The organism is Kribbella sp. NPDC058693 (assembly GCF_042715335.1).
Classification (GTDB): domain Bacteria; phylum Actinomycetota; class Actinomycetes; order Propionibacteriales; family Kribbellaceae; genus Kribbella; species Kribbella jiaozuonensis.
In genome coordinates, this window is the sequence record NZ_JBHXSQ010000004.1 from 1,497,492 (window position 1) to 1,553,725 (window position 56,234).

Sequence of the window (56,234 nt, forward strand, 5' to 3'; positions counted from 1 at the left end):
TCGAGCCCGCGGCCGCCGGCTTCATTTTTGTCTCATGCCTTGCATCCGAGGGCGGCAGAGGTTTACGGTCCGGGTTAACGTTTAAGTGAGTGTTAGTGAGCACTTCTTCGAAACTTGGAGCAACTATGATCAGTCGGCGACGGTTTCTGCAGGTGACCGGTGCGGCGATTGCCACCTCGACGACGCTGGCGGCCTGTGGCGACGGCGGAGCGTCTAGCGGCGGTGCGAAGGCGTCCGGTGAGCTCAAGCTCCCGACGTACAAGCCGTTCGAGGGGCTGCGCCCGGACTTCCCGGGGGCCGAGTCCGGCCTCGAGCCCGGGTTCCTGAAGTTCCCGGCGGACGCGATCTCGAGTGTGAAGGCGCCGCCGCTGAAGAACGCGGTGACCGCGCTGACCGAGACGTTCGCGACGCCCCCGCCGCCGATGGGCAGCAACCCGATGTGGCAGGCGCTGAACTCCGCCCTCGGCGCCGAGCTCAAGCTGACCATCGGCACCGACCCGGGCTACCCGGAGAAGTTCGCCACGCTGCTCGCCAGCGACTCGCTGCCGGACCTGATGTGGCTGCCGCCGAACCAGGGCATCCCGAACATCGGCCCGATGCTCGAGGCCAAGTTCCAGGACCTGACCAAGTACCTGTCCGGCGACGCCGTGCTCGAGTACCCGAACCTGGCCGCGCTGAAGCCGGCCTCCTGGCGGACCGCGGTGGTGAACGGGAAGATCTGGGGCGCACCGATCCCGTCGACGCCGTTCGGCCAGGTGATGATGGGCAACCCGAAGACCTGGGCCAAGGTCGGCGGCCTGCAGTGCACGACCGCGGACGAGTTCTTTGCCAAGTGCAAGGAGCTGAGCAACGGCACGAACTACGCGCTCGAGCCCGCGATCATCAACATGCTGCACATGTTCGGCGAATGGTTCGGCGCCCCGAACAGCTGGCGGGTGAACTCCGACCGCTCGCTCACGTACCTCTACGAGACCGACAACTACAAGGCCGCCGTCGAGTACGCCGCGAAGCTCTGGGCCGCCAAGGTGTTCTACCCGGACCTCAACCTGGCCGACGCGACGCCGAAGACCGTCAACGGCCAGATCGCCGCGCAGGTGACGGTCGGCCCGCGGGCGACCGCCGACTTCCGGAACCTGGACCCGACGCTGTTCGTGGACACGATGATCCCGTTCGGCCATGACGGCAAGGCGAAACCGACGTACGACATGGGTTACGGCACGGTCGGGTTCACGCCGTTCAAGAAGACCGACGAGGGCCGGATCCGCGAGCTGCTCGCGCTGATGGACTACCTGTCCGCGCCGTTCGGCACCAAGGAGTACCTGATCAAGAACTTCGGCGTCGAGGGGCAGCAGTACACCCTGGACGCGCAGAAGAACCCGGTGCTGACCAAGGCCGGCAACCAGCAGGCGCCCGGTCTGGTCAGTGCGCTGCAGATCATGAACTCGCCGGAGAGCGTGATCTTCAACCCGGCGTACCCGGACGACACCAAGAAGATCTACGCGACCGAGCAGAAGCTGCTGAAATACGCGATGCGGAACCCGACCGCCGGCACGTACTCCGACACGTCGAGCAAGCTCGGTCCGAAGCTGACCGCGGCGTTCCGGGACACGATCGTCGACATCGTCACCGGCCGGCAGAAGATGGACGCGTACGACGCGGCGCTGAAGCGCTGGAAGTCCGGTGGCGGTGACAAGATGCGCGACGAGTTCGCGGCGGTGCTGCCTGCGAGCGTGCCGGTGACCGGGTCGTGATGCTGAAGTCGAGTGCGGCCGAGCGGCAGGTCAAGAACGGCCTGCCGCTCAAGGCGAAATGGGCCCGGGACTGGCAGATGGTGCTGCTGATGATCCCCGGAGTCGTGTTCCTGCTGGTGTTCTTCTACCTGCCGGTGCTCGGCAACGTGGTCGCGTTCCAGGACTTCCAGCCGTACCTCGGGATCATGCACAGCGAGTGGAACGGCCTGCAGAACTTCGTCAACCTCTACGACAACCCGGACTTCTGGGACGCGTTGCGGAACACGTTGCTGCTGGCCGTCGTACAACTGGTGCTGTTCTTCCCGGTGCCGATCGGGCTGGCGCTGATCGTCGACTCGCTGGTCAGCAACCGGTTCCGGCGGTGGTTCCAGACGATCGCGTACCTGCCGCACTTCCTGTCCTGGGTGCTGGTCGTGACGCTGTTCCAGCAGTCGCTCGGCGGGGCGGGGTTCGTCAACAACCTGCTCCGGCACGCGGGACTGGATCCGATCCCGTTCATGACCAACCCGGACACGTTCCCGTTGCTCGTGGTCGCGCAGCTGGTCTGGAAGGACGCGGGCTGGGCGATGATCATCTTCCTCGCGGCGCTGACCACCGTGGACGTCTCGCTGTACGAGGCAGCCGCCGCGGACGGCGCCGGCCGGTGGCGGCGGCTGTGGCACATCACGCTGCCGTCGCTGCGGACCGTCATCGTGCTGCTGCTGATCCTGCGGATCGGCGACATCCTCAGCGTCGGGTTCGAGCAGTTCATCCTGCAGCGCGACTCGGTCGGCCCGGGTGCGGCCGAAGTACTGGACACGTTCACGTACTACGCGGGCGTGGTCGGCGGCGACTGGAGCAGCGGGGCCGCGGCCGGTCTGGCCAAGGGTGTGGTCGGGGCGCTGCTGTTGTGGGGCGCGAACTCACTCGCTCATCGGCTCGGCGAGCCGGGTATCTTCCAAAGGCGCGGCGCATGAGACCTATCTGGAAAGAGCGTCCATCTCCTGGCTATCAGGCGATCAAGGCTCTGGTGCTGGGCGGTTTCGCGCTGGTGATCGTGATCCCGATCCTGGTCGTGATCTCGACGTCGCTGGCCAGTGATCGCGACATCATCGATGCCGGTGGGTATGTGCTGTGGCCGTCGCATCCGACGCTGAAGGCGTACCAAACGCTGTTCGGCGGCGGGTTGATGGGCCGCGCGATCCTGGTCAGTGTCTTCGTGACGTTGGTGGGTACGGCGATCGCCCTCGCCGTCACGATCGCGCTGGCGTACGCGACGTCGCGACCGGTGCTGTTCGGGCGGCCGGTGTTGCTGATGGTGCTGTTCACGTTGCTGTTCGCGCCGGGGATCATCCCGATGTTCCTGGTGGTGAAGCAGCTCGGGCTGCTCGACAGCCTGTGGTCGCTGATCCTGCCGGGGGCGCTGGGTGCCTTCAACTTCGTTGTCCTGCGCACCTTCTTCATGAACGTGCCGGGTGAGTTGCTGGAGAGTGCGCGGATCGACGGCGCGAGCGACTTCACCATCCTGCGACGGATCGTGCTGCCGCTGTCGAAGGCCGTGGTCGCGGTGGTCGGGCTGTTCTACGCGGTCGGGTTCTGGAACGCGTTCTTCAACGCGCTGCTGTACCTGAACGACACGTCGAAGTGGCCGGTCCAGGTGATCCTGCGGACGTACGTGCTGCAGGGCAAGTCGCTGTCGGCGGACCAACTCGGCGTACATCCGCCGTCGCAACCGCAGTCCCTGCAGATGGCCGTCGTCGTGGTCGCACTGGTCCCGATCGCCATGGTGTACCCGTTCCTGCAACGGCACTTCACCAAGGGCGTCATCACGGGTGCGGTCAAAGGCTGATCTGCAACAATCGTCCTATGTCCTCACCTGCGGCCGATCGGCCGACGCTGCGCATGGTGGCGAAGGAGGCAGGTGTCTCGGTCGCGACCGTGTCCTACGTGCTGTCCGGGCGGCATCGCAGCCACACCATCAAGGACACAACCGCGGACCGGGTCCGCGAGGCCGCCACGCGACTCGGGTACCGGCGCAACGATGCGGCGCGCGCGATCCGGACCGGGAAGTCCGACCTGGTCCTGCTCTCGCTCAGCGTGCTCGCCGACCCGTGGTCGCAGGCGGTCGCGGCCACGGTCAGTACGGCGGTGACTCCGCTCGGCAAGACCGCCCTGATCGTGGCCGACGGCGACTGGCGGACCGTGCTGGCGAACCGGACGCCGGACGTGATCTTCATCGACAGCGTGAAGCCGGATCCGTCCCAGATCGCTGAGCTGGAGGCGTTTGCGGCGCAAGGCGTGCAGATCGTGGCGTTCAGCGAGACGCTCGAGCCGGAGGGCTTCGACGTGATCCGGTCGGGCGCCGAGCCGCGGTGTCATCTCGCGGTCGAGCATCTGCTCGAGCACCACGACCGGGTCGGCGCGCTGACCTCGCGGACCACGGACTTCGCGCGCTTCGACGCCTATCTGAACACGTTGCGTGCCGCCGGCAAACCGATCAGGGACGACGACGTCGAGGTCTTCGAGCAGCATCCCGAGGGTGCGTACCGGGCCGCGATGGCGTTGCTGTCCAAGCCGGATCGGCCGACCGCGCTCTACTGCACCACGGACTTCGCCGCGATCGCCGCCGTACGGGCAGCGCATCGGCTGCGGATCGACGTACCGCGGGAGCTGGCGATCGTCGGCGTCGGCAACACGCCGGAGGGCGAGCACCTCGACCCGTCGCTGTCGACGGTCGGGCCGGTCAACTTCAACGAGGCGCTGGCGCAGATCATCGTGAGCAGGCTGACCGATCGAGAGGGTGTTCCGGGTGAGGTGTTCGACTTCCCATGGCAGTTGATCGTGCGGGAGTCGTCCCGGGTATGAGCCGGCCGAACGTCGTACTGATCTGTGTCGACGAGTGGCGGGGTGATGCGCTGTCGTGCGCCGGTCATCCGTACGTCGAGACGCCGCATCTGGATGAGCTGGCGCGGGGCGGGGTGCGGTTCAGTCGGGGGTATTCGGCGACGCCGACTTGTGTGCCGGCTCGGGTCGCCTTGTTTACCGGGCAGTCGCAGGAGCGGCACGGGCGGGTCGGGTACACCGATGGTGTTCCGTTTGATGCTGCGCATCCGGTGACGATCCAGGGGGAGTTCCGGCGGGCGGGGTATCACACGCAGGCGATCGGGAAGATGCATGTGTGGCCGGAGCGGGCGCGGCTCGGATTCGATGACGTCGTACTGCATGACGGATTCCTGCATCATTCGCGGCGGGAGTATCGGCAGCAGTTCGGGTTCTTCGACGACTACGTGCCGTGGTTGCGGCGGCAGCCGGGGGTTTCGCCGGACGCGGAGTACTTCGACCATGGGGTGAACTGCAACTCGGTGGTCGCGCGGCCGTGGGACAAGGCGGAGTCGTTGCATCCGACGTCGTGGATCGGGACGTCCACTATCGACTGGTTGTACCGGCGCGATCCGACGAAGCCGTTCTTCTTGTACCTGTCGTTTCATCGGCCGCATCCGCCGTACGATCCGCCGGCCTGGGCGTTCGACCGGTACGACGCGTTGCCGCCGTACGAACGGATGCTGGGTGACTGGGAGAGTGACTGGGACGAGTTCCGGCGGGACGGGGACTACCAGGCGTCGATCGGGGATCTGCCGGACCGGGTCGTGCATCGGGCGCGGGCCGGGTACTACGGGTTGATGGCGCAGATCGACTTGCAGATCAACCGGATCCGCGAGGCGCTGGTCGACTTCGGGGTGTACGACGACACGATCATCGCGTTCACGTCGGACCACGGCGAGATGATGGGCGACCATCGGATGTTCCGGAAGTCCGTGCCGTACGAGGGATCGGCGCATGTGCCGTTCATCGTCGCTGATCGGGCGTCGGCTGCGGGTGCGACGCGGGGTGGGGTTGTCGATCAGGTGGTCGAGTTGCGGGACGTGATGCCGACGTTGCTGGATCTGGCCGGGGTGCCGATTCCGTCGTCGGTGGACGGGTGTTCGCTGGCGCCGTTCCTGCGTGGGTCGTCGGTGCCGGTGCGGGAGTGGTTGCACGGGGAGCATCTGCATTTCGGGCAGTCGATCCAGTGGGTGACGGACGGGCGGGTGAAGTACGTGTGGGGGTCGGAGCGTGGGGTGGAGCAGCTCTTCGACCTGGTGGAGGATCCGGGTGAGTTGCGGAATCTGGTTGCGTCCCGTCCCGAGTTGCGGGCAGTGTGGCGGGATCGGCTGATCGAGTCGCTGACCGGCCGCGAAGAAGGATTTGTTGCTGATGGCAACCTGGTGACCGGCCGTCCGGTGACCGCGATCCTCGAGCACACCAGGGAGAGAATTGCTGCCGCCGGGTGACGACTGGAGCTTGGTAGACGTCGGTGAGTCCGATACGACGGTCTACCGGCGGGGTGACGTCTTCGCCAAGTGCTGCGGTCCGTCGGGTGTGGCGGAGCTGGCCGGTGAACGCGACCGGGTGGAGTGGCTGGCAGGCACCGGGATCCCGGGCGCCAAGGTCGTCGATTGGTTCGAGTCGTCCTCGGATGGCGCGTGCCTGCTGACCTCGGCCGTCGCGGGTGTGCCCGGCGACGCGCTCCCGCCGTCGTCGTACGAGCGCGCGATGCGGGGGTTCGGTGCGGTGCTCCGGGATCTGCATGCGTTGACCGACTGCCCGTTCGAGCGCCCGCTGGCGACGGTGATTGCTGTCGCGGAGGACGTCGTACGGCGGGATGCGGTGAATCCGGACTTCCTCACCGACGAGTGGCGGCTGCTGAAGCCGTCGGATCTGCTCGACCAGGTCGTTGCTGAGAGCCCTTATGTCGAGAGTGTCCTCGAGCCTGTGGTCTGCCATGGTGATGCCTGCTTGCCGAACGTGTTCTTCGATCCGCAGACGTTGGAGGTCACCGGGCTGATCGACCTTGGCCGGCTTGGGGTCGCTGACCGGTACTCCGATCTGGCTCTCGCGAGTGTCCAGCTCCAGGACGAGTGGTCCGCTGATCCGGCGACATTCCTCGAGGCTTATGGGCTCGTCGAGCCTGATCCGCGCCGGCTGCACTTCTTCCGCCTCCTCGATCCACTCACCTGGGGCTGATCCGCATGCTGGTCGAGCTCGTTGCGTTCGTCGTCTCCCGCCAGCACGCCTTCGAGGGGCGACCGGTCGACGGGCCACGCCCGGATCCCGAGCCGGTCGCGCGCACGTCGATTGAGGTTCGCGCCGGACTGGGTATCGTCGGCGATCGCTACTACGGCCAGAAGATCCACAAGAACGCCGCCGTCACTCTGATTGATGCTGCCTCGCTTGACGAGGTCGTCCGGACGCTCGGTCTACCCGGCCCGCTCGACCCGCACCTCACCCGCCGCAACATCACCCTGCGCGGCTACCCGATCGACGAGTTGGCCGCACATCGCGCAGCCGACGGCACACGCGTCACCGGCCGCCGCTTCACACTCGACTCCGGCGCTGGCCCTATCACCTTCCAGGCCAACCGCCCCGCCAACCCGTGCGCCTGGATGGACGAGGTACTCGCCCCCGGCGCAATGAAGGCCCTCCGCGGCCACGGCGGCATCCGGGCGACGCCGCTGACATCCGGCGTACTCCAACTCGGCCCAGCCGACCTCACCGTCCTGGACTGAGCTCCGGGCGACTCCTGCCGCCGTGGGTGGCTGAGTCTCTGGCGGTTTCGGCCGAGCTCGCCGTGCTCGCCGGGGTTTCGGGTGGTTTTCGGTGGGGCGTCGTACCGTCTGAGGGTGAGGTTGGTGGGGGCGATTGTGGTGCTGGCGGTGTTGGCCGGCTGCACGGACACGGCGGCGACCAGCCCGAGCCCGACATCACCCGTCCCGACGATCTCGCCGTACGCCACCCCGACGCCGACCGACCCGACGCTCAAGCCGTCCACTCCCACGCCGACCCCTGCGCCGCGGCCGACCGGCGTCGGTCCGGTCAGCATGTCGATCCCGGCGATCGGCGTACGTGGATTGCGGGTGGTCGCCTACACAGGCACAGCCGACGACTGGCCGGGGACCAAGATCCAGAATCGCGGTGTTGCCGCGAGCCCGCGCGGCAAGGCCGGTGGCGTCGGCCCGGGTGAGGTCGGCAACTTCATCATCACCGGCCACCGCGTCAGCCACGGCCGCCCCCTGGAACACGTACCCGACCTGCAGAACGGCGACCACATCCTCATCACCGCCAACGGCACCGTCTACGACTACGTGGTGACCCGAACGATGACCATCTCGTTCCGCAAACCCGCCGAGAAGGCCCAGCAGAACGCAGCAGTCCCCGGTCAGCCAGGCACCAAGCCGACCCAACCGATGATCACCATCTCCACCTGCGCCACCATCGAAGACCACGCCGCCGGCAACTTCTGGCACGACACCCTCGGCAACCCCGAACACCGCATCAACAAAATCGGCGTCCTCACCGCGAGCCATTCGGTTTGATCTGCCATCGACCACAGGCGAACCTTGGCAGATGACCACTCCAGATCCCGACAGCGTCGTCGAAGAACGGTGGATCATCGACGCCAACCTGCGGCCGCTGTGCGAATCCGTGGCGGAATTCGTGGGATACGAGTTCGACGACTCCGACTGGCAGGCCATCGACACCGCTCTGCCGACGACAGATGTCGAGCGTTCCGTCTGGTACGACTACCCGTTCTCGGGTCAAGCACCCGTGACGCTGGAAGTCGCAGCCGATCCAGGGTCGTCCGTGGTCTTCGTCAGGTTCTTCGACGTGTCCGACGACCGTACGAAGGCACAGATCGAAGCCGCGCTACACATCTTCGCCAGCTGGGAGCTGGCTTAGTTCAGGTCGTCGCGCCGCCCGGCCTACTTCCGGCCGAACTTCCACCACTTCGGTTTGTTCATCTTGATTTCGTCCGGGGTCATCGGCGGTGGGACGGGCGGCCGGGACTCCTCGGTGAGGAAGTTGCCGGACTCGGTGTCGTACGGCGTGACGCCTAGCTTGCGGCTGATTTCCATCACGATCGGGATCGAGCGTGGGCCGTCGTTCAGGTAGAACGTGATGTCGCGGACCTCGACGCCCTTGCCGATGGTCATCTCGACGTCGTACTCCGGACTTCGCAGCGCCAGCCAGGACGGTTTGCTCGTGTCCACATCCGGCACCACCTCCCGGACCGCAGCCACCACGTCGGTCGCCGTACCGACCGATGGCGGCTCGTAGTCGACCGGCATGTCGTCGAGGCGACGTACGCCTCCTGGCCCGCGTACCGCATAGACAGCCCAGCTCATGCCCCCAGCATGCCAGGCGGTCAGCGCTTTCGGGCGGCCAGGATCGCAAAGGTCAGATACTCTCCCTGATCCGTCTCGAGCATGTCGAGCGAGCCGTCGCGTCGCTCGTCCCGGTACTCCGCGACCGCGCGGGACCATCTGAGCCAGTCCGACCAGCCATTCTCCTGCAATCGGGCCGCGGTGACGTCGACCAGTTCCGTGATCTCCCACTGGAACCGCCACCAGTCCGCGGTGTGCCAGGCGAGCGCCTCCCACCCGACCACACTCTTGATGTGCTCCGGGATGAGGCCGAGCTCCCGGACCTCCTTCGTCATCGCCGGAGTCGCGACTCCGAACTGACCGCCCGGCTTCAGGAAGCTGGTGATGTAGGCGAGGTAGTTGTCCGCGGTCCCGAAGTACTCGTACGCGTCGACGCAGACGATCGCGTCGAAGAAACCCTTCGCGAACGGCAGCGTATGAGCCTCCGCCTTGAGCGTCACCACCCCGGCCTGCGGCGCGATGTACGCAGCGGCCTCCGTCGGGTCGATCCACAGGTCCGCGGCCCACACCTGTACGCCGTACTCCTTCGCCAGGAAGACCGCGGTCGCGCCCTTGCCGGATCCCAGGTCGAGCACCCGCATACCGGGTCGCAGATCCAGCTCGCGGGCCAGATCCTCCAGCAACCACAGGGGATTCGGGCCCATGTCGCCGGACAGCAACCACTCGGCGTCGTACTCGTTGGCCCTTGGATAATCTTCGTGCTTCAGCTCCACCACGCGCACAGGGTAGCGGTGCCAAAACGGGATGTGCTCGGGTTTTTCGACCAGCACAGTGGGTGAATGGTTGATCTTGATCCGTTGATCCACGAGTTCTATCGGGACCGGTACGTCGAGGACGATCGGCTGATCCGGTCCGGGCACGGGCGGCTGGAGTTCGTGCGAACGCAGGAGCTGCTGCGTCGATGGCTGCCGCCCGCGTCCGACGTACTCGATATCGGCGGCGCGACCGGGATCCACGCGCGCTGGCTCGCCGCGGACGGTCACCGGGTCACGCTGGTCGATCCGGTCGTGGAGCATGTCGAGCAGGCGGCGACCGCGGGTACGTTCACCGCGGAGGTCGGCGACGCCCGGCAACTCCGACAGGCCGACGCCAGCGTGGACGTCACGCTCCTCCTCGGCCCGCTCTACCACCTGGTCGAGGCGTCCGACCGCGCCCAGGCGTTGTCCGAGGCGCTCCGCGTGACCCGCCCTGGCGGCCTGGTGATCGCGGCCGGGATCAACAGGTACGGCGGTCTGATCGAGGCCGGCAGCAACGGTCACCTGAGCCCGGAGAACCTCCACCTGTTCACCGAACCTTTCGCCTCCGGCCGCAACGACGGCAAGTCCGGCTTCACCGTCGCGTACTTCCACCACGCCGACGAACTGTCCATCGAACTCAGCACCGCCGGCCTCACCGACGTAGAGGTCCTCGGCGTAGAAGGCCCCGCAGCCAACGTCCTCCAAAACACCCCCACCGACGACGTCGACGCTCTCCTCCCCGCCGCCACCCTGCTGGCCCGCCACGTCGAGTCCGACCCCAACCTCATCCCCACCAGCTTCCACTTCCTGGCCCGCGGCACCCGCTGACCCGTGATGCCCCTTCGGGCAAAGCTGTCCAGGGGGTGACGGTCGCGAAACGATGTCAATAGGTGCAACTCGGTTTTCGGCAAGGTGGTGTAGGCCGTAACATCAGCCGTCGGCCGGCACTGGGGGTGTTCCGGCCGTTCTGGCGAATGGGTGGGACCGGCGTGGGGCCGGTACTGGGGAGAAGCGGGGAAGTCATGGCCGACAAGCCGGCACCCAAGCCTGGTCACTTCCTGCCTGGCGGCGAGGGTGAGCAGGGGACGACGGACACTCAGCGTCCGACCGTGCCGTCGACAGCTGCGCCGCTGGCGGCGCCGACGCCGCGACTGGGCGGCGAAGCCCCGCCAACGCCGCCCCAGCTGCAAGGGACCCGGATCGACCCCCGGCGTACGACGTTGTCCGGCAGCCGGCTCGGACCGCCGTCGGCCGACGATCCGGCCGCCGCGGCGTACCAGGCGGTGTTCCACCCGCAGCCGATCCCGTTCGACCCGACGAAGCGGCGCTCGAAGGGCCTGGTCGCGCTGATCGTGGTCGCCGCGCTGCTGTTCGTCGGCGGTGCTGTGACGTTCGCCGTCAAGGTGATCTCGTCCGACGACTTCAGCGTGAACCCGATCGTGACGCCGTCCGTGAAGCCGACTGGCGAGCCGACGACCACCCAGCCCCCGGTCGGGAAGGGTACGCCGGACGCCGACATCGTCGGCAAGAACGCGATCTACGCGGCCGGCGCGATGCCGGTGGTGAAGTGCCAGGAGCCCGCGTTCCGGCCGACCTCGATGGAGAACGTGCGCTCGTACTACGAGGCGCTGACGGCCTGTATGGACAAGGCCTGGAAGCCGATCGTGACCAAGGCCGGGTTCGAGTTCTGGTCGCCGCGGCTGATCATCTACAACGAGGGCGACGAAACGGCATGCGGCGTACAGAAGGACCTCGCGCTGTACTGCCAGGACGACCAGGGCGGCAGCGCGACGATGCCGTGGCAGAAGATCGTCGAGGACTACCCGAAGCACAAGGCCGAGATCCGCGCGGAGATGGCGCAGACGTTCGCCTTCGTGTACGGCGTCCACGTGCAGAACCTGACCGGGATGGCCGACGCGTCCGACAACCTCGCCGACACGGCCGCGAACAAGACCAAGCAGTTCGAGCAGCAGCGGCGGGCGGCGCTGCAGGCGTACTGCTTCGGCGCGGTGTTCTTCGGCGCGGCCAAGAACAGCTTCCCGCTGCGCGGTGAACTGCTGAACCAGTGGAACGGGCTGATCCTGCGCCGCGGCGACGACAAGACCAAGGACAAGACCCCCGACCATGGCTCGAGCAAGAGCCTTGCCCTGTGGATGAACCAGGGCTTCGCGACAACCAACCCGGGCAGCTGCAACACTTTCGTCGCAGCATCCGCGAAGGTCAGCTGAGCGAGATGGGAATGGTCGATGCCTGAGTCCGAGGACGGTACGCCGAAGCCGGGACACTTCCTGCCCGGCGGCAGCGAGGAGCCGGCCGCCGGCACACGTCCGCTGACCCTGAAGAGCCGCCAACCCGACGGCCTCGGGAAGGCCCGCTCGGTCGCGCTGGACGACTCCCAGGTACGCCGCAAGGCCCGCCCGATCCCGACCGAACCGGGCACCACGAGCGAGTACAGCGGCCCGCCGATCGCACCGCTCGCCGGCGCCCCGCTGCCGCCCCTCACCGGCACCCGCCGGATCGGCGGTCCTCGTACGACGGGCTGGCACAAGAACCCGTCCCGCGGCGTACCGCAGTTCTCGACCGAACCACCGCCGGTCAAGCCGCCCCGCCACTACTCGCACCGCGTGATCGCCGGCCTCTCGGCCCTGGTCCTCGTCATGCTCACCGGCGCCACAGTCGCCGGCTTCAAACTCATCAACTCCTACGACACCAGGGTCGACAACCCACTCTCGCAGCCGTCGGTGAAGAAGTCCCAGGTCCCGATCCCGGTCCCCCCGGACCCGACGGTCACCGTCACGGTCCCGGGGATCCCGGACATGGTTCGCCTGCAGAAGAACAAGATCTACACGTCCGGCAAGGTCGCGGCGATCAGCTGCAAGGAGCCGGCGATCAAGCCGGACTCGCAGTCCGCGATCCTGCGCTACTACCAGGCGCTGCTGCCCTGCCTGAACAAGGCGTGGGAGCCGATCGTCAAGCGGGCCGGCTACGACTTCCGGGCGCCGAAGCTGAAGCTCCAGAGCAGTCAGGCCACTTCCGAGGACGACTGCACCGGTGAGTCGAAGACCGCTTACTACTGCAGTGACGACGAGAGCATCAACATCAGCTGGAAGAACGACCTTGCGTACTACAAGGACAGCCCGCTCAGTGCCCGCGTCTGGATGCTCGACACGCTCGCGCACGAGTACGGCCACCACGTCCAGCAGATGACGGAGATGATCACCGCGTCGTTCTCCCGCGAGGGTTGGACGAACTCCAAGGCGATGAAACTCGAGTGGGCCCGGCGCCGGGAACTGCAGGCGACGTGCTTCGGCGCGGCCTTCCTCGGCGCCAACAAGAAGCCGCTCGGGTTGTCGGGAGAGAAGCTGCGGCTCTGGCAGTGGGAGGTGCAGCACTCCGGCGACGAGTACAACCCGAAGAAGGTCCGCGACCACGGCTCCCGCAAGAGCAACTGGGCCTGGTCCGACCCCAGCTTCAAATCCGCCAGCCCCGCCTCCTGCAACACCTTCAGCGCCCCCGCCGCCAAGGTGAGCTGATGCACCGCGGACCGGCGGTGGCGCTGGTCGCGTCGGCTTTGGTGTTGGCCGGTTGCGCGCCGTCGCGTGCGCCTGCCGCTGCACCGGCACCCTCGACGACAACACTGACCGCGACGACGCCGTCCGCGACGGCACCGCTGGTGACCCCGACGCCGAAACCCAGCCGAGCACCGGTTGCGCCGAAGACCGTGCGGGTTCCGCCGAAGGCACCGGAGGCGACCCCGACGTACCGGTCGTTGGAGAGGAAATACCTGGTCCGCAACAGGATCTACTCGGCGGGTCGGGTTCCGGCGGTGACCTGTGCGTTGCCACAGATCGCGCTGACGACGCGGAAGGAAGTTCAGCAGTACGCGAACGCGGTCCTGGGCTGTCTCCAGCGAGCCTGGAAGTCAGTTGTCGAGCGGTCGGACGTCGCGTTCTTCTCCGCAAAGGTGTACTCCGTCAATGCGGGTGCGAAGACCCGCTGCGGGATTCTCACCAAGGAGGTCGGGGGCTTCTACTGCGCGGCGGGCTCCGGCATCTATCTCGACTGGCAGGAGTTCGTCGAGGACAACGAGTACGACCGGGTGTGGGCCGGGGTGTACCTCCAGTTCACGATGGCGCACGAGTTCGGCCACCATGTGCAGCAGTTGGTCGGAATCTCGGAGTACTACGACGAACGATCGGAACGCATGAAGGGCGCGCTCGCCCTGCAAGAGATGCGCCGACACGAACTCCAGGCGTCCTGCTTCGCCTCCGCGTTCCTCGGCGCGAATCAGCAGACCCTCGACCTGTACGACGCGAAGTTTCAGGCGTACCGGGACGCGGCGTACTCCGGCGACGACGACCCACCGGCATCCACACCGGACCACGGATCCCGCAAGAGCAACACCACCTGGGCCGAGGCCGCCTTCACCTCCAAATCCCCCTCCGCCTGCAACACCTGGGCCGTCCCCGCACAGCGAGTCACATGACCATCCCGAAACGCCTGTTGCCCGCGACAATCACCGCCCTGTGTCTCCTGTTCGCAGCAGCCTGTACGCCGACCGACGCCGCACAAAAGCCGCTTGTCTCAGCAACGCCCTCGCCTAAGCCCACCCCGACGATGCCTTCGGCGACGCCGCGGAGATCCCCGGCCAAGCCGATGCCCGTCATCGATCCGGTGGATGAATCGACCAAGGGAAATAAGCTGTACGCCGCGGGCAAGGTCGCGCTCGTGCCATGCCCGTTGCCGACGGTCGTGTTGCGTTCCGACAGCGAGATGCTGAAGTACGCCCGGGCGATGGTCGCCTGTATGCAGAAGGCCTGGACACCACTGATCCTCAAGTCCGACGCGTACTACGGTGGCGCGAAGGTTGCGGCATATTCCCTCGGAAAGGGGCCGGACTCGCCGCTCTGCGACGATCCGCCGAATGACAGCGGCGCCTTCTACCAGCCTCAGGGCAGCGTGATCTGCCTGGACCGCAAGTCGCTCGGGACCGATCCGGAGTTCGCTCTGATCGACCTCCAGGAGACTGTCGCGCACGAGTTCGGTCATCATGTCCAGATGTCGGTCGGCATCCTGACGTCCTACGACATGCGCGACTACGCCGGCAGCACGGAGCGGCTGGAAGACGAACGTCGCTTCGAGTTGCAGGCGAGCTGTCTGGGTGCCGCATTCCTCGGTGCCAACCGCCGTACGTTCGGTCTCACCGGCCGGCATCTCGAGATCTGGCGATACCTGGTCCGCCACCTCGGCGACGAGTACAACCCCAAGCACATCCGTGACCACGGCTCACGGACGAGCCACGGCTACTGGAGCCTCGGCGCGTTCGACGCCGGCAATCCGTCGGCCTGCAACACCTTCACCGCCCCGGCGAAACGTGTCAGCTGACAGTCGCTACCCGAGTTTGAGTTTGAAGCCTTCGTGGGAGTTGGTGAAGCCTAGCTTGGTGTAGAAGCGGTGGGCGTCGGTGCGGGTCTTGTCCGAGGTCAGTTGGACCAGGGTGCAGCCTCGGGTGCGGGATTCTTCGATGGCCCATTGGACGAGTTTGGTGCCGAGGCCGGAGCCGCGGGCGGGGGCGGCTACCCGGACGGCTTCGATCAGGCCCCGGGTGGAGCCTCGGCGGGACAGGCCGGGGATGATGGTGAGCTGTAGCGTGCCGATGACCTCGTTGTTGCGATCGGCAACCATCAGTAATTGATTGGGATCGCCATCGATCTGCTCGAACGCCGCCAGGTACGGCGTGAGGTCGTCGACGGACTCGCGGGTGGCGCCGAGTTGGTCGTCGGCGATCATCGTGACGATCGGGGCGACGTCGGCGGCGGTGGCGCGGCGGATCACGAAGTCGGTCATGGTCGCAGCATCTCAAACTTATGCAAACACTTTTCCTAGCGGACCCGCCGTACCGGGCTGTTTGCCCTGCGCAACCAAGGGTACGAGTGATACTGGACACCACTGCATCCGCCCGTGTGCCGGGGTCGTGTGCAGTGCTGCGCGACAGCGGATGCGGGCCAATTCGGAAGGAAGTCCCGATGTCCGCATTAGCGATCGACTTCACCGGGCCGTTCGAAGATGCCTTCAGCAAGTTGCTGTCGTTCATCCCGAACCTGCTCGGCGGTCTGGTCATCCTGGTGGTCGGCTACTTCGTCGCCAAGGTGCTCGGCAAGCTCGTCGGCAAACTACTCGGCCGGGTCGGCTTCGACCACTGGATGGAAAGAGCCGGCGTTTCCGGTGTGCTGCAACGGTCGGGCACGGGGCTGACCGCTTCGGCGATGCTGGGCAAGGTCGTGTTCTGGTTCGTGTTCCTGATCAGCTTCACGATGTTCGCCTCCGCCCTCGGCGTACCGGAGATCTCGAACTTCATGAGCAACATGCTCGGCTACATCCCGCGGATCTTCGCCGCGATCGTGATCATCTGCCTGGCCGCGCTGTTCGCGAACTTCCTGGCCGCGATCATCCGCGGTGCCACCGGCAACGAAACGCTCGCCAAGGTCGGCAAGTACGCGATCCTCGTGTACGCCGCGTTCGCCGCGCTCACCCAGCTCGGCATCGCGGTCCAGCTGACCGGTAACACGCTGCTGATCGTGCTCGCCGGCGCCGCGCTCGCCCTCGGTCTTGCTTTCGGCCTCGGGGGCCGCGAGATGGCCGGTCGCGCATTGGCCAACCTGTTCGACCGCGAGAAGATGATGAAGCCGACCGCGGATCAGGACCCGATGAACGGTACGCCGTCGTACCCGAACCAGGGCGGCTACGACAACGGCTACCAGCAGCCGATGCCGCCCCAGCAGCCCCCGGCCGCGCACGGCGCCGGTTACTCCAACGGCACCCAGCCCACCGGTAACTGGCAGTCGGGGCAGTAGATCCGAAGTAGTTCTCCTCAAGGCGGGCGGCGATCCTACCGGGTTGCCGCCCGTCCCTTGTCAGCTCTCCGAGGCGTCAGGCCCGGCTTCGCGAACGTCTTCTACCTTGCGCATGGCTTCGCGAAGGTCCGCGAGCCAGCTTTCGCTGTGCTGGGCAACGAGTTTGACGCACCAGCCGAGGGCGTCGCTGCGGGAGCGGGCCACGCCGGCGTCGACGAGGGTGTCGAGGACCTGGCGTTCGGGCTGGCGGAGGCGGGTCATCACCGGCGCGGACAGCGAGGTGAAGATCGTCCTGGTCTCGCCGCAGCGGACGCCCCAGGCGACCTTGCGACGGGTGGCGTGCTCGAGCTCGCGGGCGATCTCGATCCGGTGGTCCCGGGTGTCCTCGCGGAACTGCTTGACCCGGCCCGCCTCGGCGGCGGAGCGCTCGGAGTCGCTCACGTCCTTGCTCTGCTCAGGTGCGGGGATCCGGCCGACGATCAGGATCTCGTCCCGGTCGATCGACAGCTCGGTCTCACCCTCGAACCAGTCGCCCGGCAACCGCCCGGTCAGCCAGCCCCGCACCTTCTCCTGCTCGGTCTGTGTACTCATGTAATCATAATTACACCTCAGCAGGACGAGCTCAAGCAATCAGTGGTACTGCACCGTGTACGCCGCGTGCGCGTCGCCCTGGGAGAGCCCGACGTTCGACACACCGATCACCAGCGTGTGCTTGCTGACGTCGTTCCGGTACGTCACGTACGTCGTCCCGGCCGCGCCCTCGGTCGCGATCCGCGTCCAGTGCGAGCCACCCTTCGCGGCGACCTTGTGCAGCTGGGCGGCCGCGGTCGGCGTCGCGTAGTACGCCGTCCACCTCGTGTCGCCCCGTCCCCAGGCGCGGACCAGGTTGTCCGACCACTGGACCGCGTTCCAGGCCTGCGGTTCGCCGCTGAACTTCGCGGTGTACGCCGCGTGCCAGCCGTTCGCCGCGCGCAGACCGACGTTCTGTACGCCGATCGTGAGGTTCCCGCCGCGGGCGTCGTCGTGGTACGTCACGTAGATCGTGCCGGCGGCGCCTTCGGTCGAGACGCGACGCCAGTGGATGCCACCGGGTAACGCCTGTCCGTAGAGCGTGCGGGTGACGGCCGTCGACGCGTAGCAGTTGGCGGTTGCGGTCGCACCGCTGCCCCATGCCCGCACCAAGCGGTCGGCGTACGCCGCCGCGGAGATGTTCGTCGCAGACGCGAGCTTGCTGCAGCTCGCTGTCGTCGTAGTCGTGCCGGCGTTGGCCGGTGCGGCAGCTCCGGTGAGCACGATCGGTGCCGTCACCGCGAGTGCCGCAGTACTGCCGAGACCTATGATCCTTCGAATCATCATCGACCTCCCGAGTGGATGTGGTCCTACTTGTGGGACGCCACATCACACCCGGGAGTTTGCATCGCACTCCAATGAAACACGGCTGCAATATCAAGCAGCCGGCGGTGGCGCGAATGCTGCGCGTAACCGTTCCTGCGCGGTCGCTCCGGCGGCCGTGTGGTCAAGTCCGAGCAACGCCGCACCAACCACCGGCGGTACGTCGACCACCCGCGGGACTGCCTTCGGGGCGACGTCCGCGAGCAGACGCGTGACGCGATCGAGCAACACCGAGTGCCCCGCGGTGAGAACGCCGCCGCCGAGTACGACGGTGACGCGCTCGTCCAGCAACTCCAGTCGTCGCAACGCGCTGACCGCCATCGCGACGATCTCCTCGGCCTGCTGCTGAATGATGCCCAGGGCAACGGTATCGCCGTCGGCCGCAACCTGGAACAGCACCGGCCCGGCCTCCAGTTGCCGCTCGGCCGGGAACTCGCCGAAGTGGAACGCCTCGATCACCCCGGCCAGCGAAGACTTCCCGTAGTGCGTCGGCAGCGCGCTCAGCAGCGCAGTCGTCGGCCCGCGCCCGTCCTCGGCCCGCGACGCCGACCAGAACGCCTCCTCCGCCAACTGTGCACCACCGCCCCAGTCGCCAGTCATCTTCCCCAGCGCCGTGAACCGCGCAGTCCGCCCGTCCGGCAACATCCCGGAGCAGTTGATCCCCGCACCGCACACCACCGCCACACCGCGCGGCTCGTCCACTCCAGAACGCAGCAACGCAAAAGTGTCGTTGGTGACGTACACCGACTCCGCCCAACCACAGTTCTCGAAGACAGCCGTGAGTTGATCCACCTCGATCGGCAGATCGGCGTTCGCCAGGCACGCCGAGATCTGCTGCACCAGCGGTACGTCGCCCAGCTGCAGTCCGGCATCTGCCGCCGCAGCACGCACCAGCGGTTCCAGTCCGGCCACTGCGGCCACAGGCCCGATCTTCTGCGGCTCGAACCCACCACCTCGCGCCGTACCGAGCACTGTCCCGTCTGCGGCAACCAGCGCGACGTCTGTCTTGCTGTTGCCGGCGTCGAAGGCGAGAACTCCGCCCGGTACTAGCGCGCCCACGGCAGGTACGCCTTGTTGTGCGCCAGCAGCTTGTCGGTCAACTCCTGCGCCAACGAGATCTGCCCGACCAGCGGATGCGCCAGCAGTGCCCTGAACACGCGCTCGGATCCGCCCTTCACAGCGGCCTCCAGCGCCAGATCCTCGTACGCCGTCACGTGCGCGACCAGTCCGGCGTACAACGGCTCCAGCGGGGCGACCGGCTCCGGCGTCGTACCCTCGGCGCCAACTGTGGCAGGCACCTCGATGACGGCATCGTCAGCGAGGAAGGGGAACGTGCCGTTGTTGAGGGTGTTCACCACCTGCACGTCGCCGGTGTTGTTGAGGAGCGAGGACGCGAGTGCGACAGCGGCCTCGGAGTAGTACGCACCGCCGCGCTTCTCGAGCAGTGCAGGCTTCTCGTCGAGCTTCGGATCGGCGTACATGTCCAGCAGCTCTTTCTCGAGTGCTGCGACCTCAGCGGCCCGAGACGGCTTGGTGAGCAGCTCTTTCACCACTGCGTCATGGGCGTAGTAGTAGCGCAGGTAGTACGACGGTACGACGCCCAGCTCGCGTACGACGTCCGCCGGCAGGATCAGGTCCTCCGACAGCTCGTCCAGGTGCTCGGCGAGCAGCTTCGGCAGCATGTCCTCGCCGTTGACGCGGACCGCGCGCTCCCAGGTCAGGTGGTTCAACCCCACGTGGTCCAGCGACACCTCTTCCGGCGTGACCCCGAGCATGGCGGCGAATCGGCGCTGGAACCCGATCGCCACGTTGCACAGCCCGACAGCCTTGTGTCCGTGCGACAACAGCGCACGCGTCACGATCCCCACCGGGTTGGTGAAGTCGATGATCCACGCGTCCGGATTGGTACGCCGTACCCGCTCCGCGATGTCCAGCACCACCGGCACGGTCCGCAGTGCCTTCGCGAGACCGCCGGCTCCGGTCGTCTCCTGGCCGACGCAACCGCACTCCAGCGGCCACGTCTCGTCCTCGTTGCGCGCTGCCTGCCCACCGACGCGCAGCTGGAGCAGTACGGCGTCCGCACCCTCGATGCCCGCGTCCAGGTCGGAGGTGGTGATCACCCGGCCCGCATGCCCTTGTTTTGCGAAGATCCGGCGGGCCAGACCGCCGACCAGCTCGAGCCGGTCCGCTGCCGGATCGACCAGCACCAGCTCCGACACCGGCAACGTGTCCCGCAACCGGGCGAAGCCGTCGACGAGCTCGGGCGTGTAGGTGGATCCGCCACCAACGACTGTGAGTTTCACCCTTGACTCCTAGGTAACCGGTGGACCCGCTGTGTCGAAGACTTCGTCGCGGGTGGTGCTCAGTGCGGACTGCAGTGCTCCGGAGAGCACGGGGTCGGTGCTGATCGCGGTCATCAGCAGCTGCGGCCGCGGTACGGCGAGATCGGCGAGCTCGTCCTGGACGAGGCCGCGCAGCCGTTCGCCGCCCGCGGTGATGACGCCACCGGCGAGCACGATCAGCTCGGGGTCGACGACCGCGACGATCGCCGCCAGACCGACGGCCAGCCGATGCGCGAACTCGTCGAGTACGGCGTCGCCCGCGCCCTCGGTCTGCAGCGCGATCGCGATGGCGTCTTCCGGCGTACGCGCCTTCAGGCCGTGTTCGCGGGCGAGCTCCAGGACCGGTTCGCCGCCGGCGAGCTCCTGGAAGCCGCCGGCGTTGTTGCGGCCGACGTTGCGGACCAGCGGCGTACCCGGGAGCGGCAGGAACGCGACCTCACCCGCGCCACCGGTCGCACCGCGGTGCAGTCGGCCGTTGATCACGATCGCGGCGCCGATGCCTTCCTCGCCCCACAGCAGCACGAAGTTGTCGTGCTCCTGCGCATGGCCGACGCGCTGCTCGGCGATCGCGGCCAGGTTGACGTCGTTCTCGACCTCCAGCGGTACGGCGATCGCGGCGGCCAGCTCTTCGAGCAGATGCGGCGCGTGCCAGCCGGGCAGGTGGGTCGCGTACCGCAGCCGGCCGGTGGTCGGGTCGAAACCACCCGGCGTACCGATCGAGACGCGGTGCAGGCGCTCCCGGTTCAGACCCGCTTCGCCGGCTGCGCCCTCGATCGCCTTGACCACCCGGTCGACCGTGCCCTTGGCGCTGCGGCCCGGAGTAGCCAGCTCGTACTCGCCGACCACTTTGCCGGTGAGGTCCGCGATCGCAGCCCGGATCCGCGTCGGCGTGACGTCGAGGCCGGCGACGTACGCGATGCCGCCGTTGATCTCGTACAGCTGCGCGTTCGGACCGGGCCGGCCGGCGGTGGTGCCGCGCTGGCGGACCAGGTGTGCTGCCTCCAGCCGCGCGAGCAACTGGGACGCGGTCGGCTTGGACAGACCGGTCAGGTTGCCCAGTGTGGTGCGGGAGAGCGGGCCCTGGCTGAGCAGCAGATCCAGGGCGGCGCGGTCGTTCATCGCGCGCAGCAGGCGCGGCGTTCCGGGTGTTGTTGCCATGAGCCAACCCTGCCTCCCGTCGCCGCCCGTGGATACTCGCCGCGCTGATCTCGCGAGACTGTTAGGAAAGTTTACTATTAACGCGAGACCGTACGGCGGACAACGGCGGGTGTCAATCGGCGGGTGTCGGTTAGGGTTACCTAACTATGTCGACTGGGGAGCTGTTGAGGCGGGCCGTCCGACGACATCGGGGCCGGATGATCGCGGGGAGCCTGGTGCTCTCGCTGCATCAGGCGACCGAGGCGGCAGTGCCGGTGGCGATCGGTGTGTTCGTGGACCGGGCGGTGTCGACGGGGCGGTTCGAGCCGCTGCTGTGGTGCGTGCTGATGATGATCGTGCTGTTCGCCGTACTGTCGAACGCCTGGAAGACCGGTGCGCGGCAGGTGGTGTGGGCGATCGAGTACGAGACGCACCTGCTCCGGCTGGAAGTCGCACAGCGCGTGCTGGACCCGCGTGGTCACCGGACCGGGCTGCGATCGGGTGAGCTGCTCTCGATCGCTACATCGGACGCCGAGAAGGCCGCACTGGTGATGCGGGGCCTCTCGGTGGGTGCGGCCGCGTGTACGGCGTTGATCGTGTCGTCGGTGTCGCTGCTGCTGGTCGACGTACCGCTCGGGCTCGGGGTGCTGATCGGCGTACCGCTGCTGGTGCTGGGGATCCAGGCGCTGTCGCCGCTGCTGACCCGCCGTACGTCGAGCCAGCAGGAGGCGGTTGCGCAGACGACCGCACTGGCCACGGACCTGGTCAGCGGGCTGCGGACGTTGCGGGGGATCGGGGCGCAGCACAACGCGGCTGCACGCTACCGGCGTTCCAGTCAGGACACTCTGCGCGCAACGTTGCGCGCGGCATCGACCAACGGGTTGCAGGACGGTGTGACAACCGCGCTGAGCGGCCTGCTGCTGGCAGCCGTTGCTGGGGTCGCCGGCTGGTTCGCACTGCACGGCCGGATCACGATCGGCGAGCTGATCACCGTTGTCGGCCTGGCCCAGTTCGTCGCCGAGCCGGTAGGCACTCTCGGCTACGCAAGCCAGATCATCGCCAGGGCCCGCGCATCGGCTTCGCGGTTGGCATCCGTCCTCTCTGCATCTCCAGTCATGGTTGATGGCACCTCGGCTGCCATCGACCTTCGTCAGCCTCTCCTCGCAATGGAAGGCGTTTCGCACGGGACCCTCTCCTCGCTCACCCTCGTCCTCCAGCCGGGCGAATCCGTCGGCGTCCTCTGCTACGACCCCCGCGACGCAGACGCCCTCCTGAACGTCGTGGCGGGACGAGCTCCGGAGCACACCGGCACAGTGCTCATCGGAGGCACCGCTCTCGAGGAGCTGGACGTTGATGTGCTTCGGCGAACGGTGTTGCTGGAGCGCCACGAGACGGACCTCTTCGAAGGCACGCTCCGCACCAACCTCCTGTCGGAGACCGGCCTGGAGCGCGTGATGACCGCCGCCGGCGCAGCCGATCTCATCGAAGAGCTGGACCGCCCGCTGGCGGACCGCGGCCAGGCGTTGTCAGGTGGGCAGCGTCAACGCCTCGGCCTGGCGCGCGCACTCCTGGTCGAACCACCTCTGCTCGTGCTGCACGATCCCAGCACCGCGGTTGATGCCGTCACCGAGGAACTGCTGGCGGAAGGACTTGCTCAGGAGCGCAGCGGCCGGACCACGCTGGTGTTGACGAGCAGCCCGGCCCTGCTGGGGAAGATGGATCGGGTCGTGGTCATCGCCGACGGCGCGGTGGTTGCTGAGGGCATCCATTCGGACCTCGCCGCGTCAGATGCGGTGTATCAGGAGGCGGTGCTGCGATGAACCTGCTTCCGGTTGCCGGTCCGCGGGCGACCTGGGTCGTGCTGTCGCGAGAGATCCGCCGACTACCGGTCTTGTCCGTGCTGGCTGCTGTGGCGATCACCGGAGCCAGTGCGGCCGGTCTGGTTGCGCCGTGGGCGCTCGGGCAGCTGATCGACCAGATCAGCGATGGCGACCGGTCTGCGATCGTGCGGGTTGTCGTGATGATCGGCATCGCGGCGGTGCTGTCCGGCGTACTGACCGCGCTTGGCGTGACGCTGGTGGCGCGGGTCGGCGAGACCGTGCTGGCGCGGATACGCGAGAAGGTGCTCGATCGAGTCCTGCAGTTGCCTGCGCCGGTGTTGGAGAAGGTGCGGACGGGTGATCTGCTGTCGCGCGTGGGTGACGATGTGGCTTCGGTCGCGTCGGCGTTGACGGAGGTCGGGCCGTCGGTGCTCGGTGCGGCGCTGACGATCGTGCTGACCGTGGGCGGGATGTTCGCGCTCGACTGGCGGCTCGGCCTGGCCGGGTTGCTCGCCGTACCGATGTATTTCCTTGCGCTGCGGTGGTATCTGCGGCGGTCGGCGCCGTACTACAAGCAGGAGCGGGTGGCGCTGGGTGAGCGGTCCGAGGCGATCATCGCGTCGTTGCGGGGCAGTGCGACGGTCCGCGCGTACCGGTTGGAGGATCGGCAGCTGGAGAAGATCCGGGAGACCTCGGGGACCGCGCGAGACATCTCGATCACGGTGTTCCGGCTGTTCAGCTTCTTCTCGGCGCGGATCAACCATGCCGAGTTCACCGGGCTGACTGCGATCCTGGTTACCGGGTTCTTCCTGGTGCGTGCCGACGCAGTGACCGTGGGCGCGGTGACGGCGGCGGCGTTGTACTTCCATCGGTTGTTCAACCCGGTCAACGTCGTACTGATGGAGTTCGACCAGATCCAGACCGCCGCCGCGGGCATGTCCCGCCTGGCCGGCGTACTCGAGATCGAGCCCGCACCCGAGCCCGCCGACAGTCTCGACCCAGCCGACGCGTCACTCGAGCTCGAGAGCATTGGTCACAGCTACGACGGTCCTGAGGTTGTGGCAGGGGTATCGCTCCGCTTCGAACCAGGTGAAAGAGTCGCACTGGTCGGAGCGAGCGGCGCCGGCAAGACCACGCTGGCCGCCATCGCAGCAGGCGTTCTCGCGCCGACAGTCGGCACGGTGAAGCTCGGCGGCGTGGACATCCGCGACCTCGGCGAGGACCGGACCCGTGCGCAGGTCGCGCTGCTCAGCCAAGAGGTACACGTCTTCTCCGGCCCACTGGTCGAGGACGTACGGCTAGCACGACCAGCTGCAACGGCCGACGAGGTCGAAGCAGCACTCGACCGGGTTGGTGCGTTGGCGTGGGTGCGGGCGCTACCCGACGGCCTGGACACCGTGGTGGGCGAGAATGGTCATCAGCTGACCGGTGCGCAGGCGCAGCAACTTGCCTTCGCCCGCCTGGTACTGGCTGATCCGCCAGTCGCCGTGCTGGATGAGGCGACCGCAGAAGCGGGTAGCGCAGGCGCACGCGAGTTGGAGCGAGCCAGCGCGGCGGCGACTATCGGCCGGACCACGCTGGTCGTCGCGCATCGGTTGACGCAGGCCGAGCAGGCTGACCGGATCGTCGTACTCGACCACGGGCGAGTGGTGGAGTCAGGAACGCATGCGGACTTGCTGGCAGCCGGTGGGCGCTACGCGCAGCTGTGGCGTAGCTGGACCGGTACGTCTACGCCTGATCGGCCAGGAGGGCGAACGACACCAGCCAATGTGTCGACATGAAGTCCCCGCCGGTGACGGTCGGCAGCACTGCCTCGACCTGACGATCCGCACCTTCACGCAGCACTGAGGCCACGTCAGGCAGAGCAGGTGCGATCGTCCGCAACTGCCAAGCCCGACTCAATGCCAGGCCGGACAAGTGCGCCAGCTGCCCGTCTCCGGAGTTGTCGGTCACCGGCACCTCCAGCAGGTGCTGATGAGCGTCCTTCCCCAGTCCCGGGAGGAACGCGGACAGCCAGCCCGCGAATTCGGCCTCCGGCAACACCCGGCGCATCAACTCCGCCTCGGACAACGCCGGCGACAAGAAGTCGGTACCGGACGGCTCGAACCTCGTGTCGTACGCCGCGTCCTGCCCGAACCACTCGACCGTCCGAGCGCGAACGGCGTCCACCACATCCGCCCGGCCGAGCTCGTCGTACGCCTCGAACAACAAGGCAAGCGCGAACGCAGTATTGAGATGCACGCCGTGCCGCACCGGGTACGCCTGCTTCGGCAACCAGGTCAGTGTCAGGTCCGCAATGACCTCGCCGAGCGGCCTGAGTGCCTCCGCCCAGTTGGTCTGTTGACCGGCGGCGACCAGCATCGCCGCCCAGGCCCAGCCGTACGGGCGTTCGTACGACGGCCGGTCCCGCAGGTACGCCGCCTCGGTGGCGATCGCCTCCGGTGTCAGGCGCCGATCGAGTACTTCGATCGGACGCCGGCCGACCTGGTCCGGCGCCAAAGCGAGCAACCGGACCAGGGACCACTGCATGTGCGCGCTGGAGTGCCAGTCGTACGACCCGTGGAAGGCAGGGTGCAGGCGATCCGGGGTCACGTCCACGTCGTCCGGGCCGGTCGACGCGTGCGCAGCGCCGTACGGGTACGGCGTTTCGAGCACCTCACAGGCGATGTCGGCCCAGGCGGCGTACTCCATCGAGAACTCCTTAGAAAGCGAAGACGTACATGATGACGATGTTGCAGGCGAGCAGTGGGACAGCTGTCGGGATCTGGGCCTTGATCGGCCCGTACTGATCCTTCATCTCCAGTAGTGCCGCTGGAACGAGGTTGAAGTTGGCGGCCATCGGCGTACAGAGCGTGCCGCAGAATCCGGCCAGCATGCCGACCGCGAAGATGACCGCCGGGGTGCCGTGGAACTGCTCGTGCAGCAGCGGCCAGCCGACCGCGGCCGTCATCACCGGGAACGCCGCGAACGCGTTGCCCATGATGATCGTGAAGATCGCCATTCCGATGCAGTACAGCGCGACCGCGGCGATCAGCGAGCCCTTGGGAATCAGGTGATCCGTGACCCGACCGACTGCCTTGCCGACCCCGGACGCGTTGAACAGCAGGCCGAGCGTGGCCAGCATCTGCGGCAGGATCGCCGCCCAGCCGATGTGCTCGAGCAGCCTGCGGCCTTCGTGCAGTGGTACTGCGGGGCTCTTCGGCTTGAGCAGGACCATGCCGACGATCAGCGCGAGGATCGAAGCGACGCCGAGGCCGATGATGGTCGCGGAGCCGGACTCCAGCAGCAGCTGGCCGCTGCCGAGCTTCACCTTCGCGAGCCATGCGCCGAAGATCGCCGCGACCACCGGAATCACCAGTGCAGGCAGGAACAGCTTGTTGCCGAAGCGGTCCGCGAGGTGCACGCGCTCGGCCGGCGTCGTCGTACGCTCCTCGCCCTTGCCCGGGAAGCCCGAGCCGGCCAGGACGGCCAGGCCGATCACGGCGATGCCGAGCAGCCAGGACGGCGCCTGCTTGTGCACCACGAGCGTGCCGTAGCCGAACGACAGTCCGAGGATGCCCCAGAACGCCGCGCTGCCGAGCCGTTTGGGGTTGGTGCGGTCGTTGAGCACCTGCAGCGCGATCAGCACGAAGAAGATCCCGCACAGCCAGTAGAACCACTCGACCTTGATCATCGGGCCGCCTCCTTGGCCGCGGCCCGGTTCTCGGCGGCGAGCTTGTCCAGCTTCCGATCGAGCAGGAGCAATCGGGTGCCGTGGATGAGCAGTGCGCAGATACCGGTCGGGATCGCCCAGAGCGCGATGTCGATCGCCTCCAGGTGCAGGCCGTACGTCGTGTCGACGAAACCGGTGATCAGCAGGATCGAGCCGATCGCGACGAAGATGTCCTCACCGAAGAACAACCCGACGGTGTCGGCACTGGCCGCGAAACCCTTGATCTTCTCCTGGATCTTCTCCGGGAGCTTGCCGTAGCGACGTTCCGCGGCGCCGGCGGCCATCGGGTGGATGAGCGGGCGGACCGCCTGCGCGGGACCGCCGATGCTGGTCAGGCCGAGGGCCGCGGTGCCCTGCCGGATCAGGAGGTAGATGGCCAGCAAGCGGCCGGTGGTGAGGATCTGGAGTTTGCTGATCAGCTTCCGGGCCTGGTGTTGCAGGCCGTAGCGCTCGATCAGCCCGATGACGGGCAGAGTGACGATGAAGACGGTGACGGACCGGCTGCCGGCGAAACCGTCGCCGAACGCGTTCAGGATCTTGACCGGAGACAGGCCGCCGATCAGGCCGGCCACGATCCCGGCCGCGGTGACGACCAGCATCGAGTTGATCCGGAGGGCGAACCCGACGACTACCACCGCAATGGCGAGCAGAACCCACATGGTTCCTCCCGGGGGGAGAGGGCGATTCCGCTCACCATAGGAGATTGTTGAACGATCCTGCAATGGATCATTCGAACAAATTGTCCGACCATGTCAGAACGCGCCGTGACCACGAGGGTCCGGCGCGTTATCGGTTCGGGTGGTTTAGGGCAGGCGCCAGTCGACCGGAGTCGCGCCCTGCTGCTCGAGGAGCGCGTTGACGCGGCTGAACGGGCGGGAGCCGAAGAAGCCCCGGTCGGCCGACATCGGGCTCGGGTGCGCGCTCTCGACGTACGGAGTGGTGCCGAGCATCGGCTTGAGGGTCTGGGCGTCGCGGCCCCACAGGATCGCGACCAGTGGGCCGCCGCGGTCGACCAGCGCGTGGATCGCCTGCTCGGTGACGCTCTCCCAGCCCTTGCCGCGGTGCGCGCCGGACTTGCCCGGCTGCACGGTCAGCACTCTGTTGAGCATCAGCACACCCTGCTCGGCCCACGGCGTCAGATCACCGTTGGACGGAGCCGGTACGCCGACGTCCGCCATCAGCTCGCGGTAGATGTTCGCCAGACTCCGCGGGATCGGCCGTACGTCAGGAGCCACCGAGAAGCTGAGCCCGACCGGGTGTCCAGGAGTCGGGTACGGGTCCTGGCCGACGACCAGCACCTTCACCTGCTGCAGCGGCTGCTGGAACGCCCGCAACACGTTCTCACCCGCCGGCAGATAGGCCCGCCCGGCAGCGATCTCGCCGCGCAGGAACTCACCCATCTTCGCGACCGTGTCCTCGACCGGTGCCAAAGCATCGGCCCAGTCCGGCGCCACCAGATCCGTCAACGTCTTGGGACTCACCCGCGACAGTTTTGCAGCACCACGACCTGCTGTGCACCCCGGGTTGTCGCTCACTGTTCGCGTGTCGCTCAAACGCTGGTGTTGCTACGGAGGGTACAAAGGACGCGGCCCCGCAAAGGTATGAGCTTGCGGGGCCTTTGCTATTGGGTCGCCAGCTGTTGCAGTGCGTTGGCGTAGCGGCGGGCGGCGTAGTGCTGGGCTTTGCGAGTGACGGGGCCGGCCAGGCGGGTGTACCAGGTGGCGCCGCGGCTGTAGGCGCGGACGGTGAAGTAGATGCCGTCGGGGTCGCGGGTGACGATGAAGGACTCTTCGCCGGACTCGGGGTGGCCTTGCAGGGTGCCGTACGCGAAGCCGATGCGGTCCGGTTCGTTGACTGTCCAGACGACTCGGCAGGGGACCGGTAGGCCGATGCCGTCGAGTGGCGATCGGCCGATGAGCAGACCCGGTCCTAGGCGGCCGAGGGAGTTGCTGCCGAGCTGTGCGGTTGTGTCAGTCGCAGTCATCGGCAGTCCGGCCGCCGGCTGCATCCGCCAGCTCAGCAACGCATCGGCGGCCCGTTGGAACACCTCGTCTCCGGTGCCGATCCGCTGGCGGTACTCCAGGCGGTGGTAGCCCGCGGGCGTCTCGACGTACCGCGTCGAGCCCACGACGTCGTACGTGAGTTGCAGCCCTGCCAGGTCTTCCAGCTTCATCCGGCCTCTTCCCGTCGCATCGCCAGTACTCCGCACAGCGCGAACCCGACCGCGTTCGCCACACCGTGCGTCGCAACCATCCACTCCAACGGTAGATACGGCGTATCCACCACATGCCCCAACGCCCAGCTGACGGCCAGCAGCATGGTCACCACGAGCACGGATCCCGACACGACCAGCAGGATCGCAGTACTGCGGTCAGCTCGCCGCGACCGACGCCACAGGCTCCAGCCAACCAGCCACATCCCAGCGGTCAGCACGACGGCACCTGCAAGCTCAACGGGGTCACCGAGGAAGAACCCCAGCAGAACGAGTCCAGTGCCCAGCGGGACACTGACGGCTGCCAGGCCGTCTGCAGACAGGTACGCCATCAGTGCGGCCGCAAAGCCCGCGAAGTGGAAGTGGGCGACCGTCAGCGACAGCACAGTGAGGTTGAAGCCGAACAGCTCGTACGACGAACGCTCGGCAACCAGTGCGAGCGTTGCGATCGACGGGGTGACCAGTGCGGTGTACAAGGCGATCTGCCGCGCTTGGAGCGCTCTGTGGTGCAGGAAATGCCGTGCGGCCAACGCGATCAGGACAACCGTGCCGGCGAAGTAGACCGAGGCCAGGGTGATCGAGACTGCGCCGCGCGGTAGCCAGAGCGACACAGCACCGGGAACGGCGAACGCGAACCACCAGCGGGTGCTGGTGGTTCGCGTCGGGAGCAGAGTGAGTCCGAGCGGTACGACGATGAGCATCCCCAGGCTCACCACCGCATGGACGAGGAGGATCAACTGCTCTTCAGGCCGCTGGTGTTGTCCTGCTTGATCGCGTTGAAGAGCGCCGTGGCCTTCTTCGTGTCCCACTTCACGGCGTCACCGCGGTTGCAGCAGAGTTGGTAGTTGTCGTCACTCGTCGGCACGCTCAGCGCCACGCCGCCGCTGCCGGAGATCGCCTTCATGCCGCGGGCGAACCGGACGAAGTCCAGCAGGCTCATGTCCTTGTCGACGGTGAGGGCGTCGACGCCCTTCGTGGCGACGTTGTAGTACCGGATCGGGTTCAGGAACGTCGACGGCGAGGCGGCCTTCTTCGCGACGGCGCCGACCATCTGCCGCTGCCGCTCGGTCCGGCCGAAGTCGTTCTTGCCGTCGGCGTGCCGGGACCGGACGTAGCCGAGCGCCTTGACGCCGTCGAGCTGCTGGCACCCGGCCGGCAGGTTGATATGCGCCTTGTCGTCATTCATTGCCTTCGGCAAGCACATCTCGATGCCGCCGATGCTGTCGATGACCGAGGCGAAGCCGCCGAACCCGACCTCGACGTAGTGGTCGATGCGCAGCCCGGTGTTGTTCTCGATCGTCTGGATCAGCAGCGCCGGACCCTTGTTGAAGGCGGCGTTGATCTTCTGCTTGCCCTGGACGCCCGGGATGTTGACCGCGCTGTCACGCGGGATGCTGATCAGCACCGTCGGCCCGGACTTCGGGACATGCATCAGCATGATCGAGTCGGTCCGCGCCGGACCGGCGTCGCCACCGGTGTGCAGCCGGGCCCGCTCGGCCCGGCTGAGGTTCTCCCGGGCGTCCGATCCGACCATCAGGTACGTCGTACCGGAGGTCTCGGCGGGTCGCTGTCCGGTCGGCATCGCCTCGATCTTGTCGATCCGGCTCCACGCGTACAGCGGGACCGCGATCAGCATGAGAACGAACAGCAGGACGATCAGTCCGACGGTGCGGAGGAACCAGTTGCGCCGCTTCTTCGGCTTACCTGCCGACTTGGGCGACCGGTTCGCGTATCGCGGGTCGATGGGCTGCGTTTCACTCATAGCCAAGACCGTATCGGTGCCCGGCCCGCGACACGTCACCCCACTGAATGGTTTTACACGTCGGAAAGTAGGTCCCGCCTCCGTCAAAGGGAGGAAATCGGTCCCGAGAGCGAACCAGATCGCCGGAACGCGCCGGGCGACATCCCAACCCTGGCGGTGAACAAGCGGGTGAAGTACGCCGGATCGTCGTACCCGACCCGCCTGGCGACCGCTGCGACCGGCAGGTCCTCCTCGGCGAGCAAAACCTTTGCATTGCTGAGTCTTGTGGTCAGGACCAGTTCATGTGGGGTTGAGCCGGTCGTACGCCGTACGGCGTCGCGCAGCTCCTTCACGGTGAGACCGAGCTCACTCGCGTAGTCCTGAACGCTCATCGGCGTACTGGCGAGCTCCGCGAGCTGTGCGGCGACGTCGTCACCTGTAGTGGTCGCAGCTGCGGCGAGCACGTCGTACAGAGCGCCTGTGAGTTGTACTGGGTTGTGCTGCGTGCTGACGCGCAGCAGCCGGCTGAATGCACGGTCGACCGGACGCGCGTCAGCGAAATGGCGGACTGGTCGGCTGATGTTCACGTGGCCGAGCGTTGTGAGTGCTTCGACGGCTGAGCCGCTGAAGAGGGTCCACGCCTGACGCCACCTCGTTGCCGGCCGGTAGCGGTGGAGGACGCCGGGGAAGAGCCACAGCATCGCGGGGGCTCGCACCTCGTGCAGTTGGCGGTCAGGACCGTGTTGCAGCTGACCGCGGCCTTCCTTGAGCCAGACCAGCGCGTGACAGCCGAGGGCACGTTCTCGCGTGTTCTCCGAACCATGTGTCTGCTCGCCGGCGCCGAGGCAGAAGAGTCCAAGTTGGCGCTCGATAGCACCTGGAGTCGGGTAGATCGACCAGTCCGGCACGTCACAAGAGTCCAAGAACCTCGCCACTGTTGTCCATTCCGCTCGCTGGAGGCGTTGGGTGGAATGGATGTGTGCTGACGTCTAACGGATATGTGCTGGATGAGCAGCGGCTGGGTCAACTGGTCGCAGTACCTGCGGAAGAGCGCGGTGATCGGTCGCGGTTGCGGTCCCGGCTGCAGCGGGACGGGTACCTGTTCCTGACCGGATTGCTGGACCCCGCGGTCGTGCAGGAGTTCCGCGAGTACTACTTCGGGTTGACGGGTGCTGCAACGGACAGGGCGTCGTACAGGAAGGTGTTGTTCGAGGAGATCGTGCCCGGACCGGAGTACGCCGCTTTCTGTGCGCAGCCGGCGTTGAAGGGCTGGTTCGAGTGGTTCCTCGGCGGTACGCCGTTCCTGCACCGGCGCAAGATCATCCGGCAGACCGCGCCGGGCGAGAACGGCATAGGTACGGCGACGCAGGCGCACTACGACCTCGTGTACCTGCGGGACGGGACCGACCAGGTGCTGTCCGCCTGGATCCCGCTGGGCGACTGCCCGGTCAGCCGCGGCGGACTGACCTACCTGCAGGGCAGCCACCACCGGGTGCTCGAGGAGGAGGCTGCCGGGCGGCTCAAGCGGCCCGCGGCGTCCATCACCGCGGACCTGCCCACTCTGGCGGAGGAGTACGACGCCAACTGGCTGGTCGCCGACTATGCGGCCGGGGACGTGGTTGTCCACACCGCGCACACCGTCCATGCCGCCTTGGACAACGTGTCGACCGAGCTACGGTTGTCGACGGACATCCGGTACCAGCTCGCCGGCGACGCGATCGACGCCCGCTGGCAGAACCACTGGCACGATCGGGACGGTTTGTGACCGATATCCGGAACCTTCTCGCTAACGACATTCATTTCGGTTAAGGTGCCGCTCGGAAGTCGAACCGAGTCTGAGGAGAGCCGTGAACCGGAATGAACTGATCGCCGGCGTGGCACACAAGGCGGGTATCCCGCGGAACCAGGCCGAGAAGGTCCTCGACGCCCTCGGCGACGTCGTCACCGAGGCCGTGCAGCGCGGTGACAAGGTGTCGCTGACCGGCCTGCTCAGCATCGAGCGCGTGCTGCGCGCCCCGCGGACCGGTCGCAATCCGCAGACCGGTGAGCCGCTCTCGATCCCGGCCGGGTACTCCGTGCGCCTGTCGTGCGGAAGCCGCCTCAAGGCCGCGGCCCGAGGCAACCTCCGCACTGCGAGCTGAGCTGCTAGGGCGCCAGGAACCTGATCTGGTCGCAGTGGCCGTCGTCGACGGAGTGCTTGACGACGGTGGGACCTGGTCCGGGCGGCGCGGCGGCCGCGGCGGACGACGTGGTGATGCCGCCCAGCAGGAGTGCTGACAGCCCGATGACAGCTGTGATGGTGCGTTTGCTCATGTTTCCTCCACAACCAAGGTAGGACGATTTACCGCACTCGGGAACGGCTCACCGCGGTCACCCAGTACGGCGTGGTCGGAGTCGGCGGCGTGGTGAAGCGGGCGTTCGGCAGGTACAGGCGGTTCCCGAAGGCGGCGACCGTCGTGGGTACGTCGAAGTCCGGGCTGGTGATCTGGTCGACCACCGTGCCCTTGGTGCCGGATTTGTTCAGCGTCAGGACCGAGATCTGGTTCGAGCGGTTCTGGACGACGTACAGCGTGCGGCCGATCAGCAGCAGACCGTCGCCGTTGGTCATCAGGGCGTCGCCGATGTCGATCCGCCGGGCCACGCCGGTGCGCGGGTCCACCCGGAGCAGGAAGCCGGTCGACGACTGGACCATGATCAGTGCGCGGCCGTCCGGCGTGAGCGAGATGCCGTTCGCGTTGTTGCCGGGCAGGTGCTGGTAGTCGCCGCTGAGCGGGATCGTCTGTGGCTTCGCGTTCAGCCGGCGCAGCGAGACCTTGTAGAAGACGGGCTGCTGCGAGTCGGTGAAGTACGCCGCGTCCTTGCCGAGGATGACGTCGTTCACGAAGGTCGGGGTCGCGGTCGTGAACGTGTAGCTGGCCAGGACCTTGCCGGTCCGGGTGTCGATCACGCGGCCGTTCCCACCGGCGGCGCCGGCCACGAAGAGGCGGCCGAAGCGGTCCACCTTCATCCCGAGGGATCCGGTGCCCGGGCCTTGGCTGATCACCTTGCCCCGTCCGGTCCGCAGGTCGGCGGCATAGATGTCGCCGTCGGCACGCGAGCCGAAGTACGCCGTACCGCGGGCGATCGCGATGCCTTCGGGCTGGAACCCGTTGGGCAACTCGATCCGGGTCGGGAAGGAAGTCGTTGGAGCAGCGGTTGCTGCCGAGGTGCTCACGAGCCCGAGCATCACGACGGGCACGGTGAGCAGTGTGGTGAGTCGACGGACGAGGTGTGGCATTTTGGCGGGGTCCTCCCTGATCCGTGTTCTTTACCTGGGAGAACGGCTGGGTCCTGTGGATAGTTCAGACCGGCCTGATCGCGAACCGGGTATGTTCGCTGGCAGCAACTGGAACTGGGACAAAGGGGTCAGGGATGACAGCAGGAATCGACAGCTCGGCGGCGACCGGCGCGGTGCGGCCGCAGGACGACCTGTACCGGTTCGTGAACGGGACGTGGCTGGCTGAGCACGAGATTCCCGCGGACAAGGCGATCCATGGCGCGTTCCACGCGCTCTGGGACACCGCGGAGCAGGACGTCCGGGCGATCGTCGAGAAGACCGCCGCGGCCGGCCACCCCGAGGGCAGCGAGCCGCGGAAGATCGCCGACCTCTACACGAGCTTCATGGACACCGAGACGATCGAGCGGCTGGGCGCCGAGCCGATCGCCGACCAGCTCGCGCTCGTCCGCGACGCCAAGGATCTGGCCGGTCTGGTCTCGGTCCTCGGGCAGCTCGAGCTGCAGGGCGTGCCGGGCGTCTTCCACTACTGGGTCGACGCCGACGCCAAGAAGTCCGACGAGAATATCGTGCATCTCACCCAGGGCGGCCTCAGCCTGCCCGACGAGTCGTACTACCACGACGACAACTTCGCCGAGATCCGTGCGGCGTACGTCGCACATGTGGCGAAGCTGCTCGAGCTGGCCGGACTGCCGGACCCGGCCGGGTCCGCGGCGCGGATCCTCGAGCTCGAGACCCGGATCGCCGACGGCCACTGGGACCGGGTCAAGGACCGGGACGTGCAGCTGACCTACAACAAGCTCGACCGGGCCGGGCTCGAGGAGCTCACGCCGGGCTTCGACTGGTCGACCTGGCTGGCGGGCGCCGATGTTCCGGAGAGTGCGTTCGCGCAGGTCGTCGTGCGCGAGCCGGACTTCCTCACCGCCGCTGCGGCCGCGTTGCAGGAGGTCGAGCTGGACCGGTGGAAGGAGTGGCTGAGCTGGCGGATCGTGCACAGCGCGGCGCCGCTGCTGAGCCAGGCGTTCGTCGACGAGAACTTCGCCTTCTACGGCAAGACCCTGACCGGTGCGCCCGAGCTACGTGAGCGCTGGAAGCGCGGGGTCGGCGCGGTCGAGCAGTCGCTGGGCGAGGCCCTCGGCAAGCTGTACGTCGCCGAGCACTTCCCGCCGTCCGCCAAGGCCCGCATGGTCGACCTCGTGCAGAACTTGGTCGCTGCGTACCGGCAGCGGATCGAGGCGCTGGACTGGATGGGTCCGGAGACCCGGCAGCGGGCGCTCGACAAGCTCGGCACCTTCGTGCCGAAGATCGGGTACCCGGACGAGTGGAAGGACTACTCCGCTCTCGAGGTCGACCCGGCCGACCTGTTCGGCAACGTTCGCCGTTCGGTCGAGGTGGAGACCGCGCGGGATCTGGCCAAGCTCGGTCAGCCGGTCGACCGCAACGAGTGGAAGATGACGCCGCAGACGGTCAACGCGTACTACAACCCGCGGATGAACGAGATCGTCTTCCCGGCCGGCATCCTGCAGCCGCCGTTCTTCGACCTCGACGCCGACGACGCGACCAACTACGGCGCGATCGGCGCGGTGATCGGGCACGAGATCGGCCACGGCTTCGACGACCAGGGCTCGCGGTACGACGGCGACGGCAACCTGAACGACTGGTGGACCGACGAGGACCGCGCCGCCTTCGAGCAGCGCACCGACAAGCTCGTCGCGCAGTACGACGCCCTCGAGCCGGCCGAGACTCCCGGTCAGAAGGTCAACGGCAAGCTGACCCTCGGCGAGAACATCGGCGACCTGGGCGGACTCTCGATCGCCTACGTTGCTTACGAGCTGTCTCAGGGTGGAGCCGAGCCCGACGAGGCCGGTAGCGAACGCTTCTTCTCGGCTTGGGCGCATGCCTGGGCGACGAAGACCAGACCGGAGGAAGCTGCTCGGCGGTTGACGATCGACCCGCATTCGCCGCCGGAGTTCCGCTGCAACGCCGTGGTGAAGAACATCGACGCCTTCCACACCACGTACGACGTCCAAGAAGGCGACGGCATGTGGCTCGCTCCTGAGGACCGCGTCCGCATCTGGTGATTCTGTTGCGCGCCGGCCGGCCAACTCCCGGCCGGCGCCCCTCACCGGTGCAATGCCGTTTGGGTGAAGACGTTGTCGGGGTCGCAGGTGTCCTTGACCTGGAGCAGGCGGGCCAGCTTCTCCGGGGAGTAGGCACGGTGCACGGCGGTGGGATCCTCGTCGGCGATGGTGTTGACGTAGCTGCCGCTGGTGTACGGCTCGAGACCCGCGGCGTAGGTCCGGGCCGCGGTGATGCGGGCCTCGTCCTCGCCGGGATCGCTCCAGTCGTCGCCGGTGGTGAACTCGACGAGCGCGTCGCGGTGGCTGTACGCCGTCTCCCCGTCCGGTACGTCGGCGACTGCGCCGCCGCACAGCGTCAACCGTGCTCCCGGATTGTTGTCCGAGGCAAGGAACGCGTCGATGGCGGCGTCCGGCAAGGACCGCAGGTAATGCCCTTTGCAGTAGCGGCGTAGGGCGTGGCGTTCGACGTCGTCCGACTGGGTCTGCAGGTCCAGGTAGCTGAGCTCCTTGATCCGCCGGCCAACCGGCTTGCCGATCCGTTCGTACGATGCGAGTTGTCGTCGACCCTCCTCGACATCGCCGACCCACACGTAGCCGATGCTCGCGACCAGGCGGCCGCCGTACTCGTCCCGCCGGCCAATCCGGGCGACCGGGGTGGCCTGGCGTGGGGCGTCCGCGAACAGGTCCCGCCAGCCTCGGAACGCCGTACCGGCATCTTCCAGCTCGTAGAACAGGTCGACGGTCAACGCCTGGGTCCCGACCGGATGCAGGCGGAACTCGAACGCGGTCACGACGCCGAAGCTCCCGCCCCCACCGCGCAATGCCCAGAAGAGGTCCGGGTGCTCGGTCTCGCTGATCCGCAGTACGGCGCCGTCCGCGGTGACCAGTTCGTACGACGCCACGTTGTCGCAGGTCAGCCCGTACGCGCGGGCCAGCCAGCCGACTCCGCCGCCCAGGGTGAGTCCGCCGACGCCGGTGTGCGAGACGTTGCCGGCCGTGGTCGCCAGCCCATACCGCTGACTGGCGACGTCGAGTGCGCCCAGCAACGCGCCGCCGCCGACTCTGGCTCGGCGGCTGACCGGGTCGACCTGGACCGAGTTCAGCGCGGACAGGTCGAGCAGCAGGCCGTCCTCGACCACCGGCAGCCCAAGGAAGCTGTGCCCGCCGCCGCGAACCCCGATCGTCAGCCCGGCGTCCCGGCCGTAGCGCAGTGCCGCAACCACGTCCGCCGTACTCGCGCAGCGCGCGATCAACGCCGGTCGCCGGTCGACCATCGCGTTCCAGACCGCTCGGCCGGAGTCGTAGTCCGGATCCCCCGGCCGGGTCAGGAGTCCGTCGAACGCCGTGATCGTCATCGCCGGACCAGCCCTCGAGCTGCCGCGAGGATCGACTCCCGGCGGAAGCAGGCGATCACGGCCGCCACCAGCAGGTAGCCGATCGGAATCGCCGGCGACGCACCCAGCGCGACGATGTTCGTGAGCGTCGCGCCGACCATCAGCATCGCCAGGCCGAGCGCGGCGAGACCGCACAACCGCGGTACCAGCAGGCCGATCGCGCCGGCCAGTTCGAGCGCACCGACCACGTACCGCAACCACTGGCCGGCGCCGACCGCGTTGAAGAGGTCGACCATCACCGGGTCCCCGGTCAGTTTCGGCAGGCTCGCCATCACGAACATCGCCGCCAGCACCACCTGCGTCACCCACAGCACCACCACGCCCGGCCGGACCCTGCGCGTGGTTGTCGTCGCTGTACTCATCACTGCCTCCAAGAGTGTGTTCTGGTACGACGACCCTCGCGCCGGCGACCCGCGACCCACATCCGTGCCGACCACGGATCCACCACTGATCCGGCACGGCAGGCCCCGCCGATCGGTCATGATGGGCGCGTGAACGAGGTGTCCGCGCGCGAGGCCGAGGTACTGGCGGCGTTGGCCGACCACCGGTCGAACGCGCAGATCGCTCGCGCTCTGCACATCTCGGTCCGCACGGTCGAGAGCCATGTCTCGTCGTTGCTCCGCAAGTACGGCGTGACCGACCGCCGCGAGCTCGCCGACCTGGCCGGATCGCATCGCGGTCCGGGGATGAGTGGGCTGCCCGCCGGCCGGACGACGTTCGTCGGGCGGTCCACCGAGGCGACCGCGGTCCGGAAGGCGCTCGGGCAGTCCCGTCTGGTGACGGTGCTGGGGCCTGGTGGGATGGGCAAGACGCGGCTGGCGGCGGTCGTTGCGGCTGAGTCGGGGGCCGCGGGTGCGTTTGTTGACCTGGTGCCGGTTCGGGACGGGCTGGTGAGTCGGGCGGTGGCGACAGCGCTGGGGCTGACCGAGCGGCCGCCGCAGAGTCTGGAGCAGGTCCTGATCGAGCAGCTGCAGCAAGGCCGGTGGCTGCTCGTGCTCGACAACTGCGAGCACTTGGTCGACGAGGTCGCTGCACTCGCGGAGCAACTGCTCCGAACCTGTCCCGAGGTGACGATTCTCGCGACCAGCCGGGAGCGGCTCGGGGTTCCGGCGGAGGCGACCGTGCTGCTGCCGCCGTTGGACGCCGCGGTCGAGCTGTTCGCGGACCGGGCGCGGGCGGTCGACCCGGCTTTCACGGCATCGACCGACGAGCTCGCGGAGATCTGTGCGCGGTTGGACGGGATGCCGCTGGCAATCGAGTTGGCCGCGGCGAGGATCGGGTCGCTGGGGGCGGAAGGCCTGCAGGCGGCGCTGGACGACAGGCTCCGGTTGCTGGCGGGTGGTCGTGGTGTGGATGCCCGGCACCGGTCGCTGGGCGCGGTGATCGGCTGGAGCTACGAGCTGCTGGATGACCAGGAGCGGCTGCTGTTCCGGCGGCTCTCCATCTATGTCGGCGGGTTCGACCTGGACGCGGCCAGCGCAACCAGCCCGGAGCTCGGCCGGGGCGAGGTCGCGGACCTGCTCGGCCGGCTGACAGACAAGAGCCTCGCCGTACGCCGGGGGTCCCGCTGGCGGCTGCTCGAGACGATCCGCGAGTTCGCCCGCGACCAACTAACCGAGGCCGAACTAACCACCGCCCAGAACCGCTGCCTCCACTGGGCCGCCACCACCGCCGCCGCCCTGGAAAGCCGGCTGGACGGCTCCGATTGGCAACAGCCCTACGACGAGGTAGCCGGCGACCTCAGAGCCGCCCTCGCCACCACAACCACGGCCAGCCACCCAACAGCCGCAGCACCCCACCCGACGCCCGCGGCAAGCGACCCGACGGCCGGGGCGACCCATCCGACGGCCGGGGCGAGTGACCCGACGGCTGCGGCGACGCACCTGAGGGCTGGGGCGAGTGACGCGGCGGCTGGGGCGACGCACTTGGGGGCTGCGGCGCCGGACCCGGCAGCTGCGGCGACCCACCTGGCGGCTGGAGCGAGTGACCCGGCGGCTGCGACGACCCACCTGGAGGCTGCGGCGAGCGACCCATCAGCTGCGGCGCCCCATCCGACGGCTGGGGCGAGTGACCCGGCGGCTGCGGTGACCCACCTGGAGGCTGCGGCGCCGGACCCGACGGCTGGAGAGACCCATCCGACGGCTGGAGCGACGGACCCGGCGGCTGCGGCGGCCCACCTGGTGGCAGGGGCGACGGACCCGGCGGCTGCGGCGACCGACCTGGGCGCCGCGGTGCCGGACATGACGGCTGGGGCGGCGGATCCGACTGCGCATCGGTTGGCGCGGGCGTTGGGGCATCTTGGGTTTGCTCGGCGGGAGTTTCGTGAGGCGATCGGGTACTACCGGGAGGCGGCCGAGCGTGCGCCTGACGGTGTGGCTGCTGCGCTGGATCTGCGGTCGGCTGCCGATGCCACGCTCGCGGTCTCCGACGCGGAGACCGGCGTCCGGCTGCTGCTCGACGCTGCCGACCGTGCAGTTGCTGATGGCAACGTTCGGGCGACGATGCTGGCGCTGGCCGTGATCGCCGCTAACCGGTATCCGACCGGCTCGCTCTACGACCTGTCCAAGGAGCGCAGCCAGGAGTTGCTCCAGCAGGCGGTAGATAGCGCGCGCCCCGGCGACTCCCAGGTGACTGCACTGCTCGCAACAGCCAAGGCCTGGGAACACGGCGGCCGCCGGATCGGCGCCGACCCGGAGCTCGCACAGGAGGCCGTCGATGCGGCCCGCCGGACCGGCGATCCCGTGCTGATCGCGGGCGCGCTCGACGCGCTCACGGTAGCCGCCGGGAACGCAGGACGGCTCCGCGACGCACGCTCGTACGCCGTCGAGCGCATGCAGCTGGTGGGGCCGCTGCCGCGCCACGAGCCGTACGCCGCGGCCGAGATCATCGACGCCTTCCACGTCGCGCCGACCACCGCGACCGCGGTCGGCGATCTCCCCGCGGCGCTCGCAGCCGTGGGTGCGCCGGACGATCCGGTCGGCGACCACCCGTACATCTCGCTGCCGCGCCTGATCCGGGTCTGCGCGCTGACCGGGCAGTTCGACGTCTGCGTCGAGCAGGCAGACGCACTCTGGGAACGCTGGCAAGGCGCGGGCGCCCCGCCGATCGAGTGGATGGCATCCGCACTCTCGGCGGCCGCGATGGTGCACGGTCTGCGCGACGACGGCTTGTTCGACGTCTGGCAGTCACGTGCGCTGGAGGTCGCCCGCTGCACGGACGACGTGGAGGACGCCCCCTGGCTGGCTGCCCCCTACACCTTCGCCCAGGCCCGAGTCGCCGTACAGCACGCAGACGTGCGGCGCGGGGACGTGCAGCGCGGGGACGTGCAGCGCGGGGGCCTCCGGCACGGGGACGGCGGCCGGGAGGGTGGCGGTCACGGGGCGCTGAACCACGACCTGGCGGTCCAGCGTGGGGGTCTCCAGCACGGGGACGTGCAGCGTGGGGACGTGCAGCGCGGGGGCCTTCAGCCGGCCGAGGCCGTCGTGCGGCGGGCGTTTGGGGACTTTTCTGAGCGCTGGTGGGTGCCGTACGCGCGTGCCGCCGCTGCAGAGCTCGCCGTGGTCGCGAACCTGCCCGACGCGGCCGAGTTCCTCGTCGCCACCGCGCCGGAGGCTGTCGAGAACGACTGGGCCGCCGCATGCCTCGCCCGGGCCACGGCGCGGTCCACAGGTGACCTGGACGGGCTCCTCCCAGCCGCCGAGGCCTTCGACCGCATCGGCGCCCAGTTCGAGCGGGCTTACACCCTCTCCCTCCACCCCGACCACGTCTCCGACGCCCTCCAGGAACTTGCGGCGTTCCAGGTGCCTGTTCCGTAGTAGATCCGTAGTCGCCACGGATGTGGCCCGACCTCCGCCCAGCAAGGCTTGGGAGCAAGACCACAAAGCCTTGGAGGAATCATGGGAAACGTCGCGTCAGCCATGTCGATGTCGCTGGACGGTTTCGTCACCGGACCGAACGTCAGCCGCGAGTACCCGCTCGGCGAGGGCGGCGAGATCCTGCACGACTGGCTCGGGCCGACGGCGACCCCCGCCGACCGGGCGGTCCTGCAGGAGATGGTGGACGGCGCCGGAGCGATCCTGATGGGACGGCGTTCGTACGACATCTGTGTCGGGGAAGGCGGCTGGGGCGACGGCGGACCGGCCGGGGACGTCCCGTGCTTCGTCCTGACCCACAAGCCGCCGGCCGAGGCGCCGAAGGTCTTCACCTTCGTCACCGACGGCATCGAGAGCGCGGTCAAGCAGGCGAAGGCTGTCGCCGGCGACGGTACGGTCGGCGTCCACGGAGCCACCGCGGCGCAGCAAGCGCTGGCCGCGGGGCTCCTCGATGAGATCCACGTACACCTGGTGCCGGTGTTGCTCGGCGACGGCGTCCGTCTGTTCGACCTGCTCGGCGGGGCGCCGGTCAATCTGAACCGCAACCGCGTGATCGAGGCCGGTAGCGGCGTTACCCACCTGCGCTTCGAGGTGGTCCGCTAGGAAGCCATCCAGTCCTGCAGGCCTTCGACGGTGCGAGGCATGGCATCCGAGAGGTTTTCGGTGCCGTCGGAGGTGATGAGGACGTCGTCCTCGATCCGGATGCCGATGCCGCGGAGGTCCTCGGGGACGGTGAGGTCGTCGGACTGGAAGTACAGGCCGGGCTCCACGGTGAGGACGTAGCCGGGCTGGACGGTGCCCTGCCGGTAGGTCTCGCTGCGGGCCGCGGAGCAGTCGTGGACGTCCAGGCCGAGCATGTGGCTGACGCCGTGCAGGGTGTAGCGCTGGTACAGGCGGCTCTGCGGGTCGAGTGCCTCCTCGGCCGACACCGGCAGCAGCTCCATCGCGTCCAGGCCGTGCACGATGACCTCCATCGCCGCCTCGTGCCCGGAGCGGAACGCCGCACCCGGCTTGAGCGCTGCGATCCCGGCGTTCTGCGCGTCCAGCACCAGCTGGTACAGGTCGCGCTGGCGCGGCGTGAACTCGCCGTTCACCGGCAGCGTGCGGGTGATGTCGGCGGTGTACAGCTGCCGGTTCTCCACGCCCATGTCGAGCAGCATCAGCGTGCCGTCGTTCACCGGGCCGTCGTTCTCGATCCAGTGCAGCGTGGTCGCGTGCGGACCGGCCGCGGCGATCGAGGTGTAGCCGACATCGTTGCCCTCGGCCCGTGCCCGGCGCCAGAACGTGCCCTCGATCCAGCGTTCGCCGTACTGCCGGACCTTGTCCATCTCGGCGAGTACGTCGGAGAACCCGCGGTGCGTGATCGCGACCGCGTCCCGGAGCTGCTCGAGCTCGTACGCGTCCTTGACCAGCCGCAGCTCCGACAGCGTCGCGGACAGCTCCCCGTCCTTCAGCTGGTCGATCCGCGCACCGCTCAGCAGCGACGCGATCGACTCGTCCTCGCCCCGGCGTACGCGGGTCGGCACGTCGCCCTTGAGGGCGTCGGCGAGCTGGTCGACGTGGCGCGTCTCGATACCGAACTCCTTCGCGGTCTCGGTCAGCGAAGGACGCCGGCCGGCCCAGAGCTCGCCGTACATCCGGTCGCGCCAGAACTCCTCGCCCTGCGCGCGGTCGGCGCGGGGGCGGAAGTACAGGACCGCGTCGTGGCCGCTGGTGCCGTTCGGCTCCAGGACCAGGACGGCGTCGGAGGTCTGGTTGCCGGTCAGCCACACGTAGTCGGTGTGCGGGCGGAAGACGTAGTCGGTGTCGTTCGACCGGACCTTGTAGGTGCCGGCCGGGATGACCAGACGCTCGCCCGGGAACGCCTGCGACAACGCGTCCCGCCGCTTCGCCGCCCACACGCCGACATCGCTCAGCGCGAGATCGTGGCGCTCCGAGTCGGCCCATCCCGAGTTCATGAACTCGCGCAGCTTCGGGCTGGGCTCGTTGTCGTGGGAAGCGGTCTTCGGGGCAGCGCTATCAGCTGTGTCAGCGGTGTTCTCGGTCATCGTCGCCCAGTCCTCGTCTCAACGCGGGGTGTGCAGTTGGTCGCCGCGGAGCGTGCCGCTGTCGGGCAGCGCCTCGGCGGGGTCGGAGCCGATGCGAGTGATCGCATTGTGCTCGTCCACGAAGACTACGCTCGGTTCGAAGACCTTCGCCTCGGCGGTGTCGAACATCCCGTAGGCGATCAGGATGACCAGATCACCCGGGTGGATCAGGTGCGCCGCGGCGCCGTTGATCCCCACCACCCCGGACCCGCGCGGCCCCTCGATCAGGTACGTCGAGAGCCGCTGCCCGTTGGTGATGTCGACGATGTCGACCTTCTCGCCGGGCAGCAGATCGGCCGCGTCCATCAGCTCCGCGTCCAGCGTGCACGATCCGACGTAGTCCAGATCGGCCTGCGTCACCGTCGCCCGGTGCACCTTCGACTTCATCATCTCGCGCCACATGGCAGGGAATGATCCAGGCGCGCTCGTCACCTGTCAGTGGCCGCCATCACGTCAACGCGAGACGAGTTCGGGCTGACGTGGATCGGGCGTGGGTGGGCGGCGGAGCGAGTCGCCTTCGACGTCGACGTTCGGGAGCAGCCGGTCCAGCCAGCGGGGGAGGTACCAGGCGCGCCGCCCGAGCAGCGCCATCACCGCCGGTACGACGGTCATCCGGACCACGAACGCGTCGATCGCGACCGCGAGCGCCAGGCCGAACCCCATCTCCCGGATCAGCGCCTGCCCGGACAAGATGAACCCGGAGAACACCGCAGTCATGATCACCGCCGCCGCCGTAACCACCCGGGAACTGTGCGCGAAGCCGTCGACGACCGCGGTCCGTGGCTCGGCGCCGTGGACGTGTTCCTCGCGCATCCGGGTCACGAGGAAGATCTGGTAGTCCATCGCGAGACCGAACACCACTCCGATCAGGAAGACCGGCAACATGCTGATCACCGGCCCGGTCTGCCCAGTGACCCCGAAGAGCCCGGCCAGCCAGCCCCACTGGAACACCGCGACCACCGCGCCGAACGTCGCCGCCACAGTCAGCAGGAACCCGAGTGTCGCCTTCAGCGGCACCAGCACTGACCGGAACACCAGCATCAGCAACAGGTACGCCAGTCCGACGATCAGTGCCAGGTACGGCGCCAGCGCGCTGCCGAGCTTGTCCGAGATGTCGATGCTGATCGCGGTCGCGCCGGTCACCGCGACCTCGGCGCCGCCGGATACGGGCATCGCGCGGATCGCCTTGACCAGGTCGTTCGTCTGCGTCGTACTCGGACCGCTCTTCGGGATCACCGTCAGCAGGGCCGTGTTTCCGGCAGGGTTGAAGCGGGGCGGGCTGACCATGGTGACGTCGGGGAGCGCGCGGATCGCCGTGGCGGTGCCGGTCGCGGCTGCTTGGGGATCGGGTGCGCTGCCGGCGTCGACGACAACCATGAGCGGGCCGTTGAAGCCGGGGCCGAAGCCGTCGGAGAGCAGGTCGTACGCCTTGCGCTGGGTGGAATCGGGCGCGGCGGTGCTGTCGTCGGGCAGTCCGAGCCGCAGGTCGGTCGCGGGGATGGCGAGTACGCCGAGGCCGACCACCGCGACCAGCAGAACAGCCAACGGCCGCCGGGTGACGAAGCCCGCCCACCGCCGACCGAGCGTGACCCGCCCGCGAGCGGGCTGCTCTTGCGCGGCGGGACCGGAGGCGGTGCCGCGGCGGCGCAGGCGGGAGGTGAGGTGGGGACGGCCCTCACCTACGCGGTGGCCGGCGAAGCCGAGGAGGGCGGGGAGGAGGGTGAGGGCGATGGCTACTGCGATGACGACGGTGAAGGCTGCGGCGAGGCCCATCTGGGTGAGGAACGGGATGTCGACCACGAACAGGCCGGCAAGCGCGATCACCACGGTCAGCCCCGCGAACACGACCGCGGATCCCGCCGTGCCGACCGCTCGTCCGGCCGCCTCCTCGGGCTCGAGTCCGGTGCTGAGCTCGTGCCGGTACCGCGACATGATGAAGAGCGCGTAATCGATCGACACCGCGAGTCCGATCATCAGCGCGAGGATCGGCGTACCGCTCCCGATGTCGATGAACCCGCTCAGCGCCGAGATCGCCGTCGCGCCGATGCCCACGCCGATAATTGCTGACAGCAACGGTAGACCGGCCGCGATCAGCGAGCCGAACGTGATCAGCAGCACGACCGCGGCCACCCCGATGCCGATCACCTCGGTCAGTTGCTGGCCGTCCTGCGGTTGCAGCGCATCGCCGCCGTACTCGACGGTGAGACCAGAGGCCCGCGCCGGTTCGATGGCAGCATCCACCGCGTCCTTGGCCTCCGGCGTGACGTCGGCGGCGGGTACGTCGTACGTCACCTGCGCGTAGCCGGTGCGGCCGTCCGGGGAGATCGCCTTCGCGGTGAAGGGATCGAGGACGCGGGCGACCTGCGGTGCGGTCGCGATCCGGTCCAGGGTCTGCTGCACCTGTGGGGTGGCGGTGAGCTTCTGGCCGGCGGGCGCCTGGAAGACGATTCGCGCGGTCGCGGCGTCGGCGCCGGCCTGCGGGAAGCGTTCGTTGAGCAGGTCCGCGGCCCGCTGCGACTCGGTGCCGGGGATCGAGAAGCCGTTGGCGGTCGGGCCGGAGAGCGTGACCGCGCCGGCGATCCCGGCCGCGAGCAGGCCGAGCCAGATCAGTACGACGAACCGTCGCCCGCGGAAGGCGAGTCGACCCAGCCGGTAGAGATACGTAGCCATACCGCCGATGCTTCCGGGGGGGGGCGCCGTCGCTCGCGTCTGCTGGTCGCGGGCTTCTGGCGGTACTGCGTTCGCCGTACGAGCTACTGCGCTTGCGGTACACCGGGCCGGACCAGGCCGGTCTGGTACGCGAGGACGACGAGCTGGGCGCGGTCGCGGCAGTCGAGCTTCATCATCGCGCGGTTGACGTGGGTCTTCGCCGTCGACGGGGACAGGACGAGGCGTTCGGCGATCTCGTCGTTGGACAGGCCGAGGGCGACCAGGCCGACGATCTCGCGTTCGCGCTCGGTGAGGACGTCGAGGACGGTCGGGCCGATCGGGTTGCCGGGGGTGGGTTCGGCGAGGAAGCGGTTGATCAGGCCGCGGACCGCCTTGGGGGAGAGCAGGGCGTCGCCGCGGGCGACCACGCGGATGGCGTCGATCAGCTCGGCCGGCTCCACGCTCTTGCCGAGGAAGCCGCTGGCGCCGGCGCGGATCGCCTCGAACACGTACTCGTCGACCTCGAACGTGGTCAGGATCAGCACCTTCACGCCGGCAAGCGCCTCGTCCGCGGTGATCATCCGGGTTGCCGCGAGACCGTCCAGCTCGGGCATCCGGATGTCCATCAACACCACGTCGGCCCGCTCGGACCGTGCGAGCTCGACCGCCTCCTGCCCGTTCGACGCCTCAGCGACGACCTGCAGATCCGGCACTGAACTCACCAGCACCCGGAACCCACTCCGGATCAACGTCTGATCGTCCGCCAGCAACACCCGAATCATCACCCGCACCTCCCGTCCCCGTTGGCAGCACAACAAGTACGTCGAACCCACCATCCGCAGTCGCCCCAGCAGACAAGCTCCCACCCACAGCAGCAACCCGCTCCCGCATCCCCACCAACCCGTGCCCCCCGCCGGGGCGGGAGTCGGCCGGTTGAGGCCAGCCGGAGTCGAGCTGCCCCGCTGCCGGGTGCGCGGGCCCGTCCGCCCGGACGGCGACCTCGCGCCCGCCGAGCGCGGCGCTGGGCGCATGGTCGGGCTCGGCCGCCGCCCGTGCGGCCGCGCCCGAGGCGGGCGAGGGATTGTGCACGGAGATGGCGAGGGCGCCGGGGGGTTGGGTGAGGTGGACTTGGGCGGGGGCTCCGGGGGCGTGTTTCAGGATGTTGGTCAGGGACTCCTGGATCACGCGGTAGGCGGTGAGTTCCAGGACGTCTGGCAACGGTTGGAGGGGGTCGGGTGCGTGATAGTCGACCTGGACTCCGGCTGCTCTGAAGGATCTGATGAGGGCGTCGAGTTCGTGCAGGGACGGGGTCGGCGCGGTGGGGAGGGGAGAGCCGGAGCGGCGTAGTACGCCTAGGAGGACGGTTAGCTCCTGCAGCACCGTGCGACCGCCGGAGCGGACCAGGGCGAGGGCTTGTTCTGCCTCGTCAGGCTGGGAGCGCAGTACGTGAGAAGCCACGCCGGCCTGCACGTTCATCAGCGCGATGTGGTGCGCGATGACGTCATGGAGCTCGTGGGCGATCCGCAGCCGTTCCTCGATCACCCGGCGCTGCGCCTCTTCGTCGCGTGACTGCTCAGCCCGCAGCGCCCGCTCCTCGAGCTCCTGCACGTACGCGCGCCGGTACCGCGTCGCCTCCCCGATCGCGGCGCCGAACAGCACCACCACGCCGTTGAAGAGGTTCGCGAGCAGCTCGCCGTTCGTGAAGACAGCCGCCGCGACCAGCGTCACCGCGACCACGGTGATGATCGACGTACCCCGAGTGCGGTGGTCCGTCCGTAGCACCACCATGTACGCCGCACACGCCATGAACAGCCCGATCGGACTCTTCGCCTGCTGGGTGATCGCGTAGCAGACCCCAGCGGCCGTGGTCAGCCCGAGCGCGACCAACGGCGCCCTCCGCCGGAACACCATGCCGACAGCGGCCGCCGTACACAGCACCACACCCGACACAGTCGCAGCGACCTGTCCGGGATGGCGCTGACCCAGCAGCACCAGGTTGAGCGCGAGGATGACCCCGGCGAGCAGGCAGTCCGCGGCGACCGGGGGTATCCCCAGGTCCCGGCACCACCGCGACACCACGCCCATGCTCTTCACAGTACGTGCCGCCCAAGCCCCGAACGTCGTCCTGCAGCAGTATCCGGGCCGTACCGCGGACGCAGTATCAGGCCGGCAACTCGGACGCCTGTACGGCGAGCTCCCGCAGCGCCTCGTACCGCGGGCGCATGGCCGAGACCCTCTCGACCTCGGCCTCAACCGGCGTCAGATGCTCACCACCCGGCAACGGAGACAGCCCGAGCGCCACGGCTGCAGCCCCACGCGCGCCGACCTCAGCCTCCGCGCACACAGTCGTCGGCCGGGCGAACGTCGCAGTCAGACACCGCCGCCACCACTCAGACGCGTCGATGCCGCCGCCACCCAGCACGACGTCCAACTGGCTTCCGAAGAGTGAGTCGAGCATGCGCAGCCCGCGGTCGACCTCCAACGACGCCCCCTGCAGCGACGCGGCCAGCAGGTCCGCCGCAGTGTCGTCGAACGACAGCCCGAAGAACACCCCGGACCCACTCGGCACCGTCGCCGGCGGCCTGGTCCCGGCCATGAACGGGATCGCGATCGCCCGCGACGCCCCGACCTCCGCACCCGCCAGCTCATCGGACTCCAGCCGCAGTACGCCGGTCAGCCACGCATGTAGGTTCCCAGCCGCAGAGAACGCCATGCCGGTCACCGCGCGCTTGTCGTCGACCCGGTACCGCCACAGCTCCCACGGCAGCTCAGGCGCGTCATCGATCGGATGCACCACGCGTACGGCGGCCGACGTCCCCACCGTCACCGCCGCAGTCCCCGCGTCGTACCCGCCCGTCCCGACGTTCGACGCCGCGCCGTCACCCGTCGGCGGATGCACAGGTACGCCGACCAGCCCCGGCCAGCGCCGCGAGTACTCCGCGGACAACGCCCCGGTCCACCCGGTCGGCACGATCGACGGCAACCGGTCCGCGCGTACGCCGGCGATGTCGAGCGCCTCGTCGTCGTACGAGCCCGTGGCCAGGTCGAGCGTCCCGGTGCCGGATGCGATCGACACCGACGTCACCCGCTCGCCGGTCAACCGCTCGAGCACGAGATCAGGCAGCCCGGCGAACGATGCCGGGGAGGCCGTCGACAGCAGCCACGGGATCCGGCGGGTCCAGTACAGCCGGTGCAGCCAGGTGCCGGTGCGCGCGTGGAAGGCGCGCTCGTCGATCGACGGGTCGAGGTCGATCGAGCGGGTGTCGGCCCAGGTGATCACCGGCGTCAGTGCACCGCCGTGGTTGTCGAGGGCAACGATCGAGTGCCACTGCGAGGAGAGCACGATCGCGCCGATGTTCTCGAGATGACCGTTCTGCTGGAGCTCGTCCAGGCAGCCGAGCAAACCCTCGACGTACTCGTGCAGGTCGAGCGTCGCGGAGCCGTCCGATCCGTACGTCGGCGCGATCTTGTGCCGCGCGAGTGCACCGGGGATCGGCGACGCGTCGTCGTCGGACAACACCAGTGCGCGCGCCGACGACGTACCGAGATCGAGTGCGAGGACTCGACCGTCAGTCTTCGTCATGGAGGGCCTTGAGGAAGTTCTGGGCCCAGACGTTCACGTCATGCGCGGCCAGGTGCTTGCGCATCGCCTTCATCCGGCGGCCGAGCTGGCGGTCGTCGGTGTTCATCGCGTCGACGATCGTGTCCTTCATACCGTTGATGTCGTGCGGGTTCACCAGGAAAGCCTGCCGGAACTCGTCCGCCGCGCCGGCGAACTCGCTCAGCACCAGCGCGCCGGTGTCGTCGTACCGCGTCGACACGTACTCCTTCGCGACCAGGTTCATGCCGTCGCGCAGCGGAGTCACGACGGCGACGTCCGCGGCCCGGAACAGCGCGGCCATCTCGGTCCGCGAGTACGACGTGTGCAGGTAGTTGATCGCCGGCGTACCGATCCGGCCGTGCTCGCCGTTGATCCGGCCGACCAGCAGCTCGATCTCGTCACGCAGGACGCGGTACTGCTCGACCCGCTCGCGCGACGGCGTCGCCACCTGGATGAACACGGCGTCGTCGACCGAGATCCGCTTCTCGTCCAGCAGCTCGCCGAACGCGCGCAGGCGTTGCCGGATGCCCTTGGTGTAGTCGAGCCGGTCGACGCCGAGCAGGATGTGGGTCGGGTTGCCGACCTCCTGCCGCATCTCGGCCGCGCGGGCCGTGGTCTCGGGCTGACGCGCCAGGTTCTCCAGCTCGTTGACGTCGATCGAGATCGGGAAGGCCTTGGCCCGGACGATCCGGTCGTCCGGCAGGTGGATGCGGTCGCCGCGGGTACGCAGCCCCATCCGGTTGCGGGCCAGCCGGGCGAAGTTCGACGCAGCACCAGGTCTTTGGAAACCGACCAGGTCCGCGCCCATCAGCCCGTCCAGGATCTGCCGCCGCCACGGCATCTGCGCGAACAGCTCGGTCGGCGGGAACGGGATGTGCAGGAAGAACCCGATCCGTACGTCGGGACGCAGCCGGCGGAGCATCGCCGGGACGAGCTGCAGCTGGTAGTCGTGCACCCAGACGTCGGCGTTGTCGTCGGCAGCGTCCGCCGCGGCCTCGGCGAAGCGCCGGTTCACCGCGACGTACGACTCCCACCACTCGCGGTGGAACTCCGGCGCCACGATCACGTCGTGGTACAGCGGCCAGAGTGTCGCGTTGGAGAAGCCCTCGTAGTACAGCTGCACGTCCTCGGCCGTCAGCATCACCGGGACCAGATGCATGCCGTCGTTGTCGAACGGGTCGACCTTCTCGTCCGGGCTCCCGGTCCAGCCGATCCACGCGCCGTGGTGGCTCTGCATCACCGGTGCGAGCGCGGTGACCAGTCCGCCTGGACTGCGGCGCCACGCCGTACTGCCGTCGGGCATCTCGATCCGGTCGACCGGCAGCCGGTTGGCCACCACTACGAAGGAACTCCTACCGTTCGGCATCTTCAGCGTCATCCACTCAGGTCGTCGTCGTCACCGGGGTAACGGACCCCGATCTGGCTCCGGGTCTCGTCGAGCAGGTCGAGAATCTCGAGGGTGGCGGCATGAGGTAACGCCGGTACTTCGAGCGCCCCCGCACGCAGCGCATCGATCACTGCGCCTGCCTCATAGTGGTACCCACGTCCATGCGTCGGTACGTCGATCCGCTCCGCTCCGGCAGCGGTCGTGCGCACGTAGTACTCGGGGTGGTGGAAGCGGTGCGGCAACTGCAGACTGCCCTCCGGACCGCTGATCGAGGCGACCCACGGGTTCTGCGAGCGCAGACCACAGGTGAGCGCGGCGACCGCGCCCGAGTCGTACCGCCAGGCCATGGCGACGTTCAGGTCGACGCCGTCCTCGTTGAGCGAGCCGACAGCCTTCAGCTCGGCCGGACGGCCCAGGGCCATGTAGGCGAACGTCATCGGGTAGATGCCGCCGTCCATCAGCGAGCCGCCGCCGAGGGCCGGGTCGAGCAGCCGTGACGGCAGCGAGTCTTTGTAGAACGCGAAGTCCGCAACGACCTGCTGCGGTTCGCCGATCACGCCGCTCGCCAGATCGTTGAAGACCGACTGGATGACGGGGTTGGTCCGCATCCACATCGCCTCGGCGAACAGGGTCTTGTGCTCGGCCGCGACCGCGATGAGATCCCGGGCCTGCTTCGCCGTCAGCGTGACGGGCTTTTCGCACAGTACGGCGACGCCGGCCTGCAACGCGGTCCGTGCGATCGCGTAGTGCTGCGGATGCGGTGTACCGATGTAGATGACGTCGAGGTCACCGGAATCGATCAGCTTGTGGTAGTCGTCGTACGCGTTCGGGATGCCGAACTCGGCCGCGAACCGGTCCGCGCTGTCCTGCGACCTGGACGCGACCGCGGTCGCGACGGCGTCATCGGGCAGTAGCCCCAGATCCTGCGTGAACTGGGTCGAGATGTTGCCAGTAGCAACGATGCCCCATCTGACGCGATCTATACCCACTGGGTTAACTCCGGGGTCGGGAACGGTCCGTCTGCAGCGATTCTCGCGGTTTCGAACGCGTGAGCCAAGCGAATGAGCGTGACCTCACTCCGCGCCGTACCGCTGAACGTGATCCCGACCGGCAGTCCGGACACCATCCCGGACGGCATCGAGAGCAGCGGATAGCCGGCCAGTGCGGCGTGCGAGGACGAGCCGCCGAGGACGTGATCGCCGTTCACCAGGTCGATCGCCCAGGCCGGTGAGTACGACGGACTGACCAGCGCGTCGAGCTGGTTGTCGCGGAGCAGGTCGTCGATGCCGTCCCGCCCGGCACGGAGCGCGGTCAGGCGCGCGGCGACGTACACCGGGGAGCTCAGGCCCTCTGTGGTGGCTGCCCGCTCGAACAGCTCCTGCCCGAACCACTGCAGCTCTACGTCCGCATGTTCCTTGTTGAAAGCAATCAGGTCGTCCAGCGTGCGCGGGCCGCCGGGGACCCGAGTGGCCAGGTACGCCGCCAGGTCGACCTTCAGCTCGTGCGCCAGCACCTGCAGCTGGTCCTCATCGCCACCTGGCGTCGGCAGGGACAGGTGGTCGACCAGAGTCGCCCCGCAGCTGCTGAGGATCTCCAGCGCGTGTTCGGTGACCTCGTCCAGCCCGGTCGAGTAGCCCCAGAGCGGTCCACGCGGTACGCCGATGCGCACGTTGCTGAGGTCCGTGCCTCGGCAGTGCTCGGTGTAGTCGACCTGGCTGCCAGTGAGGACCGACAGCAGCGCGGCGGCCTGGGTGACGGTCCTGGTCATCGGACCGGCGGTGTCCTGGGAGTGCGAGATCGGGACGATGCCCTGCTGCGGGATCAGCCCGACGGTGGGCTTCAGACCGACGATGCCGTTCAGTGCGGCCGGGCAGACGATCGAGCCGTTGGTCTCGGTGCCGATCGCGTAGTCCGCCAGTCCGGCGGCGACTGCGGCGCCGGAGCCGGATGAGGAGCCGCCTGCGGAGCGGTTCAGGGCGTACGGGTTGCGCGTGAGGCCGCCGTACGCGCTCCAGCCGGAGGAGGAGGCCGAGCCGCGGAAGTTGGCCCACTCGCTCAGGTTGGTCTTGCCGAGGATCACGCAGCCGGCGTCGCGGAGCCGCCGTACCAGCGGGGCGTCGTCGGGCGGCGGTGGCTGGTCGGCCAGCGCCAGCGAACCGGCCGTGGTCGGCAGGTCGGCGGTGTCGATGTTGTCCTTGACCAGGACCGGTACGCCGTGCAGCGGGCCGCGCACGCGCCCGTTGTCACGCTCGGTGTCGAGACGGGCGGCTTCGGTGAGAGCGGCGGGGTTGGGCGTGCAGATGGCGTTGACCAGCGGATCCACCTCACGGATCCGCGCCTGCAGCTCCTCCACCAGCGCCACGCTGGAAAGAGTTGAGCTCACGCGAATGATCCTGCCAGAGTTGGTGACGCCCGGCCGTCCGCCGACGACACGCTCCGTGTCGTGTCACGGGTGAATGACATCGCTGTTGTTCAACACGTACAGTGGAGCGCGGACGGACGATCACCGACCGCACAGGAGTCAGCAGCAGATGGACAGCGCCAACGCCAGCTCATCCGGCCCCGCCGAAGCTGCGCCGCCGGCCATTGCCGGACTCTCCGAGAGGGACGGGCAGATCCTCGCCTTCGAGCGCCACTGGTGGAAGTACGCCGGCGCGAAGGAGCAGGCGATCCGGGACCAGTTCCAGATGTCGGCGACCCGGTACTACCAGGTCCTCAACGCGCTCATCGACCGGCCCGAGGCCCTCGCGCACGACCCGCTGCTGGTCAAGCGCCTGCGCCGCCTCCGCGCCGCCCGCCAGCGCGCCCGCTCCGCACGCCGACTGGGCATCGAGGTCTGACCATGTCCCGCCCACGTGGCGACCGGGGGCAAGTCTTGTCCTCACTCGTCGCCGTGGCCGCGGTCGTCGCGATCGTGGCCGGTCTGCTGGTGCTGTTCGGGACCCGGGGGCACGACAGCAAGGCCGACGAGCCGTCCGGCGCTGCGTCCAAGCCGAGCAGCAAGCCGTCGGCCAAACCGTCCTCCGGGCCGTCGACGATCGCCGCCAGCATCCCGAGGCCGTCGACGGAGACCACGACGCCGCCGGAGGTCACGCCGTCCAAGGTGCCGACGAGCGCACCCTCGTCGACCGAGCCTCCTGTTGAGCCGACCTCGCAGCCGCCCAAGACCCAGCCGGTGACGATTCCGGTGGAGGAGCGGCCGGCGATCGAGGTGTACAACAACACCCCGCGCAAGGGTCTCGCCGACGAGGTCGCGGGCCGTGCGCGGCAGGCGGGCTGGACGGTGGCCGGCTCGCCCGACAACTGGCACGGCAAGGTCGCCGAGAGCACGGTCTACTACCCGCCGGGCATGCTCGAGGCCGCGAACCAGCTCGCGCACGACATCGGCGTCGGCCGGAGCAAGGGCGCGTTGGACAACATGAAGAAGGATCGCCTGACCGTGATCCTCACCTCGGACTACGCCGGATGAGTACTCCGGTCATCCAGACCGACGCCGGGCTTGCCGGCTGGGCAGCCATCGTCGCCGATCCGGCCACTGCGGTGATCGCGTCCGACTTCGACGGTGTGCTCTCTCCGCTCGTCGAGGACCCCGCACTGTCCCGGCCAGCCGAGGGTGCACTGGATGCGCTGGCCCGGCTGGCCCGCTCGGTCGGCCAGGTAGCCATCGTGACCGGCCGCCCCGCCTTGGTGGCGACGGAGCTGTCGGGGGTGAGTGCTCACCCCGGACTCGGCGAGCTCGTTGTGCTCGGCCACTACGGGCTGGAGCGGTGGGACGCTGCGACCGGCAAGGTCACGACCTCCCCGGTGCCGGTAGGAGTGGCGACGGCTCGCGGCCGGCTGCCGGAGCTGCTGACCGAGGTCGGCTTACCGGATGCGTTCGTGGAGGACAAGGAGAGCTCGCTGGCTGTGCACACGCGCCGGCTGGACGATCCGACCGGGGCTTTCGAGCTCCTGCGCGGGCCGCTGACCGCACTGGCCGAGGAGACCGAGCTGCGGCTGGAACCCGGCAACCTCGTCCTTGAACTGCGACCGCCCGGCATCGACAAGGGCGTCGCGATCCGCAGCCTGATCGAGTCGACCGGCGCGCGCTCGATCCTGTACGCCGGGGACGACCTGGGCGATCTCGCCGCGTTCCGCGCGATCTCGGAAGAGCGCGAGCACGGGCTGAACGCAGTACTGCTGGCGACGCGGTCGTCGAACGCGACCGAGCTGATCGAGGCCGCGGACATCGTCGTCGACGACCCGAGCGGTGTGGTGACCGTCCTCACGGCCCTTTCGGACGCGATCTCAGCACGCTGAACGCCTGCGTCACGGTCTTCCCGAGCGGCTGGATCGGCCGTTCGACGTACCCGCCCTCCTTCAGGTTGGCGAGCCGCTCGAACGGGTTCCGCGACGCCGGATCACCGGTCAGCAGGAACGAGATCACCACGCCCACGACGTACAACGGCAACATCGGCAACCCGATCAGGCAGAAGTACTGCCAGGAGTGCCGCTCCTCGTGCCGCACCAGCGCCGCGTCGTCGAAGTACGAGCGGTTGTGCTTGCTGAGGACGACGTTCCCGATCGTGAACGCACCGGCGACGGGGAAGCCGAGCTTGTAGCCGTTGGCGAAGTACAGACCGCGCGGGCCGCGGGTGAACGTCGCCCGCCCCAGGACGCCGACGAAGGCGCCGGCCAGCGTGGACAGATTGAGGAAGTTCCCCACCACCTTGACCCACTGCCAGGCCGTCATGTCGCCCAGTATGGGGTTCTGTCGGTGGGGTGGGTAAGACTTGGCGGGTGAGTTCGGTGGTGCGGGTCTGGCGAGCGGGGCGCGTGGTGGATCCGCATTCGGTGATCGGGGGGTTGCGGAAGGGGCCGGGCGATCCGGCGTACGTGTTCGATCCGATGCGACGGACGGTGTGGCGGGCTACCCGGACGCCGGAGGGGCCGGTGCTGCTGCGATTGACG

General features: G+C 68.3%; 56 protein-coding genes (1 of these 56 only partly in view). 26 read left to right on the forward strand and 30 right to left on the reverse strand.

Annotation, left to right across the window (positions count from 1 at the left end; genetic code table 11):
• The first annotated feature begins 125 nt into the window (after positions 1-125).
• The 9 genes from ACFWUU_RS33620 (at position 126) to ACFWUU_RS33660 (ending at position 8,507) form a co-directional block, all read left to right on the forward strand.
• The gene (locus ACFWUU_RS33620; RefSeq protein ID WP_380181581.1) at positions 126-1,751 is read left to right on the forward strand and encodes a sugar ABC transporter substrate-binding protein; all 1,626 of its coding nucleotides are present in this window, start codon (positions 126-128) and stop codon (positions 1,749-1,751) included.
• Entirely contained in the window at positions 1,751-2,707 is a 957-nt protein-coding gene (locus tag ACFWUU_RS33625; RefSeq protein WP_233714504.1) for a sugar ABC transporter permease, read from the forward strand. The genes ACFWUU_RS33620 and ACFWUU_RS33625 overlap by 1 nt, the downstream gene beginning before the upstream one ends.
• Complete coding sequence (locus tag ACFWUU_RS33630) at positions 2,704-3,579, forward strand: carbohydrate ABC transporter permease (protein WP_363870522.1); 876 nt, start codon at positions 2,704-2,706, stop codon at positions 3,577-3,579. The genes ACFWUU_RS33625 and ACFWUU_RS33630 overlap by 4 nt, the downstream gene beginning before the upstream one ends.
• Before the next feature lie 17 nt (positions 3,580-3,596).
• Positions 3,597-4,595 carry a LacI family DNA-binding transcriptional regulator gene (locus tag ACFWUU_RS33635; protein WP_380181583.1) on the forward strand — a complete coding sequence of 333 codons (999 nt, stop codon included), beginning with the start codon at positions 3,597-3,599 and terminating at the stop codon, positions 4,593-4,595.
• Positions 4,559-6,061, forward strand: coding sequence for an arylsulfatase (locus ACFWUU_RS33640; protein ID WP_380181585.1), 1,503 nt, complete (start codon positions 4,559-4,561; stop codon positions 6,059-6,061). The genes ACFWUU_RS33635 and ACFWUU_RS33640 overlap by 37 nt, the downstream gene beginning before the upstream one ends.
• The gene (locus ACFWUU_RS33645; RefSeq protein WP_380181587.1) at positions 6,045-6,794 is read left to right on the forward strand and encodes a phosphotransferase; all 750 of its coding nucleotides are present in this window, start codon (positions 6,045-6,047) and stop codon (positions 6,792-6,794) included. The genes ACFWUU_RS33640 and ACFWUU_RS33645 overlap by 17 nt, the downstream gene beginning before the upstream one ends.
• 5 nt (positions 6,795-6,799) lie before the next feature.
• Entirely contained in the window at positions 6,800-7,336 is a 537-nt protein-coding gene (locus tag ACFWUU_RS33650; RefSeq protein ID WP_380181589.1) for an MOSC domain-containing protein, read from the forward strand.
• A 114-nt stretch (positions 7,337-7,450) separates the two neighbouring features.
• Complete coding sequence (locus ACFWUU_RS33655) at positions 7,451-8,143, forward strand: class E sortase (RefSeq protein WP_380181591.1); 693 nt, start codon at positions 7,451-7,453, stop codon at positions 8,141-8,143.
• A gap of 31 nt (positions 8,144-8,174) precedes the next feature.
• Positions 8,175-8,507, forward strand: a complete 333-nt coding sequence (locus tag ACFWUU_RS33660) for a hypothetical protein (protein WP_380181593.1) — start codon at positions 8,175-8,177, stop codon at positions 8,505-8,507.
• A 23-nt stretch (positions 8,508-8,530) separates the two neighbouring features.
• Here the strand turns inward: ACFWUU_RS33660 and ACFWUU_RS33665 are convergent, their stop codons facing one another.
• On the reverse strand, positions 8,531-8,953 hold the full coding sequence (locus ACFWUU_RS33665; protein ID WP_137252639.1) for a hypothetical protein: 423 nt from the start codon (positions 8,951-8,953) through the stop codon (positions 8,531-8,533).
• 20 nt (positions 8,954-8,973) lie between these two features.
• A complete protein-coding gene (locus ACFWUU_RS33670) occupies positions 8,974-9,708 on the reverse strand; it encodes an SAM-dependent methyltransferase (protein WP_380181595.1) in 735 nt (244 codons plus the stop codon).
• A gap of 63 nt (positions 9,709-9,771) precedes the next feature.
• Here ACFWUU_RS33670 and ACFWUU_RS33675 point away from each other — a divergent pair, with 63 nt between their 5' ends.
• The 5 genes from ACFWUU_RS33675 (at position 9,772) to ACFWUU_RS33695 (ending at position 15,114) form a co-directional block, all read left to right on the forward strand.
• Complete coding sequence (locus tag ACFWUU_RS33675; RefSeq protein ID WP_380181597.1) at positions 9,772-10,557, forward strand: class I SAM-dependent methyltransferase; 786 nt, start codon at positions 9,772-9,774, stop codon at positions 10,555-10,557.
• 194 nt (positions 10,558-10,751) lie between these two features.
• A complete protein-coding gene (locus tag ACFWUU_RS33680) occupies positions 10,752-11,957 on the forward strand; it encodes a neutral zinc metallopeptidase (RefSeq protein WP_380181599.1) in 1,206 nt (401 codons plus the stop codon).
• An 18-nt stretch (positions 11,958-11,975) separates the two neighbouring features.
• Positions 11,976-13,262, forward strand: a complete 1,287-nt coding sequence (locus ACFWUU_RS33685; RefSeq protein WP_380181601.1) for a neutral zinc metallopeptidase — start codon at positions 11,976-11,978, stop codon at positions 13,260-13,262.
• The gene (locus ACFWUU_RS33690; RefSeq protein ID WP_380181603.1) at positions 13,262-14,215 is read left to right on the forward strand and encodes a neutral zinc metallopeptidase; all 954 of its coding nucleotides are present in this window, start codon (positions 13,262-13,264) and stop codon (positions 14,213-14,215) included. The genes ACFWUU_RS33685 and ACFWUU_RS33690 overlap by 1 nt, the downstream gene beginning before the upstream one ends.
• 188 nt (positions 14,216-14,403) lie before the next feature.
• Positions 14,404-15,114, forward strand: coding sequence for a neutral zinc metallopeptidase (locus ACFWUU_RS33695; RefSeq protein WP_380181605.1), 711 nt, complete (start codon positions 14,404-14,406; stop codon positions 15,112-15,114).
• A gap of 6 nt (positions 15,115-15,120) precedes the next feature.
• Here ACFWUU_RS33695 and ACFWUU_RS33700 read toward each other — a convergent pair whose 3' ends face one another.
• Positions 15,121-15,576 carry a GNAT family N-acetyltransferase gene (locus tag ACFWUU_RS33700; protein ID WP_380181607.1) on the reverse strand — a complete coding sequence of 152 codons (456 nt, stop codon included), beginning with the start codon at positions 15,574-15,576 and terminating at the stop codon, positions 15,121-15,123.
• A gap of 179 nt (positions 15,577-15,755) precedes the next feature.
• On the opposite strand from ACFWUU_RS33700, the gene ACFWUU_RS33705 reads away from it, so the two are divergent.
• A complete protein-coding gene (locus tag ACFWUU_RS33705) occupies positions 15,756-16,583 on the forward strand; it encodes a hypothetical protein (RefSeq protein ID WP_380181609.1) in 828 nt (275 codons plus the stop codon).
• Positions 16,584-16,643: 60 nt separating this feature from the next.
• Here the strand turns inward: ACFWUU_RS33705 and ACFWUU_RS33710 are convergent, their stop codons facing one another.
• From ACFWUU_RS33710 to ACFWUU_RS33730, 5 genes are all read right to left on the reverse strand, one after another.
• Positions 16,644-17,174: a hypothetical protein gene (locus ACFWUU_RS33710; protein WP_137252648.1), complete on the reverse strand. Its 531-nt coding sequence runs from the start codon at positions 17,172-17,174 to the stop codon at positions 16,644-16,646.
• A 39-nt stretch (positions 17,175-17,213) separates the two neighbouring features.
• Positions 17,214-17,936: a hypothetical protein gene (locus tag ACFWUU_RS33715; protein ID WP_380181611.1), complete on the reverse strand. Its 723-nt coding sequence runs from the start codon at positions 17,934-17,936 to the stop codon at positions 17,214-17,216.
• 93 nt (positions 17,937-18,029) lie between these two features.
• A complete protein-coding gene (locus tag ACFWUU_RS33720; protein WP_380181613.1) occupies positions 18,030-19,034 on the reverse strand; it encodes an N-acetylglucosamine kinase in 1,005 nt (334 codons plus the stop codon).
• Entirely contained in the window at positions 19,022-20,278 is a 1,257-nt protein-coding gene (locus ACFWUU_RS33725) for a 6-phospho-beta-glucosidase (RefSeq protein ID WP_130446479.1), read from the reverse strand. Before ACFWUU_RS33725 ends, ACFWUU_RS33720 begins: the two co-directional genes overlap by 13 nt.
• Positions 20,279-20,287: 9 nt before the next feature.
• Positions 20,288-21,475, reverse strand: coding sequence for an ROK family transcriptional regulator (locus tag ACFWUU_RS33730; protein WP_380181615.1), 1,188 nt, complete (start codon positions 21,473-21,475; stop codon positions 20,288-20,290).
• A gap of 197 nt (positions 21,476-21,672) precedes the next feature.
• On the opposite strand from ACFWUU_RS33730, the gene ACFWUU_RS33735 reads away from it, so the two are divergent.
• Both ACFWUU_RS33735 and ACFWUU_RS33740 read left to right on the forward strand, forming a co-directional pair.
• Positions 21,673-23,274 carry an ABC transporter ATP-binding protein gene (locus tag ACFWUU_RS33735; RefSeq protein ID WP_380181617.1) on the forward strand — a complete coding sequence of 534 codons (1,602 nt, stop codon included), beginning with the start codon at positions 21,673-21,675 and terminating at the stop codon, positions 23,272-23,274.
• The gene (locus ACFWUU_RS33740; protein ID WP_380181619.1) at positions 23,271-25,055 is read left to right on the forward strand and encodes an ABC transporter ATP-binding protein; all 1,785 of its coding nucleotides are present in this window, start codon (positions 23,271-23,273) and stop codon (positions 25,053-25,055) included. Before ACFWUU_RS33735 ends, ACFWUU_RS33740 begins: the two co-directional genes overlap by 4 nt.
• On the opposite strand, the gene ACFWUU_RS33745 is transcribed toward ACFWUU_RS33740, so the two are convergent.
• The 8 genes from ACFWUU_RS33745 to ACFWUU_RS33780 form a co-directional block, all read right to left on the reverse strand.
• Positions 25,003-25,965, reverse strand: a complete 963-nt coding sequence (locus ACFWUU_RS33745; protein ID WP_380181621.1) for a DUF2891 domain-containing protein — start codon at positions 25,963-25,965, stop codon at positions 25,003-25,005. The genes ACFWUU_RS33740 and ACFWUU_RS33745 overlap by 53 nt on opposite strands.
• A gap of 10 nt (positions 25,966-25,975) precedes the next feature.
• Entirely contained in the window at positions 25,976-26,947 is a 972-nt protein-coding gene (locus ACFWUU_RS33750; protein ID WP_137252656.1) for a DUF979 domain-containing protein, read from the reverse strand.
• Entirely contained in the window at positions 26,944-27,645 is a 702-nt protein-coding gene (locus ACFWUU_RS33755; RefSeq protein ID WP_137252657.1) for a DUF969 domain-containing protein, read from the reverse strand. Before ACFWUU_RS33755 ends, ACFWUU_RS33750 begins: the two co-directional genes overlap by 4 nt.
• A gap of 144 nt (positions 27,646-27,789) precedes the next feature.
• Positions 27,790-28,467, reverse strand: a complete 678-nt coding sequence (locus ACFWUU_RS33760; protein ID WP_380181623.1) for a uracil-DNA glycosylase — start codon at positions 28,465-28,467, stop codon at positions 27,790-27,792.
• Between the two features lie 140 nt (positions 28,468-28,607).
• Positions 28,608-29,159, reverse strand: coding sequence for a DUF1990 family protein (locus ACFWUU_RS33765; protein WP_380181625.1), 552 nt, complete (start codon positions 29,157-29,159; stop codon positions 28,608-28,610).
• A complete protein-coding gene (locus tag ACFWUU_RS33770; protein ID WP_380181627.1) occupies positions 29,156-29,935 on the reverse strand; it encodes a YndJ family protein in 780 nt (259 codons plus the stop codon). The genes ACFWUU_RS33765 and ACFWUU_RS33770 overlap by 4 nt, the downstream gene beginning before the upstream one ends.
• Positions 29,932-30,960 carry an LCP family protein gene (locus ACFWUU_RS33775; RefSeq protein ID WP_380181629.1) on the reverse strand — a complete coding sequence of 343 codons (1,029 nt, stop codon included), beginning with the start codon at positions 30,958-30,960 and terminating at the stop codon, positions 29,932-29,934. The genes ACFWUU_RS33770 and ACFWUU_RS33775 overlap by 4 nt, the downstream gene beginning before the upstream one ends.
• A gap of 83 nt (positions 30,961-31,043) precedes the next feature.
• Positions 31,044-31,847: a helix-turn-helix domain-containing protein gene (locus tag ACFWUU_RS33780; RefSeq protein WP_380181631.1), complete on the reverse strand. Its 804-nt coding sequence runs from the start codon at positions 31,845-31,847 to the stop codon at positions 31,044-31,046.
• A 71-nt stretch (positions 31,848-31,918) separates the two neighbouring features.
• On the opposite strand from ACFWUU_RS33780, the gene ACFWUU_RS33785 reads away from it, so the two are divergent.
• Complete coding sequence (locus ACFWUU_RS33785; RefSeq protein WP_380181633.1) at positions 31,919-32,704, forward strand: phytanoyl-CoA dioxygenase family protein; 786 nt, start codon at positions 31,919-31,921, stop codon at positions 32,702-32,704.
• 82 nt (positions 32,705-32,786) lie between these two features.
• Entirely contained in the window at positions 32,787-33,080 is a 294-nt protein-coding gene (locus ACFWUU_RS33790; RefSeq protein ID WP_137252664.1) for an HU family DNA-binding protein, read from the forward strand.
• A 4-nt stretch (positions 33,081-33,084) separates the two neighbouring features.
• Here ACFWUU_RS33790 and ACFWUU_RS33795 read toward each other — a convergent pair whose 3' ends face one another.
• Together ACFWUU_RS33795 and ACFWUU_RS33800 are read right to left on the reverse strand one after the other, a co-directional pair.
• Positions 33,085-33,252: a hypothetical protein gene (locus tag ACFWUU_RS33795; RefSeq protein ID WP_380181635.1), complete on the reverse strand. Its 168-nt coding sequence runs from the start codon at positions 33,250-33,252 to the stop codon at positions 33,085-33,087.
• Between the two features lie 28 nt (positions 33,253-33,280).
• On the reverse strand, positions 33,281-34,216 hold the full coding sequence (locus ACFWUU_RS33800) for an SMP-30/gluconolactonase/LRE family protein (RefSeq protein WP_380181637.1): 936 nt from the start codon (positions 34,214-34,216) through the stop codon (positions 33,281-33,283).
• A 134-nt stretch (positions 34,217-34,350) separates the two neighbouring features.
• Between ACFWUU_RS33800 and ACFWUU_RS33805 the strand changes: the two genes are divergently transcribed.
• Positions 34,351-36,294: a M13 family metallopeptidase gene (locus ACFWUU_RS33805; protein ID WP_380181639.1), complete on the forward strand. Its 1,944-nt coding sequence runs from the start codon at positions 34,351-34,353 to the stop codon at positions 36,292-36,294.
• A gap of 41 nt (positions 36,295-36,335) precedes the next feature.
• On the opposite strand, the gene ACFWUU_RS33810 is transcribed toward ACFWUU_RS33805, so the two are convergent.
• Positions 36,336-37,649: an FAD-binding oxidoreductase gene (locus ACFWUU_RS33810; protein WP_380181641.1), complete on the reverse strand. Its 1,314-nt coding sequence runs from the start codon at positions 37,647-37,649 to the stop codon at positions 36,336-36,338.
• Complete coding sequence (locus tag ACFWUU_RS33815; protein ID WP_380181643.1) at positions 37,646-38,050, reverse strand: DoxX family protein; 405 nt, start codon at positions 38,048-38,050, stop codon at positions 37,646-37,648. Before ACFWUU_RS33815 ends, ACFWUU_RS33810 begins: the two co-directional genes overlap by 4 nt.
• A 129-nt stretch (positions 38,051-38,179) precedes the next feature.
• Here ACFWUU_RS33815 and ACFWUU_RS33820 point away from each other — a divergent pair, with 129 nt between their 5' ends.
• Positions 38,180-41,503, forward strand: coding sequence for an ATP-binding protein (locus ACFWUU_RS33820; RefSeq protein ID WP_380181645.1), 3,324 nt, complete (start codon positions 38,180-38,182; stop codon positions 41,501-41,503).
• 81 nt (positions 41,504-41,584) lie between these two features.
• Positions 41,585-42,163: a dihydrofolate reductase family protein gene (locus ACFWUU_RS33825; protein ID WP_380181647.1), complete on the forward strand. Its 579-nt coding sequence runs from the start codon at positions 41,585-41,587 to the stop codon at positions 42,161-42,163.
• On the opposite strand, the gene ACFWUU_RS33830 is transcribed toward ACFWUU_RS33825, so the two are convergent.
• The 9 genes from ACFWUU_RS33830 to ACFWUU_RS33870 form a co-directional block, all read right to left on the reverse strand.
• Positions 42,160-43,608: an aminopeptidase P family protein gene (locus ACFWUU_RS33830; protein WP_380181649.1), complete on the reverse strand. Its 1,449-nt coding sequence runs from the start codon at positions 43,606-43,608 to the stop codon at positions 42,160-42,162. The genes ACFWUU_RS33825 and ACFWUU_RS33830 overlap by 4 nt on opposite strands.
• An 18-nt stretch (positions 43,609-43,626) precedes the next feature.
• Positions 43,627-44,049 carry an aspartate 1-decarboxylase gene (gene panD, locus ACFWUU_RS33835; RefSeq protein WP_137252672.1) on the reverse strand — a complete coding sequence of 141 codons (423 nt, stop codon included), beginning with the start codon at positions 44,047-44,049 and terminating at the stop codon, positions 43,627-43,629.
• 51 nt (positions 44,050-44,100) lie between these two features.
• On the reverse strand, positions 44,101-46,317 hold the full coding sequence (locus ACFWUU_RS33840) for an MMPL family transporter (protein ID WP_380181651.1): 2,217 nt from the start codon (positions 46,315-46,317) through the stop codon (positions 44,101-44,103).
• Between the two features lie 83 nt (positions 46,318-46,400).
• Complete coding sequence (locus ACFWUU_RS33845; RefSeq protein WP_380181653.1) at positions 46,401-47,078, reverse strand: response regulator; 678 nt, start codon at positions 47,076-47,078, stop codon at positions 46,401-46,403.
• Positions 46,984-48,381, reverse strand: coding sequence for a sensor histidine kinase (locus ACFWUU_RS33850; protein WP_380181656.1), 1,398 nt, complete (start codon positions 48,379-48,381; stop codon positions 46,984-46,986). Before ACFWUU_RS33850 ends, ACFWUU_RS33845 begins: the two co-directional genes overlap by 95 nt.
• A gap of 76 nt (positions 48,382-48,457) precedes the next feature.
• Positions 48,458-49,879, reverse strand: a complete 1,422-nt coding sequence (locus tag ACFWUU_RS33855; protein ID WP_380181658.1) for an FGGY family carbohydrate kinase — start codon at positions 49,877-49,879, stop codon at positions 48,458-48,460.
• Positions 49,866-51,263 (reverse strand): trehalose-6-phosphate synthase, encoded by a 1,398-nt coding sequence (locus tag ACFWUU_RS33860; RefSeq protein WP_137254106.1) that lies wholly within the window; start codon positions 51,261-51,263, stop codon positions 49,866-49,868. Before ACFWUU_RS33860 ends, ACFWUU_RS33855 begins: the two co-directional genes overlap by 14 nt.
• Positions 51,264-51,271: 8 nt before the next feature.
• Complete coding sequence (locus tag ACFWUU_RS33865) at positions 51,272-52,273, reverse strand: Gfo/Idh/MocA family protein (RefSeq protein WP_380181660.1); 1,002 nt, start codon at positions 52,271-52,273, stop codon at positions 51,272-51,274.
• Positions 52,264-53,667, reverse strand: coding sequence for an amidase (locus tag ACFWUU_RS33870; RefSeq protein ID WP_380181662.1), 1,404 nt, complete (start codon positions 53,665-53,667; stop codon positions 52,264-52,266). The genes ACFWUU_RS33865 and ACFWUU_RS33870 overlap by 10 nt, the downstream gene beginning before the upstream one ends.
• Before the next feature lie 148 nt (positions 53,668-53,815).
• Here ACFWUU_RS33870 and ACFWUU_RS33875 point away from each other — a divergent pair, with 148 nt between their 5' ends.
• From ACFWUU_RS33875 to otsB, 3 genes are read left to right on the forward strand one after another with little or no spacing between them, the layout of a single operon-like run.
• Entirely contained in the window at positions 53,816-54,124 is a 309-nt protein-coding gene (locus tag ACFWUU_RS33875; protein WP_137252679.1) for a DUF3263 domain-containing protein, read from the forward strand.
• Between the two features lie 2 nt (positions 54,125-54,126).
• Positions 54,127-54,753, forward strand: a complete 627-nt coding sequence (locus ACFWUU_RS33880) for a LytR C-terminal domain-containing protein (protein WP_380181664.1) — start codon at positions 54,127-54,129, stop codon at positions 54,751-54,753.
• Entirely contained in the window at positions 54,750-55,583 is an 834-nt protein-coding gene (gene otsB / locus ACFWUU_RS33885; RefSeq protein WP_380181666.1) for a trehalose-phosphatase, read from the forward strand. The genes ACFWUU_RS33880 and otsB overlap by 4 nt, the downstream gene beginning before the upstream one ends.
• Here the strand turns inward: otsB and ACFWUU_RS33890 are convergent.
• Positions 55,549-56,016: a hypothetical protein gene (locus ACFWUU_RS33890; RefSeq protein WP_380181668.1), complete on the reverse strand. Its 468-nt coding sequence runs from the start codon at positions 56,014-56,016 to the stop codon at positions 55,549-55,551. The genes otsB and ACFWUU_RS33890 overlap by 35 nt on opposite strands.
• A gap of 47 nt (positions 56,017-56,063) precedes the next feature.
• On the opposite strand from ACFWUU_RS33890, the gene ACFWUU_RS33895 reads away from it, so the two are divergent.
• Positions 56,064-56,234, forward strand: partial view of a DNA-3-methyladenine glycosylase family protein gene (locus ACFWUU_RS33895; RefSeq protein WP_380181670.1) — the beginning only. 777 nt of this gene lie beyond the right edge of the window; the window shows 171 of its 948 coding nt (coding positions 1-171); its start codon is at positions 56,064-56,066; its stop codon lies beyond the right edge, outside the window.

Coding starts and splice junctions, on each gene's coding strand:
- ACFWUU_RS33660 (WP_380181593.1), top strand. CDS start 8,175: ATGACCACTCCAGATCCCGACAGCGTCGTCGAAGAACGGTGGATCATC.
- ACFWUU_RS33630 (WP_363870522.1), top strand. CDS start 2,704: ATGAGACCTATCTGGAAAGAGCGTCCATCTCCTGGCTATCAGGCGATC.
- ACFWUU_RS33700 (WP_380181607.1), bottom strand. CDS start 15,576: ATGACCGACTTCGTGATCCGCCGCGCCACCGCCGCCGACGTCGCCCCG.
- ACFWUU_RS33830 (WP_380181649.1), bottom strand. CDS start 43,608: ATGACCGAGAACACCGCTGACACAGCTGATAGCGCTGCCCCGAAGACC.
- ACFWUU_RS33825 (WP_380181647.1), top strand. CDS start 41,585: ATGGGAAACGTCGCGTCAGCCATGTCGATGTCGCTGGACGGTTTCGTC.
- ACFWUU_RS33850 (WP_380181656.1), bottom strand. CDS start 48,381: ATGGGCGTGGTGTCGCGGTGGTGCCGGGACCTGGGGATACCCCCGGTC.
- ACFWUU_RS33640 (WP_380181585.1), top strand. CDS start 4,559: ATGGCAGTTGATCGTGCGGGAGTCGTCCCGGGTATGAGCCGGCCGAAC.
- ACFWUU_RS33845 (WP_380181653.1), bottom strand. CDS start 47,078: ATGATTCGGGTGTTGCTGGCGGACGATCAGACGTTGATCCGGAGTGGG.
- ACFWUU_RS33710 (WP_137252648.1), bottom strand. CDS start 17,174: ATGAGTACACAGACCGAGCAGGAGAAGGTGCGGGGCTGGCTGACCGGG.
- ACFWUU_RS33815 (WP_380181643.1), bottom strand. CDS start 38,050: ATGAGTACAGCGACGACAACCACGCGCAGGGTCCGGCCGGGCGTGGTG.
- ACFWUU_RS33755 (WP_137252657.1), bottom strand. CDS start 27,645: ATGTGGGTTCTGCTCGCCATTGCGGTGGTAGTCGTCGGGTTCGCCCTC.
- ACFWUU_RS33840 (WP_380181651.1), bottom strand. CDS start 46,317: ATGGCTACGTATCTCTACCGGCTGGGTCGACTCGCCTTCCGCGGGCGA.
- ACFWUU_RS33675 (WP_380181597.1), top strand. CDS start 9,772: ATGGTTGATCTTGATCCGTTGATCCACGAGTTCTATCGGGACCGGTAC.
- panD (WP_137252672.1), bottom strand. CDS start 44,049: ATGTGGCGCGAGATGATGAAGTCGAAGGTGCACCGGGCGACGGTGACG.
- ACFWUU_RS33705 (WP_380181609.1), top strand. CDS start 15,756: ATGTCCGCATTAGCGATCGACTTCACCGGGCCGTTCGAAGATGCCTTC.
- ACFWUU_RS33715 (WP_380181611.1), bottom strand. CDS start 17,936: ATGATTCGAAGGATCATAGGTCTCGGCAGTACTGCGGCACTCGCGGTG.
- ACFWUU_RS33860 (WP_137254106.1), bottom strand. CDS start 51,263: ATGCCGAACGGTAGGAGTTCCTTCGTAGTGGTGGCCAACCGGCTGCCG.
- ACFWUU_RS33635 (WP_380181583.1), top strand. CDS start 3,597: ATGTCCTCACCTGCGGCCGATCGGCCGACGCTGCGCATGGTGGCGAAG.
- ACFWUU_RS33650 (WP_380181589.1), top strand. CDS start 6,800: ATGCTGGTCGAGCTCGTTGCGTTCGTCGTCTCCCGCCAGCACGCCTTC.
- ACFWUU_RS33810 (WP_380181641.1), bottom strand. CDS start 37,649: ATGACGATCACGGCGTTCGACGGACTCCTGACCCGGCCGGGGGATCCG.
- ACFWUU_RS33775 (WP_380181629.1), bottom strand. CDS start 30,960: ATGAGTGAAACGCAGCCCATCGACCCGCGATACGCGAACCGGTCGCCC.
- ACFWUU_RS33880 (WP_380181664.1), top strand. CDS start 54,127: ATGTCCCGCCCACGTGGCGACCGGGGGCAAGTCTTGTCCTCACTCGTC.
- ACFWUU_RS33795 (WP_380181635.1), bottom strand. CDS start 33,252: ATGAGCAAACGCACCATCACAGCTGTCATCGGGCTGTCAGCACTCCTG.
- ACFWUU_RS33805 (WP_380181639.1), top strand. CDS start 34,351: ATGACAGCAGGAATCGACAGCTCGGCGGCGACCGGCGCGGTGCGGCCG.
- ACFWUU_RS33690 (WP_380181603.1), top strand. CDS start 13,262: ATGCACCGCGGACCGGCGGTGGCGCTGGTCGCGTCGGCTTTGGTGTTG.
- ACFWUU_RS33765 (WP_380181625.1), bottom strand. CDS start 29,159: ATGAAGCTGGAAGACCTGGCAGGGCTGCAACTCACGTACGACGTCGTG.
- ACFWUU_RS33875 (WP_137252679.1), top strand. CDS start 53,816: ATGGACAGCGCCAACGCCAGCTCATCCGGCCCCGCCGAAGCTGCGCCG.
- ACFWUU_RS33680 (WP_380181599.1), top strand. CDS start 10,752: ATGGCCGACAAGCCGGCACCCAAGCCTGGTCACTTCCTGCCTGGCGGC.
- ACFWUU_RS33730 (WP_380181615.1), bottom strand. CDS start 21,475: ATGGCAACAACACCCGGAACGCCGCGCCTGCTGCGCGCGATGAACGAC.
- ACFWUU_RS33800 (WP_380181637.1), bottom strand. CDS start 34,216: ATGCCACACCTCGTCCGTCGACTCACCACACTGCTCACCGTGCCCGTC.
- ACFWUU_RS33685 (WP_380181601.1), top strand. CDS start 11,976: ATGCCTGAGTCCGAGGACGGTACGCCGAAGCCGGGACACTTCCTGCCC.
- ACFWUU_RS33665 (WP_137252639.1), bottom strand. CDS start 8,953: ATGAGCTGGGCTGTCTATGCGGTACGCGGGCCAGGAGGCGTACGTCGC.
- ACFWUU_RS33745 (WP_380181621.1), bottom strand. CDS start 25,965: ATGGAGTACGCCGCCTGGGCCGACATCGCCTGTGAGGTGCTCGAAACG.
- ACFWUU_RS33750 (WP_137252656.1), bottom strand. CDS start 26,947: ATGATCAAGGTCGAGTGGTTCTACTGGCTGTGCGGGATCTTCTTCGTG.
- ACFWUU_RS33855 (WP_380181658.1), bottom strand. CDS start 49,879: ATGACGAAGACTGACGGTCGAGTCCTCGCACTCGATCTCGGTACGTCG.
- ACFWUU_RS33890 (WP_380181668.1), bottom strand. CDS start 56,016: ATGACGGCCTGGCAGTGGGTCAAGGTGGTGGGGAACTTCCTCAATCTG.
- otsB (WP_380181666.1), top strand. CDS start 54,750: ATGAGTACTCCGGTCATCCAGACCGACGCCGGGCTTGCCGGCTGGGCA.
- ACFWUU_RS33620 (WP_380181581.1), top strand. CDS start 126: ATGATCAGTCGGCGACGGTTTCTGCAGGTGACCGGTGCGGCGATTGCC.
- ACFWUU_RS33625 (WP_233714504.1), top strand. CDS start 1,751: ATGCTGAAGTCGAGTGCGGCCGAGCGGCAGGTCAAGAACGGCCTGCCG.
- ACFWUU_RS33735 (WP_380181617.1), top strand. CDS start 21,673: ATGATCGCGGGGAGCCTGGTGCTCTCGCTGCATCAGGCGACCGAGGCG.
- ACFWUU_RS33740 (WP_380181619.1), top strand. CDS start 23,271: ATGAACCTGCTTCCGGTTGCCGGTCCGCGGGCGACCTGGGTCGTGCTG.